This is a genomic window from Vibrio sp. ABH4_348 (assembly GCF_056159765.1).
Genome location: NZ_JBSWVW010000001.1, coordinates 2821106 through 2878776 on the forward strand (window position 1 = coordinate 2821106; position 57671 = coordinate 2878776).

55 protein-coding genes (2 of these 55 running past the window's edge) are annotated in these 57671 nt (G+C 45.9%); 26 read left to right on the forward strand and 29 right to left on the reverse strand.

All coding sequences use genetic code 11. The features are described from left to right. The 8 genes from ACXAFJ_RS12880 to recG form a co-directional block, all read left to right on the forward strand. Nucleotides 1–721: the end of a site-2 protease family protein gene (locus ACXAFJ_RS12880; protein WP_475323861.1), read on the forward strand. It extends 1403 nt beyond the left edge of the window; only the last 721 of its 2124 coding nucleotides appear in the window; the start codon falls outside the window, past its left edge; it ends in the stop codon at nt 719–721. Then, nucleotides 714–1586: an efflux RND transporter periplasmic adaptor subunit gene (locus ACXAFJ_RS12885; RefSeq protein ID WP_475323862.1), complete on the forward strand. Its 873-nt coding sequence runs from the start codon at nt 714–716 to the stop codon at nt 1584–1586. The genes ACXAFJ_RS12880 and ACXAFJ_RS12885 overlap by 8 nt, the downstream gene beginning before the upstream one ends. A gap of 33 nt (nt 1587–1619) precedes the next feature. Next, nucleotides 1620–2981 (forward strand): TolC family protein, encoded by a 1362-nt coding sequence (locus ACXAFJ_RS12890; protein ID WP_475323864.1) that lies wholly within the window; start codon nt 1620–1622, stop codon nt 2979–2981. 142 nt (nt 2982–3123) lie between these two features. Next, the gene (gene gmk, locus ACXAFJ_RS12895; RefSeq protein WP_475323865.1) at nt 3124–3747 is read left to right on the forward strand and encodes a guanylate kinase; all 624 of its coding nucleotides are present in this window, start codon (nt 3124–3126) and stop codon (nt 3745–3747) included. A 78-nt stretch (nt 3748–3825) separates the two neighbouring features. Then, complete coding sequence (gene rpoZ, locus ACXAFJ_RS12900; RefSeq protein WP_475323867.1) at nt 3826–4098, forward strand: DNA-directed RNA polymerase subunit omega; 273 nt, start codon at nt 3826–3828, stop codon at nt 4096–4098. Nucleotides 4099–4133: 35 nt separating this feature from the next. Continuing rightward, nucleotides 4134–6254, forward strand: coding sequence for a bifunctional GTP diphosphokinase/guanosine-3',5'-bis pyrophosphate 3'-pyrophosphohydrolase (gene spoT / locus ACXAFJ_RS12905; protein WP_475323868.1), 2121 nt, complete (start codon nt 4134–4136; stop codon nt 6252–6254). A gap of 52 nt (nt 6255–6306) precedes the next feature. Then, nucleotides 6307–6993, forward strand: a complete 687-nt coding sequence (trmH, locus tag ACXAFJ_RS12910; protein ID WP_475323869.1) for a tRNA (guanosine(18)-2'-O)-methyltransferase TrmH — start codon at nt 6307–6309, stop codon at nt 6991–6993. Nucleotides 6994–7103: 110 nt separating this feature from the next. Further along, complete coding sequence (gene recG, locus ACXAFJ_RS12915; protein WP_475323871.1) at nt 7104–9182, forward strand: ATP-dependent DNA helicase RecG; 2079 nt, start codon at nt 7104–7106, stop codon at nt 9180–9182. A gap of 35 nt (nt 9183–9217) precedes the next feature. Here recG and cysQ read toward each other — a convergent pair whose 3' ends face one another. From cysQ to ACXAFJ_RS12935, 4 genes are all read right to left on the reverse strand, one after another. Continuing rightward, nucleotides 9218–10045: a 3'(2'),5'-bisphosphate nucleotidase CysQ gene (cysQ, locus tag ACXAFJ_RS12920; protein WP_475323872.1), complete on the reverse strand. Its 828-nt coding sequence runs from the start codon at nt 10043–10045 to the stop codon at nt 9218–9220. A 21-nt stretch (nt 10046–10066) separates the two neighbouring features. Next, nucleotides 10067–10615, reverse strand: coding sequence for an ADP compounds hydrolase NudE (nudE, locus tag ACXAFJ_RS12925; protein ID WP_475323873.1), 549 nt, complete (start codon nt 10613–10615; stop codon nt 10067–10069). Nucleotides 10616–11008: 393 nt separating this feature from the next. Continuing rightward, nucleotides 11009–11599 (reverse strand): Fe-S biogenesis protein NfuA, encoded by a 591-nt coding sequence (gene nfuA / locus ACXAFJ_RS12930; protein ID WP_475323875.1) that lies wholly within the window; start codon nt 11597–11599, stop codon nt 11009–11011. 98 nt (nt 11600–11697) lie between these two features. After that, entirely contained in the window at nt 11698–12462 is a 765-nt protein-coding gene (locus tag ACXAFJ_RS12935; RefSeq protein WP_475323876.1) for a ComF family protein, read from the reverse strand. A 65-nt stretch (nt 12463–12527) separates the two neighbouring features. On the opposite strand from ACXAFJ_RS12935, the gene bioH reads away from it, so the two are divergent. Beyond that, complete coding sequence (gene bioH / locus ACXAFJ_RS12940; protein ID WP_475323877.1) at nt 12528–13322, forward strand: pimeloyl-ACP methyl ester esterase BioH; 795 nt, start codon at nt 12528–12530, stop codon at nt 13320–13322. Nucleotides 13323–13570: 248 nt separating this feature from the next. Next, nucleotides 13571–14044, forward strand: a complete 474-nt coding sequence (locus ACXAFJ_RS12945; RefSeq protein ID WP_475323879.1) for an ATP-dependent Lon protease — start codon at nt 13571–13573, stop codon at nt 14042–14044. Between the two features lie 8 nt (nt 14045–14052). Here the strand turns inward: ACXAFJ_RS12945 and ACXAFJ_RS12950 are convergent, their stop codons facing one another. After that, nucleotides 14053–16371: a Tex family protein gene (locus ACXAFJ_RS12950; protein ID WP_475323881.1), complete on the reverse strand. Its 2319-nt coding sequence runs from the start codon at nt 16369–16371 to the stop codon at nt 14053–14055. Between the two features lie 117 nt (nt 16372–16488). Further along, nucleotides 16489–17421 carry a hypothetical protein gene (locus tag ACXAFJ_RS12955; RefSeq protein WP_475323883.1) on the reverse strand — a complete coding sequence of 311 codons (933 nt, stop codon included), beginning with the start codon at nt 17419–17421 and terminating at the stop codon, nt 16489–16491. Nucleotides 17422–17540: 119 nt separating this feature from the next. Here ACXAFJ_RS12955 and ACXAFJ_RS12960 point away from each other — a divergent pair, with 119 nt between their 5' ends. After that, nucleotides 17541–18005: an Lrp/AsnC family transcriptional regulator gene (locus tag ACXAFJ_RS12960; RefSeq protein WP_475323884.1), complete on the forward strand. Its 465-nt coding sequence runs from the start codon at nt 17541–17543 to the stop codon at nt 18003–18005. Between the two features lie 3 nt (nt 18006–18008). Here the strand turns inward: ACXAFJ_RS12960 and greB are convergent, their stop codons facing one another. Continuing rightward, nucleotides 18009–18497, reverse strand: coding sequence for a transcription elongation factor GreB (greB, locus tag ACXAFJ_RS12965; protein WP_475323886.1), 489 nt, complete (start codon nt 18495–18497; stop codon nt 18009–18011). A 554-nt stretch (nt 18498–19051) separates the two neighbouring features. Here greB and ompR point away from each other — a divergent pair. Continuing rightward, entirely contained in the window at nt 19052–19774 is a 723-nt protein-coding gene (ompR, locus tag ACXAFJ_RS12970; protein ID WP_475323888.1) for an osmolarity response regulator transcription factor OmpR, read from the forward strand. An 80-nt stretch (nt 19775–19854) separates the two neighbouring features. Next, a complete protein-coding gene (envZ, locus tag ACXAFJ_RS12975) occupies nt 19855–21165 on the forward strand; it encodes a two-component system sensor histidine kinase EnvZ (RefSeq protein ID WP_475323889.1) in 1311 nt (436 codons plus the stop codon). Between the two features lie 89 nt (nt 21166–21254). Here the strand turns inward: envZ and ACXAFJ_RS12980 are convergent, their stop codons facing one another. The 12 genes from ACXAFJ_RS12980 to gspC all read right to left on the reverse strand — a co-directional run bounded on the left by ACXAFJ_RS12980 (nt 21255) and on the right by gspC (nt 32578). Next, nucleotides 21255–22016 (reverse strand): type II secretion system protein N, encoded by a 762-nt coding sequence (locus ACXAFJ_RS12980; protein ID WP_475323890.1) that lies wholly within the window; start codon nt 22014–22016, stop codon nt 21255–21257. Between the two features lie 4 nt (nt 22017–22020). Beyond that, complete coding sequence (gspM, locus tag ACXAFJ_RS12985) at nt 22021–22515, reverse strand: type II secretion system protein GspM (RefSeq protein WP_475323892.1); 495 nt, start codon at nt 22513–22515, stop codon at nt 22021–22023. Between the two features lies 1 nt (nt 22516). Further along, nucleotides 22517–23737 (reverse strand): type II secretion system protein GspL, encoded by a 1221-nt coding sequence (gene gspL, locus ACXAFJ_RS12990; protein ID WP_475323893.1) that lies wholly within the window; start codon nt 23735–23737, stop codon nt 22517–22519. Then, nucleotides 23703–24770, reverse strand: a complete 1068-nt coding sequence (gene gspK / locus ACXAFJ_RS12995; protein ID WP_475323894.1) for a type II secretion system minor pseudopilin GspK — start codon at nt 24768–24770, stop codon at nt 23703–23705. Before gspK ends, gspL begins: the two co-directional genes overlap by 35 nt. Next, the gene (gene gspJ / locus ACXAFJ_RS13000; RefSeq protein ID WP_475323896.1) at nt 24763–25446 is read right to left on the reverse strand and encodes a type II secretion system minor pseudopilin GspJ; all 684 of its coding nucleotides are present in this window, start codon (nt 25444–25446) and stop codon (nt 24763–24765) included. The genes gspK and gspJ overlap by 8 nt, the downstream gene beginning before the upstream one ends. Beyond that, a complete protein-coding gene (gspI, locus tag ACXAFJ_RS13005; protein WP_475323897.1) occupies nt 25433–25822 on the reverse strand; it encodes a type II secretion system minor pseudopilin GspI in 390 nt (129 codons plus the stop codon). Before gspI ends, gspJ begins: the two co-directional genes overlap by 14 nt. Before the next feature lie 40 nt (nt 25823–25862). After that, entirely contained in the window at nt 25863–26456 is a 594-nt protein-coding gene (locus ACXAFJ_RS13010; protein WP_475323898.1) for a pilus assembly FimT family protein, read from the reverse strand. Next, nucleotides 26456–26899: a type II secretion system major pseudopilin GspG gene (gene gspG / locus ACXAFJ_RS13015; RefSeq protein ID WP_475323900.1), complete on the reverse strand. Its 444-nt coding sequence runs from the start codon at nt 26897–26899 to the stop codon at nt 26456–26458. Before gspG ends, ACXAFJ_RS13010 begins: the two co-directional genes overlap by 1 nt. 28 nt (nt 26900–26927) lie before the next feature. Beyond that, nucleotides 26928–28154, reverse strand: coding sequence for a type II secretion system inner membrane protein GspF (gene gspF, locus ACXAFJ_RS13020; RefSeq protein ID WP_475323901.1), 1227 nt, complete (start codon nt 28152–28154; stop codon nt 26928–26930). Then, on the reverse strand, nt 28154–29629 hold the full coding sequence (gspE, locus tag ACXAFJ_RS13025) for a type II secretion system ATPase GspE (protein ID WP_475323902.1): 1476 nt from the start codon (nt 29627–29629) through the stop codon (nt 28154–28156). Before gspE ends, gspF begins: the two co-directional genes overlap by 1 nt. After that, nucleotides 29626–31602 (reverse strand): type II secretion system secretin GspD, encoded by a 1977-nt coding sequence (gene gspD, locus ACXAFJ_RS13030; protein WP_475324126.1) that lies wholly within the window; start codon nt 31600–31602, stop codon nt 29626–29628. Before gspD ends, gspE begins: the two co-directional genes overlap by 4 nt. Nucleotides 31603–31705: 103 nt before the next feature. Continuing rightward, a complete protein-coding gene (gene gspC / locus ACXAFJ_RS13035) occupies nt 31706–32578 on the reverse strand; it encodes a type II secretion system protein GspC (RefSeq protein WP_475323904.1) in 873 nt (290 codons plus the stop codon). A 269-nt stretch (nt 32579–32847) separates the two neighbouring features. On the opposite strand from gspC, the gene hslR reads away from it, so the two are divergent. From hslR to ACXAFJ_RS13055, 4 genes are all read left to right on the forward strand, one after another. Beyond that, nucleotides 32848–33234: a ribosome-associated heat shock protein Hsp15 gene (hslR, locus tag ACXAFJ_RS13040; RefSeq protein ID WP_475323905.1), complete on the forward strand. Its 387-nt coding sequence runs from the start codon at nt 32848–32850 to the stop codon at nt 33232–33234. A gap of 16 nt (nt 33235–33250) precedes the next feature. Continuing rightward, nucleotides 33251–34126, forward strand: coding sequence for an Hsp33 family molecular chaperone HslO (hslO, locus tag ACXAFJ_RS13045; protein WP_475323906.1), 876 nt, complete (start codon nt 33251–33253; stop codon nt 34124–34126). 336 nt (nt 34127–34462) lie between these two features. Next, nucleotides 34463–36091, forward strand: a complete 1629-nt coding sequence (gene pckA, locus ACXAFJ_RS13050) for a phosphoenolpyruvate carboxykinase (ATP) (RefSeq protein ID WP_475323908.1) — start codon at nt 34463–34465, stop codon at nt 36089–36091. Between the two features lie 104 nt (nt 36092–36195). Next, on the forward strand, nt 36196–38115 hold the full coding sequence (locus tag ACXAFJ_RS13055; protein WP_475323909.1) for an AsmA family protein: 1920 nt from the start codon (nt 36196–36198) through the stop codon (nt 38113–38115). 24 nt (nt 38116–38139) lie between these two features. Here the strand turns inward: ACXAFJ_RS13055 and ACXAFJ_RS13060 are convergent, their stop codons facing one another. From ACXAFJ_RS13060 to ACXAFJ_RS13070, 3 genes are all read right to left on the reverse strand, one after another. Continuing rightward, nucleotides 38140–39063, reverse strand: a complete 924-nt coding sequence (locus tag ACXAFJ_RS13060) for a bifunctional GNAT family N-acetyltransferase/hotdog fold thioesterase (protein WP_475323910.1) — start codon at nt 39061–39063, stop codon at nt 38140–38142. 80 nt (nt 39064–39143) lie between these two features. Next, on the reverse strand, nt 39144–39578 hold the full coding sequence (gene dtd, locus ACXAFJ_RS13065) for a D-aminoacyl-tRNA deacylase (RefSeq protein ID WP_475323912.1): 435 nt from the start codon (nt 39576–39578) through the stop codon (nt 39144–39146). Next, nucleotides 39550–40491: a virulence factor BrkB family protein gene (locus tag ACXAFJ_RS13070; RefSeq protein WP_475323913.1), complete on the reverse strand. Its 942-nt coding sequence runs from the start codon at nt 40489–40491 to the stop codon at nt 39550–39552. The genes dtd and ACXAFJ_RS13070 overlap by 29 nt, the downstream gene beginning before the upstream one ends. A 70-nt stretch (nt 40492–40561) precedes the next feature. Here ACXAFJ_RS13070 and ACXAFJ_RS13075 point away from each other — a divergent pair, with 70 nt between their 5' ends. Then, entirely contained in the window at nt 40562–41230 is a 669-nt protein-coding gene (locus ACXAFJ_RS13075) for a DUF2959 domain-containing protein (RefSeq protein WP_475323914.1), read from the forward strand. Between the two features lie 53 nt (nt 41231–41283). On the opposite strand, the gene ACXAFJ_RS13080 is transcribed toward ACXAFJ_RS13075, so the two are convergent. The 5 genes from ACXAFJ_RS13080 to ACXAFJ_RS13100 all read right to left on the reverse strand — a co-directional run bounded on the left by ACXAFJ_RS13080 (nt 41284) and on the right by ACXAFJ_RS13100 (nt 44819). Then, on the reverse strand, nt 41284–41607 hold the full coding sequence (locus ACXAFJ_RS13080; RefSeq protein ID WP_475323915.1) for a cupin domain-containing protein: 324 nt from the start codon (nt 41605–41607) through the stop codon (nt 41284–41286). Continuing rightward, the gene (locus ACXAFJ_RS13085) at nt 41600–42406 is read right to left on the reverse strand and encodes a methyltransferase domain-containing protein (RefSeq protein ID WP_475323917.1); all 807 of its coding nucleotides are present in this window, start codon (nt 42404–42406) and stop codon (nt 41600–41602) included. The genes ACXAFJ_RS13080 and ACXAFJ_RS13085 overlap by 8 nt, the downstream gene beginning before the upstream one ends. Before the next feature lie 78 nt (nt 42407–42484). Continuing rightward, entirely contained in the window at nt 42485–43129 is a 645-nt protein-coding gene (locus ACXAFJ_RS13090) for an ATP-binding cassette domain-containing protein (RefSeq protein WP_475323918.1), read from the reverse strand. After that, the gene (locus ACXAFJ_RS13095) at nt 43126–43887 is read right to left on the reverse strand and encodes an ABC transporter permease (protein WP_475323920.1); all 762 of its coding nucleotides are present in this window, start codon (nt 43885–43887) and stop codon (nt 43126–43128) included. Before ACXAFJ_RS13095 ends, ACXAFJ_RS13090 begins: the two co-directional genes overlap by 4 nt. Continuing rightward, nucleotides 43884–44819 (reverse strand): ABC transporter substrate-binding protein, encoded by a 936-nt coding sequence (locus ACXAFJ_RS13100; protein ID WP_475323922.1) that lies wholly within the window; start codon nt 44817–44819, stop codon nt 43884–43886. Before ACXAFJ_RS13100 ends, ACXAFJ_RS13095 begins: the two co-directional genes overlap by 4 nt. Nucleotides 44820–44915: 96 nt before the next feature. On the opposite strand from ACXAFJ_RS13100, the gene ACXAFJ_RS13105 reads away from it, so the two are divergent. Further along, nucleotides 44916–45587: a Crp/Fnr family transcriptional regulator gene (locus ACXAFJ_RS13105; RefSeq protein WP_475323923.1), complete on the forward strand. Its 672-nt coding sequence runs from the start codon at nt 44916–44918 to the stop codon at nt 45585–45587. Nucleotides 45588–45641: 54 nt separating this feature from the next. Here the strand turns inward: ACXAFJ_RS13105 and typA are convergent, their stop codons facing one another. Then, a complete protein-coding gene (gene typA, locus ACXAFJ_RS13110) occupies nt 45642–47465 on the reverse strand; it encodes a translational GTPase TypA (protein WP_475323924.1) in 1824 nt (607 codons plus the stop codon). 467 nt (nt 47466–47932) lie between these two features. Here typA and glnA point away from each other — a divergent pair, with 467 nt between their 5' ends. The 7 genes from glnA to ACXAFJ_RS13145 all read left to right on the forward strand — a co-directional run bounded on the left by glnA (nt 47933) and on the right by ACXAFJ_RS13145 (nt 57600). Further along, complete coding sequence (gene glnA / locus ACXAFJ_RS13115; protein ID WP_475323926.1) at nt 47933–49342, forward strand: glutamate--ammonia ligase; 1410 nt, start codon at nt 47933–47935, stop codon at nt 49340–49342. Between the two features lie 132 nt (nt 49343–49474). Continuing rightward, nucleotides 49475–50035, forward strand: coding sequence for a DUF4124 domain-containing protein (locus ACXAFJ_RS13120; protein WP_475323927.1), 561 nt, complete (start codon nt 49475–49477; stop codon nt 50033–50035). A gap of 101 nt (nt 50036–50136) precedes the next feature. Continuing rightward, nucleotides 50137–51201, forward strand: coding sequence for a nitrogen regulation protein NR(II) (glnL, locus tag ACXAFJ_RS13125; RefSeq protein WP_475323928.1), 1065 nt, complete (start codon nt 50137–50139; stop codon nt 51199–51201). 2 nt (nt 51202–51203) lie between these two features. Further along, nucleotides 51204–52610 (forward strand): nitrogen regulation protein NR(I), encoded by a 1407-nt coding sequence (glnG, locus tag ACXAFJ_RS13130; protein WP_475323929.1) that lies wholly within the window; start codon nt 51204–51206, stop codon nt 52608–52610. Between the two features lie 157 nt (nt 52611–52767). Then, nucleotides 52768–55317 carry a phosphodiesterase GepA gene (gene gepA / locus ACXAFJ_RS13135; protein ID WP_475323931.1) on the forward strand — a complete coding sequence of 850 codons (2550 nt, stop codon included), beginning with the start codon at nt 52768–52770 and terminating at the stop codon, nt 55315–55317. Nucleotides 55318–55668: 351 nt separating this feature from the next. Further along, a complete protein-coding gene (add, locus tag ACXAFJ_RS13140; protein ID WP_475323932.1) occupies nt 55669–56670 on the forward strand; it encodes an adenosine deaminase in 1002 nt (333 codons plus the stop codon). Nucleotides 56671–56763: 93 nt separating this feature from the next. Beyond that, nucleotides 56764–57600, forward strand: coding sequence for a substrate-binding periplasmic protein (locus ACXAFJ_RS13145; RefSeq protein WP_475323933.1), 837 nt, complete (start codon nt 56764–56766; stop codon nt 57598–57600). Here ACXAFJ_RS13145 and ACXAFJ_RS13150 read toward each other — a convergent pair. Next, nucleotides 57587–57671, reverse strand: the 3' end of a protein-coding gene (locus tag ACXAFJ_RS13150; RefSeq protein ID WP_475323935.1) for a hypothetical protein. Its footprint extends 431 nt past the window's final position; only the last 85 of its 516 coding nucleotides appear in the window; its start codon lies beyond the right edge, outside the window; it ends in the stop codon at nt 57587–57589. The two genes, ACXAFJ_RS13145 and ACXAFJ_RS13150, sit on opposite strands and share 14 nt — an antisense overlap.

A 57671-nucleotide genomic window follows, 5' to 3' on the forward strand; every position in this document is an offset into this window, starting at 1 on the left:
TGAACAATGGCCCACTGCACCAGCAGAGAATGTCGAATCAGGTCAGCTCATAGTGAGGCTTATTGACCCTCTTATTCAAACTCGACTAGAGGAGAAGCAAGCCTATATTCGGCAGTTAGCGCTCCAAGTTGAAGCTGACAATGTCGACGATAAAGTACGAGCGTCGATTTCTCGAGAAAGATTGCAACAAGCGCAACAAGAAGCACAAGAGATCATAAATCAGATTGCCGATTTAGATCAGGTAGCGCCAGTTGGAGGCAGTTTTGTCCGCTTACCAGGTCAGTTTCCAACAGGAAGCTACGTGCGAAAAGGTGAGTTACTGGGCGAAGTTCAACCCAAGGAGTTCAAGCGTATTAAGGCACTGATTCCTATGGATCGAATCGACCTATTGATTGAACAAGATCGAGGAGTCTTGGTGCGCCCACAACATCATATTTGGCAATCCTATAGTGCAACAATAACTCAAGTCACACCAAACTCGACTCAAACTCTGCCGAGTAAAATATTCTCCACCGACGGCGGAGGACAATTCGCGTTGGTCGACGCGAATGCACTCACTACCAACCAATACTTTTATGTTGCAGAAATTATGCTTGATGAGCCACAACCCATTTTCAGTGGAGAACGTATGCATGTTCGTATTGAACATGACAACAGCTCTGTTTTTGAATTGGCTTGGCGACAAATAAGACAAACCTTATTAAGGAGATTAGATGTTTAAACGTTGGCTTTTATGCGCCTTTCTTCCACTGAATGCCAATGCGTCAAATATCGCTTGCCAAGTTAATGCGAGTGAATGGCTCGAGTTGGCATCACCAGTCTCTGGCGTTGTTGACATTGTTCACGCAAAACGCGGGGAATGGGTCAAGAAAGGTCAACCACTGGTCTCGCTAGAGAGCAGTTTAGAGCGGGCCAACTTGGCATTTGCAACCAGCCGCTATAATAGCGAAGGTCTTATCAACGCTCGTGAAGAGCGAGTGAATTTCGAACTCAGACAAATGGCCCGCAATAAAGAAGTGATGGACAAAAACATCATTTCAGCACAACAAGCCGACGAGATAAAAACGGCATTGGCGGTAGCCGAAATGGAATTACTCGAAGCACAAGAACAGAAAAAAATGTTCAAAGACGAGCTTGCCATTGCTCAAATCAACTTGGACCAAAAAACCATTCGCAGCCCAATTTCAGGCGTAATTGTCGAGAACTTAGTTGGTTTAGGCGAGCAGGTAAGTGACGAACCGATCATCAAAGTGGCGCAACTAAACCCTTTGCATGTAGAGGCCAATTTACCTGCCGAATACTATGGCCAGATTTCGATCGGCTCCCCATTGTCTGTCCAACTGTCAAATTCTAACCAGCATCAGCATCAACTGGATGTCATCTTGGTTGACCCGGTCATTGACCCTAGAAGTCACACCTTTACCGTTCGAATGCGACTCGACAATGCAGAAAAACAAATACCAGCGGGTACCAAGTGTCAATTGACACTGCCAGAGCTAGCAAACATTCAGAATAAAACCACAGCAGGTTCAGATGAACAAAAACTGCTTGATGAATTAAACCAAATAACTTCAGGCGAATATTAGTCAGCCTAAATTCAATTAGGGATGTAGAGAATCATGAACAAGACATCTAAAGTTGCACTTTTTGTTGGAATGGCAATTTCAACAGCAAATGTCAGTGCAAATTCACTAAAAGATGTGTACTACCAAGCAATAGACAACAACCCGAGCTTGTTGATTGCGGACGCAGCGTACAAGGAAGCAAATTCGGCCCATACAAGCGCGATTTTTGGTTTGCTACCTCAAGTCAACTTTACCTATGACTTCGAAGACATTACGCAAGAACTCATTCGAACCGAAAACCCAACCTTCAATACCGGGCGAGGTTCTTTTGACAATGAAATCCGCACGTTTTCAGTGGTTCAGCCGCTGATTGATGGCACTTTATACGCCAATATTGAAAAGGCAAAATACACTCGTAACCAGCTAGCTTCGTCGTACAAACAAGCTGAACATGCTGTAGCATTTCAATCCATTGAAACCTACCTAATGGCATTGGCCAGTTATGATGCCTACCAATTAGCCCAAGCTGAATATGAAGCAATCAACGAGCAGTTCCAACAACTCGATGTTAAGCGCCAAAGTGGCCTGACCGGCACCCAAGAATTCGAAGAAGTAAAAGCAAAACTTCAAGAAATAAAAAACCAAGTGATACAAGCTGCGATAAAGGTCGACTTAGAATTTAATGAACTCGAAGCGTTAACAGGGACAGCTATCGAAACCATTCAACCTATGAGTGGCGATGTTTTGCTAACAAGAATGGAAAGTGAGGACCCCACTTACTGGTTGGAAAAAGCGAGACTACAAAATCCTGAATACATCGCTTTGGAGTACGCCGCAAAAGCAGCAAAAAGTGAACTTTATAAGCAAAACGCTAAGCTATTACCTAATGTGGAGCTGCGAGCAACAAACCAGTATCGTCAAGTTGGTGGTTCACTATTTGGCGGTGCGTCGGAAAGCCGAGAAGAGACCATTGTCGTACGCTTTAATGTTCCTATTTTCAACAGTACGGGTTCTGGTTATCAACACGGAGAGTACTCACAAAAGTGGAACAACATTCGCTTCCAAATTGACGATTTAAATCGTCAATTAAATCAGCAAGTCACTGCTGCGTTGCTACAAATAGACGATAGCATCAGACGCGCACCAAATTTGAAAGCTTTAGTTGAAAGCCGTGAGCGAATCGCAGAGGACAGTAAAAAAATGCTGGAATCCGGACTTATCACCGCTGATGAGCTATTGGATGATGTGAGTCAGGTATATAGCGCCAAAAGAGCATTACTCGCATCTCAATACAACTACCTGTTGAGCGGCGTCCTCTTACATCAATTGAGTGGTGAAATTAACGAGCAGCATATCCTGCAAGTTGATTCGTTATTTGACTCGTCAGCAGTGGCGATATCTCGCCCTAGCTTGTAAAGCTAGTCTCAACTTGAGAACAGAGGCGAAGTTATGCTAATCTTCGCCTCCATTTTTTGGTCGAATTTTCGTCCATCACTCTTGCTATCATTAGTCAAACAAACCGCTTTGGTTTGCTTCAAACTTCTATGGAATTGCAAATATGAGTCAAGGCACTTTATATATCGTTTCCGCACCAAGTGGCGCAGGTAAATCTAGCTTGATCACTGCTCTGTTAGAGACCAACCCGACTTATGCAATGAAGGTGTCGGTTTCTCACACGACTCGTGGAATGCGTCCTGGAGAAGAAGACGGCGTTCACTATCACTTTGTGCAAAAAGAAGTGTTCGAAGACCTAATCGAGAAAGGCGAGTTCCTAGAATACGCAGAAGTATTTGGTAACTACTACGGTACCTCTCGCGTCTGGATTGAAGAGACCCTAAACAAAGGGATTGATGTCTTCCTAGACATTGATTGGCAAGGTGCTCGTCAAATTCGCAAGCAAATGCCACTGGCAAAAAGCATCTTTATTCTACCGCCTTCAAATGGTGAGTTAGAAAGACGTTTAACCGCTCGTGGCCAAGATAGTGAAGCCGTGATTGCTAAGCGTATGGCAGAAGCCAAATCAGAGATTTCCCACTACAGTGAATATGACTACGTCATCGTAAATGATGAATTTGACAATGCACTGTTAGATTTTAAATCAATTATTCGCGCGGAGAGATTGAAGCAAGACAAGCAAGCTGCTAAATATAAAGGTATGCTTGATGCGCTATTGGCTGACTAGTTAAATCTAGCCTCATTCTAGATTTAACTGTACAATTTCCCGTCATTTACCCGTAACACAACTAATTTTGGAGTCCTCATGGCACGCGTAACTGTACAAGACGCTGTTGAGAAAGTCGGCAATCGTTTCGACCTAGTTCTAATCGCGGCACGCCGCGCTCGTCAAATGCAAACTGGCGGCAAAGATTCCCTAGTACCAGAAGAAAACGACAAGCCAACGGTAATCGCCCTTCGTGAAATCGAAGAAGGTTTGATCACCAAAGAAGTGCTAGATGCACGTGAGCGCCAAGAGCAGCAAGAGCAAGAAGCCGCTGAACTTGCCGCTGTGAGCAGTATTGCCCACGGTCGTTAATCTGACATCCACACAATTGTATTTGGGCCTGAAGTTTGTATCTATTTGATAGCCTCAAAGATGTTGCCCAGACATACCTGACAGAGCCTCAGATTGAGGCTCTGCGTGCATCTTATGTCTTGGCAGATAAAGCCCATGAAGGGCAAACTCGCACCAGTGGTGAACCTTACATTATTCACCCTGTCGCGGTCGCAAGGATTCTCGCGGAAATGCATTTGGACTTGGAGACACTCCAAGCTGCCCTTTTGCATGATGTCTTAGAAGACACCGAGGTTGAAAAAGAAGAACTGGAAGCTAAGTTTGGCAGCGCCGTTGCCGAGTTAGTGGATGGGGTTTCTAAACTCGACAAACTGAAATTTCGCGATCGCAAAGAGGCCCAAGCGGAAAACTTCCGCAAAATGGTGCTGGCCATGGTACAGGACATTCGCGTTATCCTGATCAAACTGGCCGACCGCACCCATAACATGCGCACTCTCGGCGTCCTTCGCTCCGATAAGCGCCGCCGTATTGCTCGTGAAACCTTAGAAATTTATGCTCCGCTAGCCCACCGAATTGGTATTCACAATATCAAGGTTGAGCTAGAAGAGTTGGGCTTTGAAGCTCTATACCCCAACCGCTATCGCGTTCTCAAAGAAGTGGTGAAAGCGGCGCGCGGTAACCGTAATGAGATGATCCAGCGCATCCACGATGAAATAGAAGGTCGTATCAAAGATGTAGGTCTCAACGCTCGTGTTGTGGGTCGTGAGAAGAACCTTTACTCCATCTACAACAAGATGAAGACCAAAGAGCAGCGCTTCCACACCATCATGGACATCTATGCCTTCCGAGTGATTGTCGACACCGCAGACACCTGCTATCGCGTACTTGGTCAAGTACACTCGTTGTACAAGCCACGTCCCGGTCGAATGAAGGACTACATTGCGGTTCCCAAAGCCAATGGCTATCAGTCAATCCATACCTCCATGGTTGGCCCTCATGGCGTTCCTGTCGAAGTACAAATCCGAACTGAAGACATGAACCAAATGGCCGACAAAGGGGTTGCCGCGCACTGGTCTTACAAAGAAAAAGGCGATCGCTCTGGTACTACCGCACAAATCAAAGCACAGCGTTGGATGCAGAGCTTGCTTGAGCTGCAGCAAAGCGCGGGGAACTCATTTGAGTTCATTGAAAACGTAAAATCTGATCTGTTTCCAGATGAGATTTACGTCTTCACGCCGAAAGGTCGAATCGTTGAAATGCCAGTTGGCGCCACTGCCGTCGACTTCGCCTACGCAGTTCATACCGATGTCGGCAATACTTGTGTCGGTGCGCGAGTGGATAGGAACCCTTATCCACTCAGTAAGTCACTGAAAAACGGTCAAACGGTTGAAATCATTAGCGCTCCGGGTGCCCGCCCGAATGCAGCTTGGCTTAACTATGTGGTGACATCTCGCGCACGTACTAAGATCCGTCAGGTTCTGAAAACCATGCGTCGTGATGATTCAATTACGTTAGGTCGTCGCCTACTCAACCATGCTTTGGGCGAACTTTCGATTTCAGACATCGAACAAGGCAACTTAGATCACGTGTTAAACGATCTGAAAATGCAGAGTTTGGATGACTTACTTGCTTCCATTGGTTTAGGTGAGCGCATGAGTATCGTGATTGCACGTCGCTTACTTGGTGATGCAGACGAGCTTACCGAAGTAGAAAGTGAAGATGGCAAGCCACGTAAGAAACTGCCAATTCGCGGTGCCGAAGGCATCTTGCTGAACTTTGCTAACTGTTGCCACCCAATCCCAGACGATCACATTATTGCGCATGTCTCACCTGGTCGAGGCTTGGTTATTCACCGTGAAACCTGTGCCAATGTACGCGGCTACCAAAAAGAGCCTGATAAGTACATGGCAGTAGAATGGTCAGACGATTACGAGCAAGAATTCATTAGTGAACTGGCTATCGATTTGCAAAACCGCCAAGGCGTATTAGCTGAGCTGACTAATGTAATTTCACAAACTGGCTCTAACATTCATGGCCTTGCCACTGAAGAAAAAGATGGCCGTTTGTATACCGTCACTGTGCTACTAACCACCAAAGATCGTGTTCACCTTGCGGGCATTATGCGTAAGCTTAAAGCGATGCCACACACACTGCGTGTCCGACGTCGCCGCAGTTAAATCTGTTACCGCCCCAAGCCATACTTGGGGCAATCTCACCTGAAGTACCCCTATGAGTCCAGAACGCTACCAACGCATTTTAGAAGTCCTCAATCAACGTCAACCTGACTTAACCTTGTGTCTAGAAGAAGTGCATAAGCCTAATAATGTCTCGGCGATTATCCGCACCGCAGATGCTGCAGGTTTACACAAGGTACACGCGGTTTGGCCAACTGACTCCATGCGAACCTTGAGTCACACTTCAGCTGGGGCACGTAATTGGGTTGAACTGGAAACACATGACTCTGCTGCTGAAGCCATTCAGGTTCTTAAAGCGGATGGTATGCAGGTCGTGGCAACTAACTTATCAGAACGTGCTGTCGACTTCCGAGAAATCGACTACACCAAACCAACCGCTATCGTACTGGGTAACGAAAAGCACGGCATTTCCAAACAGGCTTTAGAGCTAGCGGATCAAGATATCATCGTGCCTATGGTCGGTATGGTGCAGTCTCTCAATGTTTCCGTAGCCAGTGCCATCATTCTTTATGAAGCACAGCGCCAACGAGAACTAGCTGGAATGTATAATAAGGATACCTGTCCGCTTAAAGAACAAACCGTGCAACGCATTTTGTTTGAACGCGGCCATCCTGTTCTCGCTAAAGTGGCTAAACGCAAAGGACTGGCCTATCCCAAACTCGATGAACAGGGGCAAGTAATTGCGGATCAGGCTTGGTGGCAAGAAATGCAACGCAAGTAACATTCAATCATCTCCGAATCTCGCTAGCCCTGCACCAACCACACTTTAGACTGTACAAATACACAGCTCTTTGATTAACTACCAATAGTAAATCAATAAGAGAACTCGTTATGTCTCAGCTACTTTCTGCCATTCCATTAACAGAACTCACGGGCGTGGGTGCTAAGGTGGCTGAGAAATTGGAAAAAATTGGCTTGAGCAATGTTCAAGACCTGCTTTTCCACCTTCCTCTGCGATATGAAGATCGCACTCGAGTTTACCCAATCATTCAGCTCCATGCTGGCTTATGGGCTTGTGCTTCCGGTCAAGTGAAGAGTGTTGATACCTTGTTTGGCCGTCGTAAGATGCTTGTGGTCAAAATCAGTGACGGTAATGGCACCTTAACTCTGCGCTTTTTCAACTTTACCGCAGCCATGAAGAACAATTTTTCAGAAGGCAGGCAAGTCACCGTCTATGGCGAAGTGAAGCGCGGTCAAATGGGGGTTGAGATGATTCACCCTGAATACAAGTTTACTCGAGACAAGGAAAGCGCCGCGCTTGAGCAGACATTGACTCCCGTTTATCCCACAACTGATGGTCTGCGACAGAACACATTAAGAGGCCTCACTGACCAAGCGCTATCTTTACTCGAACGTTCTGCGGTACAAGAACTAATGCCTGCTGGTATGTACGATCAGCAAATGACATTGGCTGATGCGCTAAAAGTCATACACCGCCCTCAACCAGATATCGATATTCACGCTTTTGACGCAGGAGCTCATCCAGCGCAACGACGACTAATTTTGGAAGAATTACTCGCACAAAACTTATCGATGTTAGCAGTGAGAGAACACGGTCAAAAAGACGATGCCTTTGCAATGCAAAGTGCTGATGAGCTTAGAACTCGTTTTCTCGATGCGTTACCTTTTGAGCCAACGGGTGCTCAAACTAGAGTAGTTAACGATATTGAGCGCGATCTTGGTAAACCGCACCCTATGATGCGTTTGGTGCAGGGTGATGTAGGCTCAGGTAAAACACTTGTAGCGGCACTTGCTGCGCTCAGAGCCATAGAAAATGGCTATCAAGTCGCGTTGATGGCACCAACCGAACTGCTTGCTGAGCAGCACGCGGCCAACTTTCAGTCTTGGTTTGAACCCTTGGCTATCAAAGTCGGATGGCTCGCCGGAAAGCTCAAAGGCAAAGCTCGTCAATCTCAACTTGAAGATATTCAAATGGGATTGGCCAAAATGGTGGTCGGCACTCATGCCTTGTTCCAAGAGCAAGTCAAATTCCAAAATTTGGCTTTGGTGATCATTGATGAGCAGCATCGATTTGGTGTCCACCAGCGTCTCGAACTCCGTGAAAAAGGCAAGCAACAAGGAGTTTACCCGCATCAACTGATTATGACGGCCACGCCTATTCCACGAACATTAGCCATGACGGCTTATGCAGATCTAGAAACATCGGTGATTGATGAACTACCGCCGGGGCGCACTCCGATTCAAACCGTCGCGATACCCGATAACAAACGAAATGACATTGTTGAGCGCATTCGTCACGCCTGTTTAGAAGAGAACAAACAAGCCTATTGGGTGTGTACACTGATTGACGAATCAGAGCTAGTGGAAGCACAAGCTGCCGCCGATACCGCAGAAGAGCTTCAGACTTTACTACCTGAAGTAAAAATTGGCTTAGTACATGGGCGAATGAAACCTGCTGAAAAGCAAGCTGTCATGCAAGCGTTTAAAAACCATGAACTGCATTTGTTGGTCGCGACAACGGTGATCGAAGTGGGTGTCGATGTGCCGAATGCCAGCTTAATGGTGATTGAAAACCCTGAACGCTTGGGACTAGCTCAGTTGCATCAGTTGCGAGGTCGAGTTGGTCGAGGGTCGGTAGCCAGTCATTGTGTGTTGCTCTATCACGCACCGCTGTCTAAAACCGCACAAAAAAGGCTGGGTGTATTAAGACAAAGTAACGATGGCTTTGTCATCGCTCAGCATGATTTAGAGATTCGAGGTCCGGGAGAGTTACTGGGCACTAAGCAAACCGGCCTAGCCGATTTTAAAATTGCTGATCTAGTACGAGATCAACAATTAATTCCAGAAGTTCAACGTATTGCTCGATATATACACGAGCAATACCCTGATAATGCTAAAGCCATCATTGACCGTTGGTTAGGAGAGCGCGATCACTACTCCAATGCCTAAGATCTGATTTAGAGCTTCTTTTAACTGAGTGGCAATTAGCTCTTTTCTTGCAATATGTCGTGCCAAGGCAAGGACTCATCACCCAAGACAATAAAGTTTGGATTCTCGAGTGTCTCGCGTTCATTGTAAGACAAAGGCTCAAGTTGCGTACTCAAAATACGACCACCGGCTTCTTCGACAATACACTGAGTTGCCGCAGTGTCCCATTCACCCGTTGGGCCGATTCGAAGATAACAGTCCACCGCACCTTCTGCTACCAAACAGGCTTTCAACGCTGCCGATCCCAAAGGTACTAAGTCATAATTCCACTCCGCATTCATACGGCGAGTAATACTATTGATGTTCTGACGACGACTGATCGCCATCGCAATTGCGTGCTCGCTTCCCGGGTGTTGGTGACTTTTAATTCGCACACTTTCGCTTAGATCCGGAATTTTCCACGCCCCCTTGCCTTGATAAGCGTAGTAAGTCACGCCAGAAACCGGGCCATATACGACACCCATCACTGGCTTATTATCTTCAATGAGCGCAATGATAGTGGCAAAGTCACCACTGCGAGCAATGAACTCTTGGGTTCCGTCCAACGGGTCCACCAACCAGTAACGCGACCATTGCGCACGCTTTTGCAAACTGATGTCCGCGGCTTCCTCAGATAGTACCGGGATATCGGGCGTCAATTCGGATAGCTGTTCACTAATGAGTTTGTGAGCCGCCAAATCGGCACTGGTGACCGGAGTTTCGTCTTGTTTGGTGTATTCTTCGTAGTCTTTGTTCTCGTATATCTCGAGAATCAATTGTCCTGCCGAGCGCGCTATCTCTATCACTGAGGGAAGCAGTGGCGACAAGTCTTGGTTATTGGGCATCAAAAAATCCTCAGGCGCGTTTTATGCTTGTAATACTCTAAGCGCCAACATGAGTGCAGTTATGCTCCGTGCTTCACTGAAATCCAAATGGGTGAGTAACTCTTCCGCCTGTGCTAGAGGCCATCGCACAACTTCTAGCGGCTCAGGTTCATCACCTTCTAATTGTTCAAAGTATAGATCTTCTGCAATAAACAGAGTCATTTTGCTGGAAAAATAAGAAGGGGCGAGTACCACTTCTTTTAAAGGGGTTAGCTTGCGGCTACCAAAACCCACTTCTTCCTTTAGTTCTCGATCAGCAGCTTGCTCGGCAGATTCTCCCGGATCGATTAATCCTTTGGGAAAACCAAGCTCGTAACGCTCAGTGCCTGCGGCGTATTCTCTTACCAACAATAAGTCACCTTGCTCTGTGACTGGCACCATGAGCACCGCATTTCGCCGGCTTGGTTTCATTCGCTCGTAAGTGCGTTTCTCACCATTGCTGAACGCTAAATCTAACGACTCAATCGTAAACAAACGAGACTGAGCAACCGTCTGTTTTGCAAGAATTTCTGGAAGTTTAGATTTGGCCACGTGCCGACTCCTTAGCTTTCGGGCAGAGGGATACTATATGTAAAAAAGCAGCACATGAAAATGGGCATATACCCAAGTAACCTCAAGATGTGAGTTTCAGCGAGAGTTAACTGGCATTCAGACAAGGCATCGATTTGGAGCTATAGTCATTCTACATTGAGAACTGATAACAACCTGTGAAGGCCAGTTAAACTCGCCCTTGGGAGCTCATATTCTGTCCCATTTCTTCGTCAGAGGACTTGGAAAGGGCTCGCCATTCCACTGCACCCTCTTCCTTGAACTGAAACAGAATATGGAGCTCTGAATCCTACATCTTGAAGTCACTTGGGCATACACCCGACACTAAGCACAAAAAAGGTTGGCATTTGCCAACCTTTAAAAATTATTAACTACTTATTGGTAGTAAGAATGGTCACCTGCTTGGTGCTCTGTTGCATCTTTCACAGCAGTTAACTCACCAGCGAATTGTTGCAGGAGCTCTTTTTCGATGCCCTCTTTCAAGGTGACATCCACCATAGAACAACCGTTACAACCGCCACCAAACGACACCACAGCAACACCATCATCGGTGATCTCAACCAAGTTCAGGTTACCACCGTGACTTGCCAACTGAGGGTTTACTTGAGTTTGAATCGCGTATTCAACACGCTCAATCAATGGTGCATCATCAGACACTTTGCGCATCTTAGCGTTTGGTGCCTTCAAGGTAAGTTGCGAGCCCATTTTGTCAGACACATAGTCAATCTCGGCGTCTTCTAAAAATGGTAGGCTTAACTCATCAACGTAAGCTGAAAAACGACTAAACGACAGCTCAGTATCTGTTCCTTCCACCGCTTCAGGTGGGCAGTAAGACACCCCACATTCAGCGCTTTGTGTACCTGGGTTGACAACAAACACACGAATGTTTGTCCCATCTGGCTGCTGTTCTAGCAACTTAGCGAAGTGTTCTTGCGCGGCTTCTGTAATAACAATTGAATTTGACACGACCTATACCCGAGTGTTCTTGTAGGTTATTTCTACACCATTCTACTCACCTGATTTCTCAGATCTAGCCCTTTTACACCAAAAGATCGCGTTTACTTTTACTCACTCGGCTCTGGCGTTCGGCACGCACATACTATGGCGATTTGCTCAACACCACTTTTTAGTAACATTTTGCACAAAGGTTCAAGTGTCGCACCAGTTGTCACTACATCATCAACAATGATCACCTTGGCGGAAACTGGGGCTGTTGTCAGTGCAAACGCTCGTTTAGTATTGTTAACTCGCTGTTTTTTATTTAAGCCTTGTTGTGCATTGGTCGCTCGGACGCGTTTAAACAAATTGATAGGCGGAGCCAAGTTCATAAATTGACAAAAATACTTGGCCAGCAACTCACTTTGATTAAACCCTCTTAACCACTTTCGTCTCCAGTGAAGCGGTACGTAAGTCACTACCCATTCTTCCCCGGTAAACTGCTCATTACATTGTTCAGCCATCAATTGAGCCAAATCTTTCGCCACCCAAAACTTGCGTTGATGTTTGAGTTTCAGTACCAGATGAGAGATCGGCGGTTGATAGCGCCCAATACAGACTAACTGATGCCAAGAAGGTGGGTGTGAAATACAGTGCCCACATATTTTCGTCACTTCATCGTGTTTGAGTGGCAAACCACATCTCACACATCTGAATTCGTCAATAACGGTCGATATACATGCGTCGCAAAATGGTTGATAACCAGCCTTTTGTGTTGGCAATTGGCAGCTCTGACACAAATTTATTTGCCAAAGTGATGGAACACGAGACTCAGATTTGTCGATTGTGATAGATTTCTCACTAGTTTTAAGACTGCTGAATATTGACTTCATAGCGCTATCTCAACGTGCAAAACTTTCAGTGTGGAGTCAGTTCGATTTACAGAAGGACGAAATTGGTGGCAGAGAGTGTGACTAGTACAGCAAGCTTGCATTGGGATATCCGTGGTCAAGGACCCAACCTAGTGTTAGTACATGGCTGGGGAATGAATGGCGCCATATGGCACAACGTTAGTCAAATTCTCAGTGAGTACTTCACAGTTCATATTGTGGATTTGCCCGGATTTGGACACAGCTATCAATCCCACAGTGAATGTTTGGCCGAAATGTCCGAGCAAGTCCTACGAGAAGCACCTCAACAGGCGATATGGCTTGGTTGGTCGTTAGGCGGCTTGCTCGCTAAATACATCGCTATCAAACACTCAGAGCGAGTATCTGGCCTCATCACAGTCGCCAGCTCCCCCAAGTTCTCTGCTGAAGGCACCTGGCGCGGTATTAAACCGCAAGTGCTCGATCAGTTCACTCAGCAACTGGTTGAAGATTTCAAGCTGACGATTGATCGCTTTATGGCATTGCAAAGCTTAGGCAGCCCGTCGGCGCGGAAAGACGTCAATTACATTAAGAGCGCGGTGTTATCCAGGCCTTATCCCAATCCAGAATCACTGCGTTCTGGTTTAGATATGTTGGCAAATATCGATTTACGTCCGCTATTGGCCGGTATTACTGTACCGACCTTGCGCCTGTATGGCCGATTGGATGGTCTAGTCCCAATCAAAACCGAACAAAACGTTTCCAATATCATGCCCAACAGCCAATCCGTGGTATTTCAAGAATCGTCACACGCGCCGTTTATCACCGAAACCCAAGCTTTCTGTCAGCAAATTATTGATTTTGCTAACTCCACAACTCATTAGACTGCACTGGAAACATTCGCTAATACTTTGACGCTAAATTTTTGACAGCATTGGCCGATAATTAATCAAGCTCGTAAAGTTGTCGGCTGAGATATTGGTCGAGAATAGACAGCCATTAAGACTGGGCCGTTGCTGGAAATAATTGGCTGAGTGATTACCCTTAAGGTAAGTAACCATTTACTTACTGTTGGGCCTTTGCAGGCAAATTACATACTCAGGTATTCAAGATAAATTAGAGGAGGCGCGTTTTGATAGTATCACCGACTAACGTCAGCATTCCTCTTATTGCGCCGTCTGTTAACGTACAAACGGAACAAGCGGCGAAAGAAAACCGAGTCAGACAGCCGGTTGAGCCCACAGTGGCACTAAATCGCACTCATGCTGAGAGGCGCATCAAACAAGATGACAAACGCCGTAAAGATTCCGCGTGGGACCCGGCCGAACACCCAGACTATGAGTCAGAGTCGACTTCAGAAACGCCTGCTACGCTCGTCGAAGAATCGGCTGGCAGCGAACTGCAGCGCTTGTTCAGTTTGCTAGCATTAGAAAGCTACAGCCAATCGCAAGGAAAAGGATATGCGATGCGCTTTCGCTTACCCAAACGTATCATTGATGCAGCGATCACCGAAGGCAAAATGGAGAAACGGCGCACCGTGATTAAATTTCACTATGGGCATGCCGTTTCGCCTAACCCGCCATCTGAGGTGATCGCGGTTCTATAGTTATTTGGCTAGCGTTTGGCTCGCGCAAAGGCGTCTGCCATTGCACCACCTAATCCACCAGCTGACGATTTGTTTCTATCAGAGCGCGAATTTCGGTTATTTTGTGTTCTAGCTGCCGGTTTACCATTTGAGCGCGCATCACCGGGTTCATCGTTTAACCGCATCGATAAACCAATACGTTTACGCGCGACATCGACTTCCATCACCTTTACTTGCACGATATCACCCGCTTTCACCACCTCTCGTGGATCGGCAACAAATTTATTGGTTAGCGCAGAGATATGCACTAAGCCATCTTGATGCACACCAATGTCGACGAAGGCACCAAAGTTTGCCACGTTGGATACCACGCCTTCCAACACCATACCCGGCTCCAGGTCAGCCATAGTATTAACGCCATCGGCAAAGGTCGCGGTTTTAAATTCAGGGCGAGGATCTCGTCCGGGTTTGTCCAGTTCTTTGATGATATCGACAACGGTCGGAACACCAAATACATCATCGACATAATCGCGTGCGGTTAACGTATTCAAGAACGCGCTATCGCCTATCAGTTTTTGCACCGGCTTTTGATGGCTTTCCGCGATGCGCTTTACCACAGGGTAGGCCTCTGGGTGAACCGATGATGCATCCAACGGATTTTTGCCGCCCATAATGCGCAAGAATCCCGCACACTGCTCAAACGCTTTAGGCCCAAGACGAGCAACTTTTTTCAACTCAGCACGAGAAGTGAATCGACCATTCTCATCGCGGTACGCCACAATATTTTCCGCCAAGGTCGTTGATAAGCCAGCCACTCGATTCAGCAATGCCGGTGACGCAGTGTTCACATCTACTCCCACGGCGTTTACACAATCTTCCACTACCGCGTCCAACTTTCTTGCCAGTTGAGTTTGGTTGACGTCGTGCTGATATTGACCCACACCAATCGATTTAGGGTCAATTTTCACTAACTCAGCAAGTGGATCTTGCAGTCGGCGGGCAATAGACACAGCTCCGCGCAGCGAGACATCAAGATTCGGGAATTCTTTTGCTGCCAGTTCCGATGCCGAATACACAGAAGCCCCTGCTTCACTGATCATGATTTTTTGTGTTTTCAGTTGGAAGCGCTTAATCACATCGGCAACTAAAGCATCGGTTTCGCGAGAGGCTGTTCCATTACCAATCGCAATCAAATCAACTTGGTGCTTTTTCACCAATGAGGCAATCACTTGCGACGCTGCTTCGTATTGCTTTTGAGGTGGATGAGGGTAAATGGTGTCAGTTTCGAGCACTTTACCAGTGGCATCCACAACAGCGATTTTTGAACCCGTGCGCAAGCCAGGATCCAAACCAAGCGTTGCCTTTGGACCTGCCGGTGCCGCCATCAACAAGTCTTTTAAATTGGTTGCAAAAACGTCGATCGCTTCTAACTCAGCACGCTCTTTAAGTTGCGCCATCAATTCGGTCTCTAGGTGCATAGATACCTTGATACGCCACGCCCAGCTAATTACCTGTTTGCGCCAGCTATCCGCGGCGGCATCACTCAAATGAATGCCGTAATGCTCTGCGATGATGGTTTCACAGTGACTTTGCTTATTACGCGAGTTCGAATCTTCGGCTTCTGGGTCGGCATCTAACGACAAAGTTAAATGCCCTTCGTTTCTGCCTCGCAGCATCGCCAACGCGCGATGGGAAGGAACGCGGCTTATTGCTTCGCGATGTTCGAAGTAATCTTTAAATTTTTCACCTTTGCTTTCTTCACCCGCCACGACAGTGGAAACGAGTTGCGCGTGTTTGGTCAGATAAGTTCGAACTTTATCTAATAGCGAGGCGTCTTCTGCAATACGCTCCATAATGATGGCGCGCGCACCATCTAGCGCCGCTTTTTGGTCGGCAATGCCCTTATCGGCATCGACAAATTTGTCTGCTTCAAATTCAGGATTGTGTTCTGGCTGCAACCATAATAAGTCAGCTAATGGCTCTAAGCCTGCTTCAATCGCAATTTGGCCTTTAGTTCGGCGCTTGGGCTTATATGGTAAATACAAATCTTCAAGGCGGGTTTTACTATCGGCATTTTGAATCTCAGCTTCTAGTGCATCAGTGAGTTTGCCTTGCTCTCGTATGGATTTGAGAATGGTGGTTTTGCGATCGTCGAGCTCTCGGAGATACAACAAGCGAGTATCTAAGGTACGTAGCTGAGTATCGTCCAATCCTCCGGTCGCCTCTTTACGATAACGGGCAATAAAAGGGACGGTATTTCCATCGTCGATCAGAGACACCGCGGCAGATACTTGTTTTTCAGCAACGTTTAATTCGGCAGCGATTTGGCGAGCGATATTCAGGCTCATAAGTTGGCTCTCATTCTTGTGTTTACCACAGCTAGATAGGGGCTGAGGCCTGTAATTTCTAGCCTCAGATGTGATTAACATGAATAAGAGCCCAAATCTTTAAAAGTTAACTTGATTCTAAGAAATGCTCACAGCTGTCGTTTGACGACGTTTTGCCCATTGGCCCCAGATAATCATCACTATCAGTGAAAAGGCAATTCGCCCCCACAGGATTGGCACAATGCTGGCTCCCATCAACAAGATCAATAACGTGTCTTCTGGTAGACCATGACATAGCCCCAAGAAGTTAACCAACAAAAAGCCTTCTTGCTTACTGATCGCACCACGCTTGTTTTCCTCAATCATCAACCCTGCGCCATAGGTAATACCAAGTAGCATGCCGATAACCGTAATATTGGTACCTGCTGAACTCAGTGCCATTAAGCGCAAGATAGGTGCAAACAATTGATGAATTAGCTTTTCAATGCCTACCGCTCGCAAGACGCGCATCAGCAACATTAATAAACCAATGATGACATAGACAGAAACCAGTAATTTAGCTTGCTCTATCAGCCATCCAGAAAGGCTGGGATCATTGACCACAGGGTTCCAATTTAACTCAATGGTTTGTTGATGAAAGCCTGTCCATTGATAAATTTGATTGAGGATCAGCGCCATCACAATGGCACCGCCTACTCTGACTAAAAGCGTCACTCGCCAAGACACACCCAGAGCCTTGGCGACGGCCCCTTCCATCAACATAGAATGGGCAATCAGGATCATGGTTCCAAGTATCGATACTTGAGCGACGGTATAAGTTTCCGTCGCGGCATAACCAAAGAAAATCACCAATCCCGCATACATGTTGCTGAGCATGGCAACGGCCCAAACAATGGCAAATTCACTGGGTAATCCCATTTGTTCAAAAAGCGGCGCTAATACAAGTGAAAGCCAGTCGGTCGCTCCCACCCAATCTAACACCTCCACCAGCAACAGTGCCGGAACCATTATTTTGAATATAACCAGATACACTCGATTTAATTCGTTGAAAAATTGGCGAATGCCTTGCATTACGTCTTCCTTAACCTAAAAACTGATAGCCATATGCTAACGCCACTCACAATTAATAATTGCAATAAATTTACCAATAAATTACTAATAGTTTCTTTATTAGTTAATGTGGGTTAATTATGTTTCTCGATAGACTAGACAAAGCTATATTGCGAGAGCTGCAACTCGACAGTGAACAAACTAATTTAGCCTTGGCAGATAAAGTTGGCTTATCTGCCCCAGCGTGTTTAAAGCGAGTCAAGCGACTAAAAAGTGAAGGGGTGATCGCCAAACAGGTCGCCCTACTGAATCCTGAGAAATTGGGAAGTCGAGTCCATATGATTGTCGATGTCATGATGGAACGTGATCGGAAAGATTTATCAGATGAGTTTGTACGCCGAGTGCAAAAAACACCCGAAGTGAAAACCTGCTATCGGGTAACAGGTGAAGTCGACTTTATCTTGATAATCGAAGTATCGGACATGTTGGCTTATGAAGATCTCTGTCAAAACCTCTTGTACAACTTCGACAATATGAAAGCCTTTCGCACCCATATTTCAATGCATAGGCCTAAATACGATACGGCTATCGAGCTTAACTTATGATGGCTAATCGGCCATTTGAGTATCGTAGTTGATGGCATTAACAAACCACAGTTTTTCACCTTCAGGCGTTCTCACCGTGACTTCATCGTCAACCGACTTTTTTAGCAGCGCACGAGCCATGGGAGAGTCGATCGAAATATAGTCTTTGACATCACCGTAGATCTCATCTGGACCAACGATACGAAAACGCTTGGTTTCTTGCTGCTCATTTTCTACTTCAACCCAGGCACCAAAAAACACTTGTCCATCTTGCTGTGGCGAATAGTCCACCACTTTAACCTGCTCAAGCCGTTTTCTAAGAAAACGAACCCGGCGATCAATTTCTCTCAAGCGCTTTTTATTGTATTGGTAGTCGGCGTTTTCTGAGCGATCACCTAAGCTCGCAGCCCAAGTCACTTTCTTGGTGACTTCAGGGCGGTCTTCTCGCCACAAGAAGTCCAATTCTTTTTTAAGTCGATTGTAGCCTTCGCGGGTAATTAGATTTGTTTTCATCGTTGAATCAGTTTCTTTCTTATTATCGCCCTATTGTAGTCACCCTAAGAGTAACTAAAAATTGATGTTCGCGCGCACTTTTCAAATTGGTAAACAAACGATCGTAAATTCTGTATTGTTTGCGAACTACAGTCGTACAATTATACCCAAGTGACTTCAAGATGCAGGATTCAGAGCTACATATTCTGGTTCAGCTCGAGGAAGAGAATGCAGAGGAAGGACGAGTCCTTTCCAAGTTCTCTGACGAAGAAATGGGACAGAATATGAGCTCCCAGGGGCGAGTTTAACTGACCTTCACGCTTCGTTATCGATTCTCGATGTAGAATTACTATAGCTTCAAATCGATGCCTAGCCTGAAGGCCAGTTAACTCTCGTTGAAACTCACATCTTGAGGTTACTTGGGTATATGATATAGGAAATACTCGTTAACAATTCTTTGCATGCACAACCAATGAACAGTGTTACATTTTATCCAGTGTTACATTTTTAATTTTGATGCTAGCTCTCGCTTCATTTTGATGCGCTCGATGAATCACATAAGGTAGATTGAATTTATGCAGGATAATCACAAGATTTTGGTAGTCGATGACGATGCCCGCTTGCGTGCTCTACTCGAGCGTTACTTGTCAGAACAAGGATTTCAAGTTCGCAGTGTGGCTAATGGTGAGCAAATGGACCGCTTGCTCAAGAGAGAAAACTTCCACCTGATGGTGCTCGATTTGATGCTTCCAGGAGAAGACGGGCTCTCGATTTGTCGTCGCCTTCGCAACGCAGATAATACGTTACCAATCTTAATGCTTACCGCCAAAGGCGATGAAATTGACCGTATTGTAGGTCTGGAAGTGGGCGCAGATGATTACCTGCCCAAGCCTTTTAATCCGCGTGAACTTCTAGCGCGAATCAAAGCGGTATTGCGTCGTCAAACCATCGAACTGCCCGGCGCACCGAGCTCTGAAGAATCCGTCGTTGAGTTTGGTGAGTTTCGCTTAAATCTTGGTACTCGTGAGATGTACCGCGGCGATGAAGCCATGCCACTGACCTCAGGTGAGTTTGCGGTTCTTAAAGCACTGGTCACCAACGCTCGTGAACCTATGTCGCGCGACAAGCTAATGAACATGGCACGAGGCAGAGAATACTCTGCGATGGAGCGTTCGATTGACGTGCAAATTTCTCGTTTGCGCAGAATGCTGGAGGTTGACCCAAGCAAACCGCGCTACATTCAAACCGTGTGGGGCTTAGGCTACGTATTTGTCCCTGATGGCAAAGCCGTTTCGTAATTGAAAACCCAGCTCCGGCTGGGTTTTTTGGTTATTATCAAAGCACAATCATTCACAGATACGAAAACACGGAGTTTTCGATGCGCTTCCGCAGCTCTCTTACCCAATCCATTTTGATTTTTTTGTTGTTCCTGGTCGCTAGCCAAGTGTATTCACTCTACGCCGTCTTTAATTACGCGTTAATGCCGAGTCTGCAGCAATTCAACAAAATCATCGGCTATGAGATAAACCTTATGCTCAACTACACAGACCAAGAGGAGTCTGAGTTGAACATGGATTTGGTCACACGGCGTCAGGTACTGGAACGCTTAGGCGTAACCATGCATGGCCGCGAGAGCGATATGGCTGAAGAATATTATCGAGCGGTTCGTATTGATCTGATGAGCGAAGAAATGAGCCGCGAGTTGGACACACCTACCGACGTGCGTATCTATCTTGGTAAAGAAAGCTACATCTTGTGGATGAAAATTGATGCTTTGCCCGACTTCTTACTGCGCATCCCGCTGTCAGAGCTACAACAGGAAGATTTTCTGCCTCTATTCCGCAACAGTTTGATTGCGGCCTTACTGGTCGTGGCCAGCGTATGGCTGTTTATCCGCTGGCAAAACCGCCCACTAACTGCGCTAGAGCGCGCGGCCAAAGGCGTTGGTCGAGGCGAGATCCCGCCACCGCTTCCAGAAAAAGGGGCCACCGAGATACGCTCAGTAACACGAGCCTTTAATCAGATGTCAAAGGGGATTCAGGCGCTAGAAGAAGACCGGGCGCTACTGATGGCGGGGATCAGTCACGATTTGCGCACCCCGCTCACTCGTATCAGACTCGCCACAGAGATGATGTCTCCGGAAGATGAGTATCTGGCTGAAGGCATCATCGGCGACACCGAAGAATGCAACGAAATCATTAGCCAGTTTATGGACTATTTGAAACCCGTTAACCAAGACAGCTTCGAGCCAGTCGACATCAACACTATCACAGCCGACATCGCGTTAGCAGAAGCCACCTCGGATGCCCCAATTGAGTCCAAATTGGATCAAGATATTTATCCTGCCTTGGGCAACCCGATTGCCGTTAAACGCGCCGTCACCAACCTAGTCACTAACGCCATTCGCTATGGTCATGGGTGGGTGCAAATTACTAGTGGCACAACCGCAGACAAAAAACTGGTTTGGGTTTGCGTCGAAGATAATGGCCCAGGTATTCCCAAAGACCAACTGGGTAAGCTGTTTGAACCTTTTACTCGCGGTGATACGGCTCGGGGTAGTGAAGGAACGGGATTAGGACTTGCTATTGTGAAGCGAATTGTCAGTCAACATCAGGGTTCAGTGATAGTGAATAACCGCAGTGAAGGCGGACTAAAAATCCAAGTCAGTTTTCCCGCTTTGAAAGCTTGAGCCAACAAAAAAGGAAAGGTGTGATGCCTTTCCTTATTAACTGAACCGTCATCGCTATTTGACACTGCTAATTCGCGCCACCATCACTGCTACATTGGCAAGCGACCGTTAAAGCTAAACTGGTAACGACCATTTTGCGCAGGTGGCAGCCAACGCAGTTGACTGGCCAGTGCATTTGGCATGGCTGGTTTTGGCTCAAACCAAACTTGGGCTTGGTAATCAAAGCTCGAATTGAGCTCAGCATTTAATCCACCCAACACATGTTCACTGTCTTGCCCGCCTTTTGCGTTCACTTGGTTGTTTTGGCATGTCACATCGGTAGTTAACAAACCGAGTTCAAGCGGTGCAATCGGCGTGCTGACTGTATCGGCATTCCAAACGATTTTGGCTTCACCATTCGCACATATGGGCGCTTGGTAAACCCACTCTTCAACCAAAAGCTCAACGTCACCTTGTAGACTTAGCGGAACTGGTGTGGGCGGCAACATCTTGCGAACTTGCTCGACGGGAACCGAGGTAATCATCTGTCGAGCAAATGCCCCTGCAAAGGATAGTCCCAACACGCCTCGTCCTTGAAGTTCCAAGTCACTGTCTTGACCAAAGCGCACGTCAAATGCCAACTCTGCACTCAATAGCGAAGCGGGTTTCCACTGCCAACTAACCTTACCCAGTGACATTCCATTGGCGGCGAAACTCGCCACCTCACCAGACAGTAATCGGCCACTCAGCTCACCCACCACAATGTTATTAGGGATAGGGAATTTGTGGATTAAGTTTGCAGGTGCGTGATAAATAGCGCTGCCAACAAAAACCAACAAGCCTAAAAACGCGACCAGTATTCCTTTTTTCATTCAACTACCTTTTCTCAAACTGCAGGCGTTTAACTTCGATCATGCCGGCGGATTTACCAAGCTGTACATCTAGTACCGGTGCCACCACGCCATGCTGAGCACTCAGATAGTCAATCCAGTCAACAAATTGATTAAATGGCATAGGTCGTAGCCATATCAATACGCGCTCTTGATGCGATTGCACGCGAACCAAATCTGCGTTGAAACGACGCGCCGAAGTCGACACAATTTGATTAAGTGGTAAGGCAGAGCTGTTCGATACTCCAGCACCACCGCGATTACGGGCGATGTCGTCCGCTGTGTCTTGCACCCAAGACAGCAAACGTTTTTCAGCCACCACTCGCTGCTCGGCACGTTGATGCTGCTCAACTAGCGGTTGCCATACACCCCAAAACAATGACGCAACAACAAGCAACAGGGCAGTTACAATCAGCATGGCTCGCTCACGAGGGGAAATACCTTCCCACCAATTCGTGACTAGGTTCAGGTACGCTTTCATATCAATCCTCTACTCGACGCTTTAAGGTCATTGAACCTGTGACCTGTTCGCCACTGCGATTCAGCGCACCGACTTCCACCGTAAAACTCGACGACAAGACATCTTTTGCTTTTTCAAAGCTCTGGAAATCTTGAGAGCGAGCGGCCACAACCAGTTGGTTTTTCTCCGCGTCGTAACTGAATTGCACCACTTTCAATTGAGGGACTTGCTCTGATAACACCGTCAATTTGGTAAGCCAATGCAAAACATGCTCTTCGACTTGTCCACCAGCTACTCGTGCTAATTCTCGTTCCAACTCACGTCTTAAATAACTGGAAGTTGGAATCTTTTCCTTTCCGGTTATTGCTCTAAAGATACGTTCACTTTCATCGCGATATTGTTGGGCTTGCTGCTGTAACTCTTTTGTCTCCAAATAGAGTTGAGAGAATGAAGCCGCAAAAAACAAACTAGCCACTACCAACACTTTGCGCCAAATACGCCAGTGTTTGAGTACCGAGGACTTAGTTTTAAATTCACCGGTCAGTAACGTAAGTTTGCTATTGATTAGCTCGTTGGCCATTAAGGTGAGCGGTAGCTCAGCGGGACGCTCAGTCCATGACCACTCATCTTGATTGATTGACGGTGGTAGTGGTGAGTAGCCATCGAATGCTAACGTGTCATCGCCGTTTCGACACCAATCGCTTTGCATCAAGTTTGGCAATAATAGCGAAGGCACGGCCATGACTGTGTCATTGGCTTTTTTCACTAGCCACAGGCCTGCTAATTCAATCGCAGAAAATCCGCTGCTATTGGTCGGCAGCGCTAATGCATCGGGCAACACCCGCTTTACCTGGCAACCGAGCCCAGCAAGATAATCAAGCAAGGTTTTAAGCCAAATACGATCGACACCTGCCACTTGTGCCTGAGTTTTGTTTCGCGACAACACGGTAAAGTGCAACTCATCCACATCTTGAGCTAGGTCTTCCTCAAGAATAAATGGCAGCATAGTGTCAAATTGGCGCGACGCACCTTCGGGTACCGCAACCTCTCGGCTGATTACATCCGCGCTATTAAGCAAAACATAAGTCTGCCTGCCCGACATATACTCCTGTAGGGTTGACAGCTCATCATGGTGAGCCAGTTCACCACTGGCAATAACGGTCTGTTGAGCCTGATTCCAAACAAGCCATGGCAATGGCGTGTTTTCATTACGGCTCAGACGCAAGATGAGACTTTCGCTCAACAATTCCTCCAAAGCGCCGGCTAATTACCGTCGCATTTTCTCGATCATCACTGTAAAGCAGACTGCGCAACCTAACTCGCGCATCATTTACCGTGACTACAACATCCAATTCAAAGTAACGACTGTCTACCGTCAAATAAGGGGTAAACTGCTTTTTAGCTTCTTCCGTTAAACTAGAAAATTCGGGACCAGCCAGAAAGTCATTAACCGTTAACCAGCCATCGTAGGGCCTTCCTGAAATCAAATTTTTCGCTGCATCGTCCGCTAACTGCTCACCAAACAACGCACTCAATATTATCGCTTGTTCTTCTGATAACGTATTTAGATTGAGTCGCCAATTTTTCGTCGGCAGCGCGCACAATAGATGCTGAGTCTTTTGATAAAATTCGCCCGATACCTGATTTATTGCGCGCCATTCACTCTCATTGGCCAAACCCGAGTTGGACGCCAGATAACTTGGTTGTAACGACTCATACCACGAATCTTCTACTCCAGCGACTTGATCCACGACGGTATTTTCATCCATGTATTCCCAAGCGCTGTGCGCCATGGCCTCAGCTTGATAACTATCAATTCCACTATTGGTGAGGAGACGTTGTAAAGTTGCCAGTAACAAGGGTTCACTTTGAGTCGCTTGAGGCTCTGCCGAGGCCTTGAGCGCATTAAGGTTAAAACAAGCTTGGCGATCTCGAATAAAGCCTTTTAGAGTGCCAAAGTCGAGAGGGAATACCTGCTCTTGCAACGCCCAAGGTTGCGACAAATTCACGGTTTCACTGTCGCGATAGCTTTGCTCAATGGCCAGCTTAGCTAAAGCTTCACCACCCAACGCATACCAATAACCTTGTTGATAATCTCGTTGCTGCTCTGCCCGAATAAACTGGGAAAAAAGCCGCTCCGACATCACCGCAGCCAAACTTATCATCATGGCAAGTAACAATAAAACCACCAGCACAGCGACACCGCTTTGACGTTGCGCCCCTTTGTTTCGGCTATGCCGGGCTTTTTTCAAAACAGTAGACCAACCGTTAGCCATTATTGGTCGCCTCAGTTGCTGACTGATCTTTCCAAAGTTCGCCACCGCCGGTGAGATATACGCGCTCAATCTTTCCGTAGTCTTGCAAAGTCAGAGACACGGTGACAGCTTTAGGTAAACGCAGCGCTTGATTCCACTCTTTTTGCCAACCTTGTCCATCAAAAAAGGTTACCGAAAATGCGTCAACACCAGTAATCAATGTCCTTTGTAACGGTGGTTGACCCACTGTGGTATCAGGATAACGCCACCACAAACGCTCTAGAGATTCTTCACTAATTCGATAACCTACCTTCACAATTTCGCCTCTGGGAAACTGCCCTGCTGGGTTACTCCAACCAGCGCGAGAAAAGAGTAAGCCATGCTGCTCAGAATCAAGTAACTGATCTTGCCATTGAATCAACTGTTCGCTGGGTTCATTACCGTTGTGGCGGAACTGACGTAAAGCGATTTGCCTGAAATCATTATCCATCACCACCAAAAGGCGTTGAATATCTTGCATCCGCTCCGTTCTCAATGCTGACTGCTGGTTACTGAGCTGCACCTGATAGACAACCTGATAAGCCACCATGCTTAGAGAGGCAAAAATCGCCAGTGCAAGTAATACCTCGATTAAGGTAAAGCCACGCACACTTCCCTTTGTTGAAGGTGGTTTATATCTAGGTTTATGGTGAGACATAACTGCGCACCGAAACGATAGAGGGGCCATCTGGTCGTTCTGCCACAACCACATCAAAGGCTTGGAGACGTTTATCAAGGGTTTCAATTGGTGAGATTTTCCAAAACCACTGACGCCCGCCCATTTCAGCTTCCCCTTTTTGTTCTCCTGCCAAGCCACGTAAATGCACTAGGGCCATTTGATTGTCAGCAACCATAGCCGCAAAGGTCTTGGTTTCAATATGAGACAAGGTATTAACGTGTTGAGTCACTGAGCGAAGCACTGCCACAGAAGCCGTAGCGAAGATGGCAAGGGCAACCATCACTTCCAATAAGGTTAATCCGCGCTGCTTTGAGAAACTCTGTTGATGAGGTCGGCGGCAAAAGGCGCGCTTCACGAGTGGCGTGCTTGTAGAGCGCGCGAAACGTCGCAAACCACTAAACACCTTCTTGTTCTCCCGGACGCGTTAGCGTCACTTCGCCATTTTCATGGGTGACCACTCGCCATTCTTGAGTAAGGGCCTCTCCTGATGCCTCTTGGCTAAGTAGGATGGTTGCTGGTGTTAAATCACCACTGGAGGTCACAAATAGCTGCGGTGTCGGCCATTTCTTTTTTTCTTGATCAGCAAACATGTCTTCATCAAACAAACTTGACGGTTCAAACAAGCGATCATCGTCTAGCCAAATATCGTTACCCAAACGAATAGACAGCGTAATGTTGTCTGCTAAGGTCACAGAAGACACCCAGTCCTGAGATTTCAGCGGCTGCCAGCCTTCTTCATTCAGTTGCATTAGGTGGTACTGACGCTTTTTTTCTTCAATCAACAAACCGTATTCTTGACCACTTAACATGGCTTGGTCACTCAGCAACAAGAGGGTTTGTTTGATCTTTTCAGCTTGATCGTTGGGGTTTTGGGTTTGGCCAATAGGTAAGGTTGCGACCACAGAAATGGCAGCGATGGCAATTAACGCCACCACTAACAGAACTTCAATCAGGGTAAACCCTTGTGATCGCAAACCCGAATAACGCATTACTGGAAGTCTTGTAAGTTCCAGTTACCAATATCAGCATTAATACCTTCACCGCCTTCTTGGCCATCAGCACCTAGGCTGAAGATATCAATTTTGCCATGCTCACCTGGAGACATGTATTGGTAGTCATTGCCCCAGGGGTCTTGATAAAGACGCTTCATATAACCGTCTTCTGCGTAATTGCGCGGCTCAGGGTTAGATGGCTTAGTCACGAGCGCTTCGAGCCCCTGATCTGTGGTTGGATACACACTGTTGTCCAACTTGTATCGATCAAGTGCATTTTCCATTGCAACAATATCGGCAACCGCTTTTTTCTGCTCGGCGTCTTCTTTGTTGCCAAGCAAACTTGGCGCAACAAAGCTGGCCAGCAAACCGATGATCACCACAACCACCATGATTTCTAACAGGGTAAAGCCCGACTGACGGCCTTGTTTAAATTGCATGTTTCTCTCCCATTTGGCGCTAATTCACTTAGCCCATCAAATTGTTCATTTCCAAAATTGGCATCAATGTTGCCATGACAATAAATAGCACCATGCCGGCCATTAAAGCGATGAGCAAAGGTGTAAAAATCCCTAGGGCCATGTTGACCATAGATTCAAAGTTTTCGTCTTGATTGTCTGCCGCGCGATTGAGCATACTTTCCAATTCACCACTCTGCTCACCACTGGCAATCATATGCAGCATCATAGGTGGGAAAAGCCGAGTTTCGTGTAACGCTTTGCGTAAACTTGCACCCTCACGCACACTATCTGATGCAGCGGTAACTTGTTGCTTAACAAAGTGGTTACTCATCACATCTACCGCGACTTTCATACCGTCAAGGATCGGAATAGCACTCGACGTACAAATCGACAGCGTTCTAGCAAAACGTGACGTATTCAAACCCTGAGCAACTTTGCCAATCAAAGGCATGTGTATAATGCGGCGATCCCATGCCAAGCGAATACTGGGTTTGCGCAATGCGGCGCGAGATATCCAGATCAGAGCCAATAAGCCTATAAGTACGTGTACACCCCAGTTTTGCACAAAGTCACTCATTGCTAGCAAAATCTGAGTCGATTGCGGCAAAGACTGCTCCATTTGCACAAACTGTCCGACTATTTTCGGCACCACTGTCATCAACAAGAACACCACAATACTGACGGCAAATACCACCAAAACAATAGGGTAAATCAGGGCTTGTTGTAGTTGTGAGCGCATTTTTTGGCGATTTTCAGCATAGTCAGCTAAGCGCGACAATACCGCATCCAAATGACCGGACTTCTCGCCAGCGGCAACCATCGAGCGAAATAGGTCATCAAAAATATGGGGGTAATCCGCTAAGCTATCAGCCAGCGAATAACCTTCGGTCACTTTGGCTCTCACTGCCAACATCATGGTGCGGATACGCGGTTTTTCTGATTGCTCGCTGACGGCTTTTAAACACTCTTCAAGGGGCATACCCGCTTGGACTAGCGTTGACAACTGACGAGTGATCAGCGCAAGCTCGGGAGTACTAATACCACGCTGTAAAAGTGGCTTAGCGGAAGTTTGTTTTGACGAATTATCGGACTTGGTTCGAGCTGCATTAACTTCAACAGGGATCAAACCCTGCTCTTTTAAACGCGAACGAACTTGTCTGGCATTATCGCCTTCGATAACCCCTTTTTTGGTTTTACCCTTCGCATCTAATGCTTTGTACTCAAAAGCCGCCATTAATCTTCTCTAGTCATTCTCAGCACTTCTTCAAGTGTGGTCACGCCTGCTTTCACTTTTTCGAGACCGTCCAAGCGGATGCTTGGAGATTCATCGCGAATCGCTTGTTCAATTTCTTGTTCACCGGCTTCATCGTGAATCATGGATTGCACTTTTTCGTTCACCATAAGCAGCTCATGAATACCGGTTCGACCGCGATAGCCTTTAAAATTACAGGCTTCACAACCGTGGGGTTTGTACAAAGTCAGATCTTGCTTCTTCTTAAGACCAAATAGCTTTTTGGTTTTGTTATCGGCTTCATAAGGCACTTTACAGTCACTGCACAAAGTACGGACTAACCGCTGCGACAACACGCCCAGTAACGATGAAGAAATCAGGAATGGTTCAACACCCATATCGCGCATACGGGTGATAGCACCGACAGCGGTGTTGGTGTGCAAAGTAGACAGCACCAAGTGACCCGTTAATGAAGCCTGTACCGCAATCTGCGCGGTTTCGAGATCGCGGATCTCACCGACCATAACCACATCTGGGTCTTGACGCAAAATCGCTCTCAAGCCGCGAGCAAAGGTCATATCCACTTTGGGGTTAACTTGGGTTTGACCAATGCCATCAATATCAAATTCAATCGGGTCTTCAACCGTTAAAATATTGCGCTCGTTGCTGTTTATTTCCTGCAAACCGGCATACAAGGTCGTGGATTTACCTGAACCGGTTGGTCCGGTAACCAAAATAATGCCGTGAGGCTTTTGAATCAGTGAATTAAACCCTTGGTAGTTGTGGTCAGTCATACCCAGACTGCGCAGCTCCAAACGCGTGGCGTTTTTGTCGAGCAAACGCATTACCACACGCTCGCCATGCGAGGAAGGCATAGTAGAAACACGAACATCCACGGCGCGCCCACCAATCCTCAACGAAATCCGTCCGTCTTGTGGTACGCGTTTTTCAGCAATATCCAGCTTAGCCATGACTTTGACACGAGAAACCAACAGCGGAGACAACTTGCGGCTCGGCGATAACACCTCGCGTAGAACACCGTCGACACGGAAGCGAATCGACAGGATCTTTTCGAAGGTTTCAATATGAATGTCAGACGCGCCTTCTTTTATGGCCTCGCCAAGCATGGCATTGATTAGCTTGATAATTGGCGCATCATCTTCGGCTTCGAGCAAGTCTTCGTCTTGCGGCAACTCTTCTGCCAAAGCAAAAAAGTCATCCTTGTCGGCGCCGAGGTCTTCCATCAGTTGACGCGCTTCTGATGAATCGCGTTGGTAAGCTTCAGTCAGCTTTAAATCAAAATCAGAGTCAGAAAGCGGCTGGAGATCGACTCCTTGTCCTACGACACGCTGCACTTCCAGCATCGCATTCAAGTTTAACGGTTCAACGTAAAACAAGACCGGTGTGCCTTCGTCTTCAAGCACCATCTTGAAACGATTGGCGAAGCTAAATGGCAAGCGACGCAAAGGCTTCATCATTGGCTCAGTCCCAATTGGTCAATGAATGCTTGAATTTCAGGCGCATGTTGAATGTCCTGTCCGTACTCTGGCAATACCGGAATATTGCCATCGTCCAACAGTTTTAGCCCTTGGTCTGCTTTATAAAGCTGCTCTGCGCGAATGAAGTTGTACTTGCGTTGAGTAATGCCATCGGCCGTCACGCCATCGCGAATAATGGTCGGTTTGATAAAGACCATTAGGTTCTTTTTCTCAACTTGCGTGTTGGTTGATTTAAACAAGTGTCCTAACACTGGAATATCACCCAGAACAGGCACTTTGGATTCGCTCTCTAACGCGCGCTCATCGATTAAGCCGCCGAGCACTATCATTTGGCCGTCATTTACCATGACGGATGTGTTGAGCTGACGTTTGGCAAAACGAACATCCACCGCGCCATTCGCACCGAGTACGTTTGACACCTCTTGTTCAATTTTCAGTTGAACCGAGTCGCCTTCGTTAATTTGAGGTACAACTTTGAGTTTGATACCCACTTCTTTGCGCTCTACCGTTTGAAATGGATTGTCATTGTTAGAACCGGCAGCAGATCCCGTGATTACTGGAACTTCTTCACCAACTACAAATGAGGCTTCACCATTATCCATTACGGTAATACTTGGTGATGACAAAATGTTCGAGTTGGAGTCAGTTGATACTGCACTGATTAAAGACGTCCAGTCACCCATCACAATACCCAAGGCGGCACCATTTACGCCAGAGAGCGCTGACGCCAAAGTGCTTAAATCACCTTTTTGAGTCGTAGTTTCGTTACGCAAAAAATTATTATTCGAATCGTATACCGCTTTTGTCTCAGTAGTATCTTTAGCTTGTTCTAAGCCCACCATTACTTGGCCTAAAGGTGCGCCGGCATTGCCGTACTGGATCACCGCACCTGACTCTAATGAGCCCCATTGAACACCTAGGTTTATACCGTCACCCTCGGCCATTTCAACAATCAGCGCTTCAATTAACACTTGCGCACGTCGGATATCCAGTTGAGCCACCACGTCTTGCAGTGCATTCATGATGTCTGTTGGTGCCGAAATTACCAAAGCATTGGTGTCTGGGTGCGCTGCAATGGTCACAGTTTCAGAGCTAACGGTCGCTTGATTTGGAGCATTGGTTGCTTGTTCAGCCTTTAAGTTATCCGACACGCCTTTTAATACGTCGACAATATCTTCCGCTTTGGCGTATTTCAGGTAGATAACTCGATTGTTACCTTTGCTTGCCATTTCGATATCAAGCTGCTTAATCAGTCGTTTCAGACGATCTCGCACCTGAGGGTCACCAGAGATAAGAATCGAGTTAGTGCGCTCATCCGCTACTAACTTGGGCTGTAGGAAAGCAGGTGTATTTTGTGCTTCTTGCGTTTTGCTTAGCGCTTCGACAATACGTACCATCTCAGCGGCAGACGCATTATCTAGCGCCACGACTTCGATTTCTTTGTCACCCGCTTGGTCTACGCGCTTGATGATATCGGCCAAACGGTTAACCACTGCTGCGTTACCGGTAATCAAAATGATATTGGCTGGGTCATAATGAACCACGTTACCAGCACCAGCATTGTCAATCAGCTGTCTAAGCAAAGGTGATAGCTCGCGTACCGAAACATTTTTTACCGTCACAACTCGCGTTACAACATTGTCACCCAACGTGCTTTCATCACCCACAACAGGAATAGCACTGGTTTTAGCATCTTTGGCTTGCACAACTTTGATGACATTGTTGTCCATTTCGACCACAGCGTACCCGTACACTTCCAGTACGTTTAAGAAAAAGCTGTAGTACTGATCTTCGGTCAACATATCAAAGCTGCGCACGTCGATAGTGCCGCGTACAGAAGGGTCGACGATAACGGTCTTTTCTAGGTTACGGCCGACGGTAGTAATAAACTCTTTGATGTCCGTGCCTTTAAAGCTAGCACTGTATTGGTTAGCCAAAGCTTGGGGAGCCATTGTGCCAAACGCTAGACAACCTGCTAGCAGCCACGGACTTGTTGAGAGCAATCGGTTCACACGCTTCTCCTAAAACCCGAGCGAAGGCGCCTCGGGAGTGTAATTAGAACTGAATATAAATATCGTAAGGCTGACCATCTCTATCAACGGTCAGGTTCAGCTCACTCATATTCGATAAACTATTAAAAACTTCGGTCATGGTTTGTGGATTGGTCAAATCATAACCGTTAATGTGGGTCGCAACATCGCCAGCTATGATACCTGCACTTTCAAACAAGACAGGGTTGGCACCTGGAGTGAGTCGATAGCCTCGGATTTTTCCATCGCCCATGACCTGCGACATCCTCACATACTGGAAAACGGATTGTGGATTCTGTGCAATCGCATTACGAATCTGGTCGAGCTCTGACGTGGAACTGGTTGGCTGGCTTGCGTTCGTTCTGCGAGATGCGGTACTTGGTGTAGAGTAGTCTTGACCAAATAGCATGAGTGTTTCATCTCGACCTGAGTTTTTGATAATAACTCGATCATCCATTACTCTCGCTAAAATAGCCGATGTTCCTTGAATGGTTTCTCCAACGCCATAAGTCCCTTGACTACCACCGTTCGCAATGATCGCCAGACTCTTCTCTGATATAGAGCTCACTACAACACCAACAAGGGTGGCGTTAATTTTGCTGACTGGGGCTTCTGTTGGAGTCTGCTCTACTTCAACTGGCTTATTCTTAAATTCACCAAACAAATGACTCGCTTTTAGCGCTTGAGTATTAATGGACGTGCTAACTTGACTCGATTGGCTTTGTGGAGGGGTCCATTTCACAACAGAGGTGGTCGTATTTGAAAGGCCAGCGATGCGCCAGATTTCCTGACCAGATATCCAAAAAAGAGTCATCAACAACAGAAAAAAAACGAGGTAACTCGCCGTTTTTTCATATTTTGTCAGGGTAACTAATTGTAACTTTAAGCCATTCATCATTTATTCTTTATCAAAAGGCACATCGCACTGATTAAATTATTAATTTTGCTGTTCAATTTGAAAGATGCCTATCGTACTCGTTTAGCTTTCCTAGTACAAAATAACTATCATGTTCCTAAATACACATCCTCAATTAATCCTGAATATGCGTAGTTTTCGAGCTAGATCTTGAAAAACCATCCTTGTATCACCATTGTTAGACAGCCAAAGTGGTACGAATATCAATTCTTGCCTAGTTCGAACATAAAGCTAATAAGGTAAAAGCGCAAATGGCAGCAGACACAACAGCCGTTCGTTTAGATAAATGGTTATGGGCCGCAAGGTTTTACAAAACTCGCTCTATTGCTAGAAATATGATCGACGGCGGTAAAGTTCACTACAACGAGCAACGCACAAAACCCAGCAAAATAGTCGAACTAGGCGCTATCATTACGTTAAGGCAGGGGCACGAAGAAAAAACGGTCGTGATTGAACAAATTTCAGATCAACGTAAAGGAGCACCTGTGGCTCAAACGCTTTACCGAGAGACTGAAGACAGCATCGCCAAACGCGAAAAGAATGCGTTGCAGCGCAAACTACATGCTCACAATCCAAGTCCAGAACGTCGCCCTGACAAAAAACAACGTCGCGATATTATCAAATTTAAACATCAATAGCTGGAGCTAACTGACGATGTCACACAATGTCCTAAACCGCTACCTATTTGAAGATCTCTCTGTGCGTGGCGAGTTGGTGCAGCTCGACGAGACGTACCAAAAAATTATAGCGAGTAAAGATTACCCTGCTCCACTACAAACCCTATTAGGCGAGTTGTTGGTCGCAACATCTTTGTTAACCGCAACGATCAAATTTGAAGGGTCCATTACAGTTCAACTGCAAGGTGACGGCCCAGTCTCACTGGCTGTGATTAATGGCAGTCATGACCAAAAAGTGCGTGGCGTCGCTCGATGGGAAGGCGACATTGCCGACAACGCGTCGTTGCATGAAATGATGGGTAAAGGCCATCTGGTTATTACTATCGAGCCAAAACATGCCGAGCGTTACCAAGGAATCGTCGGTCTAGATGGCGATAACCTTGCTGAAATTCTTGAAAACTATTTTGCGAACTCAGAACAATTGAAAACTAGACTGTGGCTACGAGTTGGTGAATATGCGGGTGCACCAAAAGCGGCAGGCATGTTAATTCAAGTGGTACCTGACGGCACTGGTTCAGAACAAGATTTTGAGCATTTAGAGAAATTGACTGAAACGGTCAAAGATGACGAGTTATTTTCGTTACCGGCAGAGGATGTACTTTACCGCCTATACAACCAGGATAAAGTTCGACTTTTTGAGCCAAATTCCGTTGTTTTTCACTGCGGATGCTCAAGAGAGCGCAGTGGCGCAGCCATAGTCACCGTAGATCGCACTGAAATAGAAGACATTCTTAGCACGGAAGGAAGCATTGCATTGCACTGCGACTACTGTGGAACAAGTTATACATTTGATAGTAAAGATGTTGAAAATTTGTTCAATCAAACCTCTAATTTGCAAAGAAAATTACATTAATTTGTAGCACGCAATAAGCTACAAATTAGCCACTTTTCAGCCAGCTTTTGCTGGCTTTTTTTTGCCTAAAAAGCACGTTAAGCCCCCGTTATAACTGGTTTTTCTAACCACTTATTTTTTTAAAAATATTAATTATTTAGCTCTAGCGCAAACCTTTGCGCACACGTTAAGATGGTGCTACCAATTTGTGAGGGTTTACATAAAGCCACAATAAAATAGTGGATAAATTTTGAGCTATATCCCTGTTTTATCCCAAACCCGTTGCTACATTGGATAATAGATAAAAATTAATAAATTATTACAAAATCCCTACAAATATTCCGATAAGGAGCACCTATGACCGTTATGGAACATAAAAAGGCTGCAACACTTGATCTCAGCGCGCATGGTCTTCATGACGTGAAAGAAATTGTACGTAATCCCAGTTACGAACAGTTGTTTGAGGAAGAGACTCGCGCAGATCTCCAAGGTTACGAAAGAGGCGTGGTAACTGAGCTAGGCTCAGTTGCGGTGGATACAGGTATATTTACCGGGCGCTCTCCCAAAGATAAATATATCGTTAAAGACCAAACCACACAGGATAATATGTGGTGGACATCTGACGCAGTTAAAAATGACAACAAACCCATTGATGTTGCCGTTTGGAACGATCTGAAATCGCTTGTTACTGAGCAATTGTCAGGTAAGCGTCTATTTGTCATTGACGGTTATTGTGGTGCTAACCCCGATACTCGCTTGAATATTAGGGTGATTACTGAAGTGGCTTGGCAAGCACACTTCGTAAAAAACATGTTCATTCGCCCAAGTGATGAAGAGCTAAAAACCTTCGAGCCAGATTTTGTCGTTATGAATGGTGCGAAATGCACCAACCAAAAGTGGGAAGAGCATGGTCTGAACTCTGAAAACTTTACCGTGTTCAACCTAACCGAGCGCATGCAGCTGATCGGTGGAACTTGGTACGGCGGCGAAATGAAGAAAGGTATGTTCGCGATGATGAACTACTTTTTACCTCTGCAAGACATCGCTTCAATGCATTGCTCTGCCAATATGGGTACCGATGGTGATGTGGCAATTTTCTTTGGTCTATCAGGTACGGGTAAAACAACTCTGTCGACTGACCCACATCGTGCCTTGATCGGTGACGATGAACATGGATGGGATGATGAAGGTATCTTTAACTATGAAGGTGGTTGTTACGCCAAAACCATCAAGTTATCTAAAGAAGCGGAACCGGATATCTATAATGCTATCCGCCGTGACGCGCTGTTAGAAAATGTCACGGTTCGCAAAGATGGTTCGATCGACTTCGACGATGGGTCAAAAACAGAAAACACCCGTGTGTCTTACCCACTGTATCACATCGATAATATCGTGAAGCCAGTATCCAAAGGTGGCCACGCCAATAAGGTAATTTTCTTGTCTGCAGACGCATTTGGCGTACTGCCTCCAGTGTCTAAATTGACTCCGGAACAAACCAAATACCACTTCCTGTCTGGCTTTACCGCCAAACTGGCGGGTACAGAGCGAGGTATTACCGAGCCTACGCCAACCTTCTCAGCGTGTTTTGGCGCCGCGTTCCTAACGCTACATCCAACAAAATACGCAGAAGTGTTAGTAAAACGTATGGAAGCAGCTGGCGCTGAGGCTTACTTGGTGAACACAGGGTGGAACGGCTCTGGTAAACGCATCTCTATTCAAGATACGCGAGCCATCATCGACTCTATCTTGGATGGCTCGATTGAGAAAGCGGAATGCAAAAACATTCCAATTTTCAACTTGAGCGTACCGACCTCGCTTCCAGGTGTGAATGATGAAATTCTCGATCCTCGTGACACTTACGTCGATCCTCTACAATGGGAAAGCAAGGCACAAGATCTGGCGTCTCGTTTCATCAATAACTTCGAGAAATACACGGATAATGCCGAAGGACAATCACTCATCGCCGCTGGTCCACAGCTAGATTAAGTGATATCAGCTGACAAAATCTGATCTAAGCCCCTTGAAAAAGGGGCTTTTCTTTTGGGTTAATGTAATATCAAAACCAATATCAAAGAGTTGTGTGAATCAGAATGAAAGCGTTTAAGTATTTGGTCAGTGTTTTGCTCATTGCTCTTCTTGTCACACTAGTCGCTGTCGCTGCTTTAGTTCATAGCTCATACGCCACCCCAGCTTTTAATCGTTATTTGGCCCCAATTTGGGGTATTCAAGTTGAGCAATTTAGTTATCAATACCCAAGTAAAATCAAACTCTCTGGTCTAACGACAATACAAAACGACCAAACTGCCGCGGTTGATTCAATTTCCCTATGGATAGCGCCAAGCTCTTTTCTAACCGGCTCAATTGCCTTTGATAGTATTTTGATCGATGGAGTAAACTGGAAAGACGACTTAAGTTCGTTCACTTCATCTCTGTCACATCGGTCTATCACTCGCCAATTTGCCATCCATAACCTGGATATTTCTCTACCTAATACAGTTGCAAGAGGTGTGTCTTTACAGGTATTCGACCCTAAGTGGCAAGAAGCCTCGCAACTGATCCCGTTTGGCAAATTACAGTTCAAAGCCGAGCAGCTTTATCACAATGGGCAAGCCTTTGATAACGTGTTGATCGATGCCAATTTCCAAAAAGAAAACAGCACAGTGAGTGGTTTTTCATTTAAATGGAACGGCAGTGATATCTCAGGGCAAGCAGAGCAATACCCGCAAGGTTGGTCGCTCATCAATGTCACGTTAAATCAGTTTGTTTGGCCAGAGAACTCAACGACTAACACCTTCAGCCAATATCTACACACCTTGCCCTTCGACATCTATCATATTAATAGTTTGGATATTTTGTCCGGCGACCTTCATTGGGCAGACTGGCACTTGGAAAACTTAGATTTATCGTTAGAAAACTGGTTTGTCGGAAAGCATTTTGACCAGCAAGTCAACGCTTACCTGTCTATGCGTGCCGATACCGTATCAAAAAACGCGCTTTTGTTTGCCAATATGCGTAATAAACTTCGATTTGAGTCAGACGCGCTAATCGTGGAAGAGTTCGACACAGACTTTAACCAAGGTCGAATTTTATTTTCTGCCGAGTTTGGTCAACATCACTGGCACTTTGACCAGTTAGTGGCTTCCGATATCAAGCTGATCGATGACACCAAAGCCCAGCTGCTCCAACTCACCGAAAATATAGATACTCAAATACTACAACGCATCACAATCGATCAACTCGACCTTGAACGAACTCAGATTATTCAGTCGATCGAACCACCTTACTGGCAGTTGTCAGGCCTGAATGCAGATGGGAACAACCTTCACCTATCACGATTCAATCAACACGCGGCTGCACATTGGGTGTTGTGGGACGGTCAACTAGAAGTCACGGCTAACAGTGCCAGCTTTGAACGGTTCATTGCCAATCAAGCAGTGCTAGTGACGTCTGCAAAAAGCGGCAATTGGAATATTGATCGCTTTTTAGCACCTTTGGAACAAGGGTATCTCGACATTACTGCCAATGTACAACACCAAGTCCCTAGTGCGCCTTGGCAGCTTTCTGCCCACGGTGATGGGATACCATTGAGCCCATTGCGAGCCTGGTTGCCGTCAGGATTTGATTTGCAAGGTGTCACCGAAATGCAGCTGGAACTAACCGGTTTATCGGGTGATCAGAATATGTTGGCGTATTCATTGTCAGGACAGGCTGAACTTGCCATCCGCGATGGCGAGATCCTATTTGACGCTATTCCCGAAACCCCTGAATCTTTCCAAAGTAAGGTCAACCTACCTCAGATAACACTGCAAGCAGAACGAGGAAATATTAAACTCAGCCCCGCGTTTCCAACTAACGCGAGCGAGTCGATTACCAATCGCTTCGATCTCGTTCAATGGTTAGTTAACAAAAAAGACGTGCAGCTAGAGTACCGCAATCAAGCCGATTGCGGCGTAATGACCTTAGACCTTTTGTCTCGGGATGTGGAAGTTGCCGAGGCCTGTGTGCAATAACCAAAACAGCCCGGCATTTGATAGTTAGTTGTTTTGTTCCAACACCGATTGGTAATCTGGAAGAAGCATGTAAGTGCCCACAAACTCGACAGCTTCTTTACTGCCACTGTGAATAATTACGTTAACGACTACTCTAGCCTTTCTTCCTGAGGCTAACCGATCTAAATCGCCACTGATCCCATCTAATGATGTCGTTGCGACAGGGCTTTGCTCAACAGGATGTCGGTAGCGAATTTGGCTGTCTGCAAGCACGATATCAGCGGTTAAACCACGCTCTTTGAGTAGAAGCCACGTCATCCCCCAGCCTGTTAGCGTCGCTAGGGTAAACGCCGAGCCGGCAAACATCGTATTATGTGGATTCAAATTTGGATTGAGCTGCGCTGAACACTCAAACTGGTAACCCGTGTATTGGTTAATCTTGATACCCATCTTGTCGCTGATCGGGATTTGGTTGTCCCAACGCTCTTGCAAGTCGGTACACCACTCAGGCTTGCGTAACACATTGGCCATTGGATCCAATGTCTTTACCATTTGTTGGTGACGAACAGGGCCTCGCTCATCATTGAGCTCACCACGACGCTCGAAGCCATTGTTCTCATAGAAGGCAATCGCATCTTCACGTGCATTACATACCAAGCGCTTAACGCCCTCTTGGCGAGCAAGCGATTCCAATGCCACCAGCACCAGAGAACCAAGACCTTTGCTACGGCGATTCGATTTCACCGCCATGTACCGTATTTGACCATCGTGATCAGGTGTGACGTAAAGTCGGCCGATCGCCATTGGTCGACCGCGGCTGTCAACAATCATGCGGTGTAAACTCAATGGGTCGTATTCGTCTCGCTCAGAACCTATCGGCATACGCCATGGCTCGCGAAGCATCTGCCAACGAAAGTGATAATATTTGTTTAATTGGTTTTCTGTTTTTGGCGTGATTAGCTTAAACATTCACTGTTCCTGTTGTCCGCGATCTCTTCCATAAGATCGAGATAAATCTATCTGGATTAACCTGTGTAACAATCACACACTTAGACTTGTAACCAGAAGGTCACTGGGCCGTCATTGACTAGTGAAACCTTCATATCGGCCGCGAATCGACCTTTTTGGGTCGGCAGTACCGCTTTACATTGCTCGGCAAAATAGTCATATAACCGCTCTGCCTCCTCAGGGTGAGCGCCACGAGAAAAGCCCGGACGTGTCCCTTTCTTAGTATCAGCAGGCAGCGTAAACTGCGAAACTACCAGCACTTCGCCATCGATTTGCTTCACGTTAAGGTTCATCTTACCGGCGTCGTCTTCAAACACTCGATAAGTGGTGACCCGCTCGACGAGTCGCTTAGCTTTCGCTTCATCGTCGTCTTTTTCGACGCCAAGTAATACCAATAGGCCTTGTTTGATGTCACTGATGGTCTCACCATCTACCGTGACGGAAGCTTCACTTACTCTCTGAATCAGTGCGATCACTGAGTATTCCTTGCTCGTTACTTTGCCATTCTACCGCGGAGTGTAACATGTCCGGCTGCGCTTCCCACAATTCCACTTCGCCCAACGCTGCGGTCACCTCAGCACCAATCAGTACAATCAACCACGACAAATACACCCAAACAAACAGTATTGGCACGGCGGCTAACGCGCCATAAATCAATTGATAAGAGGGGAACTGAGTGATGTAAAAGGCAAACCCCTTTTTACTCGCTTCAAACAGCAAAGCCGCGACAATGGCACCTATTGCGGCGTGTTTCACTGATACCTTAGTGTTAGGGACCAAAACATAAAGTCCAACAAAGGCAAAAAAGGACAGCCAGAACGGTAACCAACGAAGAAATAGGGTGTACACACTAGAAAGCGCTTCATTGTCCAATATTGCAAGTGACGTAATGTAAGAACTGACCGCCAAACTTGCACCAACCAAGATAGGTCCAAGGGTTAGAATCATCCAATACATGGAGAATGAAAACACTTTACGGCGCTTGGTTTTCACTCGCCAAATATAATTCAAGTTACGATCGATATTTGAAATGAGCATAAGCGCCGCAACGAACAGAAATGCGCCGCCTAAGGCCGTCATTTTTCCGGTATTAGCGACAAACTCACTGAGTGCTTGCTGCACGGCATCACCAGCAGCAGGAACAAAATTGGTGATAACAAAATCTTGTATCACATCGCCGGTGTTAGAAAACACGGAAAAAGAGGACAACACTGACAACAATACCGTCATCATAGGAACCAATGACAGCAGCGTGATGTACGCCAAGTAACCCGCGTTAACGCCCACTCTGTCTTGGCCCATGCGAGCCAATAAAAACCGTAAAAATGCTTTGATAACTGACACCTTAGGTAGCAGTTGCTGCTTGTATCCTGCCGGAAACTGGTTCATCCTTAACCTCTTTTTGGTCTCTCACTCAGGTCTTCTGACCTTTTGAAACGATTTTTGGAGAAGTTTGAGTATGCCAACATATTGTAATTTCAGAGCCTTCAAACTGCGTCACTGTATTCTGGTGCTTTTTGCTGCTTTTACCTTAGCCGGATGTCAATCTGCTTACTACACCGCAATGGAAAAAGTGGGAGTTCACAAAAGAGACATAGTGGTAGACCGAGTTGAAGACGCCAAAAGTGCTCAACAAAATGCTCAGCAAGAATTTGCTTCTGCTTTAGAGGCTTTCACAGAACTGACTCAGTTTCAAGGCGGTGAACTTGAAGCCATGTACAAAAAAATTAATGGCCATTATGAAGATAGCGCGAGCGCGGTCAAGCAAGTGCGAAGCCGTATTGAATCGATTGAAGATGTCTCTATAGCGTTATTTGAAGAATGGCAAACCGAACTAGATTTATATTCTAATGTAAAACTGCGCAACGAAAGTGAACGACAGCTAAACGCTACTCGTCGCTCATACGACTCTATGCTTTCAGCTATGAATCGAGCTGAACAAAAAATGACACCTGTCTTGAATACCCTTCGCGACCATACGCTTTATCTCAAGCACAATCTGAATGCCCGTGCCATTGGCGCACTTCAAACCGAGTTTGGCTCGTTAGAAAATGAAATTCAAAGAGCAATTTCAGATATGAACGCTGCGATTGCTGAGTCTGATAAGTTCTTATCGACTCTTAAATAAAAATAGGGGGCTTGTGGCCCCCTTACCTTTCCAAGAAAAGCGAAACAAAGCACCTAAGCCTTACCCCGCAATAGATGTAGAATAAATTTCAAGTCCGTTTTTGCTTCCACACTATGCGGTAAATCTGGGTCCATGTATAACCAACTACCCGGTTTCAGCATGGATCGAGTGCCATTTAAGTCAAACTCCGCTTCCCCATCTACAACGTAAACAACCGCAGGTACTCGCGCGGTGTGTTCAGACATGATTTCACCCTGTGCGAATCCAAATGCCACAGTTCGTAAGCTTTTGTTTTGGAAAAGTGTATGGCTTACGATTCCTTTAGATGGAATGTCAATTTCACAGTCGAGATTCTCAATGAATTTATGCTCAAACATTGCCTACCTCTGGCTTTTCCGCAATAAGAACCACCGCTCCTAGTTGCTTTTTGTATTTTTGAAATACTTCGCGCATCCCGAGAACTCTAGAACGCTCTTCGGGAAATCTCATTAAATTAAAGACAAATTTGATCGTTCTAAATACCCCCTCATCTTGGAGTACTCGTTTGGGCGACAGCAGCCCCATAGGAAACTGATGAGTTCGGTGGACGATAAAGCCAACTTCTTCCAACAATGCTTGCCACTCACCAATGGTATCTGGTCTAGCAGACACTTTTATCGCTTGAGCCAACGCATGCTGAATATTGTGTTTTTCATCTTCTGAGGTCTCATTGTTAACTAAACAAAGTTCGTGAATGGCGTATCTACCGCCACTTTCCAACACTCGAAATGCTTCTTCTACAATCCGTTTTCTTTTGGCTTTACTTTGCATAGTGAGCATGGCTTCACAATACAAAACACTTGCTGAGCCTGATTCCAATCCAGTTTCTTCCGCATCGCCTTGTAAACACTGGCTGTGAGTAGTGGAGAAATTTGGATCCTTGATAACCTTTTTAACTTCAAGCGCAGCATCGGGATTTTGTTCAATAGCGCGATATGTTTTGGGATTCTGGCTTAAGCACATTTTTGAGGTTATCCCCAAACCCGGAGCAAGCTCTACAACCTTATCTGACGATGTAATTTTTGTACCAGACAACATGGTTTTGGTAGCTGCAATACCACCCGGACGCAGCACTTTTTTACCTAGTTTCGCCAACACCCAATGGCCCGGCTGAGTCATAACAGAAGCTTGGTTCATTATGAGATTACTCCAATAAAGAAAATCAAAAGAAAATACGAGGCTAAGCTGGTCAGTACAATCCAGCGAAACAATGGGCTAATTCCAAACATTCTCTCCTCCTAGACTCTCACTAATACCGGTATTTAAGGACTCGGGCTGTTCCTTGTGAATCGACATATACTTGATATCAGCACACAAACTGCGCAGTTCATCTTCACTGTGACTGACGTAAAGAACGGCAATTTTTCTGGATTCAGTTAACGCCGACACCAAATCTGTTAATTGTTTTTTACGCTGCTGGTCTAAAGCACTAAAGGGCTCATCCAATAACAGTAAATCAGGGTCAATCAGCAATGCCCGTACTAAAGAAACGCGCTGCGCCATACCGCCTGAGAGTTCATGTGGGTAACACGAACCAACATCATTAAGTCCGACCTGATGTAACAACGCCTGAATTGACGAAATGTCCTGATTCACTAATGACAGGTTCTGTATGACGGTTAGCCAAGGGAGCAAACGTGCGTCTTGAAACATCATGCCAATTCGTTTGGCGTTAACACACACTTCACCGGAGCTAGGAACCACAAGATCTGCAATGGTCTTTAGAACCGTAGATTTACCCACACCACTGGGGCCCATGAGTCCTAATTTTTCTCCTTGGTCGAGATTTAAACTGAAATTCGTCAGTACGCGCTTTCCGTCAAACTGGACGCAAACTTCTTTCATAGATACTAAATTCACTTCAGCCACCTCGTCGCCCAGCTTTGCATTGGGTAAACAACCAACAATTCAAGAAGAGCGACTAAGATCAGACACAGGCTCACCCAAGCGTACAGTTGCTGACTGTCAAAATTGGCACTGGCATTCGCCAATTGATACCCGACACCTTCATTAGTCCCCATCACTTCTGCTAGCACAACAATTCGAACCCCGTGAGAGCATACTTGTGTAATTGCCGTTAATAATGGTGCTGCGATTGCTGGAAGATAAATAGCTCTTAGCCTTTTAATCAGCCCAAAGTTATAAACCGATGCAAGTTCGTGCCATTTGGGGTCAATGCTATCCATGCCATTAACCGTGTTGAGATAAACAATGGGGGTCAAGAGCACAACCGTAATGGAAACCACCATTGCACTTCCCATGCCCAACCACAACATGACTAACAACACGATAACGACCGGAGGGATACTCATTAATGCCCAGCGCCACGGAGCCAAAAAGAATTTAAGTTTGGGTAACAAGCCAGCCATGATCCCCAAACTGACTCCAACAATGCTTCCAAGAGCCAAACCAGCAGACATACGACCTAAGGTCATAAACAAACTTTGCCAAAAGTCAGGCTGAATAATGAGAGTTAGCAAAGACTGAAAAGCCAACAAGGGGCTTGTCATAACCAGTGAGCTCATCCACAAAGCTGCCAGCCACCACAAACTGATAAATGCTCCTAACCCCAAAGCCTTAAATAGCCAGCCATCTATTGGCTTGACCTGAGTGCTCACAAGTAAAACTCAGCCGAAGGCATTTTTCCGCCTACTTTTTTAGCATCACTCGACATCAGGAGTTGATAAAAGGCTTCCAGAGCAGGCTTAACGTCGCTGACTGGCTTTGGCGATAGCTCTGAGTGCTTAATTGCACTTTTGATGACAGGAACGGGTAGTGGAACATGGCGACTCACCAATTCAGCACACTCTGCCACATTTGCCTTACACCAATCTGCACTTTGCTTGTAAGCATCTGCCAATAACTTTCGTTGTTGCTCTGTTTCTAAGGTGATACTTGCCAAACCAGCTTGAGGTAATTGCGGCATATCAGGGAAGGTTTCACCCCACACTTGGCTAAGTTCCATATTTCGATACAAAGGTCGATCTGAATTCTTAGACTTAGCGACCACTGCTGATGCTGCTGGCTCAATCATCACCCCAATGTTAACTTGGCCTGATAGCAGACGTTGTCCAGCCTCAAGTACACCTTGCGTGTGTTCCAAAGTGACAGTTGCTGGTGTTTGCTGAGCCTGATTAATGGTGTTGAATACGATGGCCGGCATATCATTTCTAAACGGCACAACTACAGACTGTTTATCCAATTGATTCCAATCATTCAGTTCTGGCTTGTCGCTCATAAGCCAAAGAATGCTCCAAATGGAAACATTGAGAAGACGGACATTTTGTCCTTTGTTGTAAAACGTCGCGGCAACATTTGAAGGCATCGCTGAAGCCACAACGTCTTTATTTACCACCATTGTTCGCAATTGATCTGGGTTCCTCCAAAGCTGAAACTCAAGGTCAATACCGTGTTCTTTTAGGCTCTGTTGTTCTGCGATCACAATTAGAGGATAACTGACGACCGCCGCTGGACCAGCGACATTCCATTTTTCCGCATTTACTGAAAAAGAAAGACAAAGAACAAATAAGCTGGTAAAAATCCTAATCATGACAATTTTCTCAAATGATATTAATTATCATTAATATTAAGATGGTTTGCCTAAAACCCTTCTTGATTATTATCAAGCCAAACAAATAGGTTCCGAATGGCTTCATTTTTAGAATTGCTTTCTCCCGAACTCAAGTCCCAGCTAATCAAGCGAAGTCAGAAGCGGAGCTTGACTGCAAATCAAATGCTGTTTCAACGAGGGGACCAAGCAAGCCATATGTATCTGGTGGAAAAGGGAAGGATTTTATTATTTAGAAACACGTCAGATGGCGAAGAAAAAGTATTCAAAGAGTTTATGGCAAATGATGTGATTGCGGAGACCGCAATGTTTATGTCGCCAAGTTGCTACCCTATGAATGCTCGAGCTATCTCTGCAAGTACGGTCATTGCATTTTCAAATGAAGATATTCACGAGCTTGTCGCAGAATATCCAGAACTAGCACTTCGCACTCTTGCCAACATGAGCAATCGTATTCACGAATTAATGGATAGAGTTGATACCTTGACGCAGGTAAATGCGGGGGAAAGACTTGTGATGCGGCTAGCAGAGTGGCATCGCCATCAAAAGAACCCAGATAGTTATGTTTCTGTTCCTATTTCAAAAAAAGTGATGGCAACCCAACTTGGCATAAAACCAGAAACGCTTTCCCGCTTACTCACAAAAATGAAGCAATCCAATCTTATCGTCGAAAAGGGCGTGCACTGGTATATCACAGATAAAAAAGCCTTATGTGATTCCGTTGGCTTACTTGAAGACATTTTCAATTAGTACAAAAAAAGCGAGCTAAATAGCTCGCTTTTTCATTGAGATTCTAATCCAAGATTAGCTGCGAGACGCGCGCTTACGGTCACTCTCAGTTAAGAACTTCTTACGAATACGAATACTCTCAGGTGTTACTTCCACCAGCTCATCATCATCGATGAACTCAAGTGCCTGCTCAAGAGTCATCAAGATTGGCGGCGTTAGGACCTGAGCATCATCAGTACCAGATGCACGAACGTTAGTTAGCTGCTTACCTTTAAGCGGGTTAACTGTTAGGTCGTTGTCACGGCTATGGATACCGATAACCATGCCTTCGTAAACTTCAACACCGTGACCGATAAACATACGGCCGCGATCTTGTAGGTTAAACAAAGCATTGGTTAGTGCTTTACCCGCACCATTTGAAATCAATACGCCGTTGATACGCTGACCGATTTCACCACCTTTGTGTGGACCGTAGTGGTCGTAAGTATGGTAAAGCAAGCCAGAACCAGAAGTCAGAGTCATAAACTCAGTCTGGAAGCCGATCAGACCACGAGAAGGCATCACAAAGTCCATACGAACGCGACCTTTACCATCAGGTGCCATATCGGTTAGCTCACCTTTACGCAGACCGATGTTTTCCATGATGCCGCCTTGGTGCTCTTCCAAAACATCAATAGTCACGGTTTCAAACGGTTCCATTAGCTGACCATCAACTTCTTTGATGATTACTTCTGGACGAGATACCGCAAGCTCAAAGCCCTCGCGACGCATATTTTCAATAAGAATAGATAGATGTAGCTCACCACGACCAGAAACGCGGAACTTATCAGGATCGTCAGTTTGCTCGACACGCAATGCTACGTTGTGAACCAGTTCTTTTTCTAGGCGGTCAAGAATGTTACGTGAAGTGACGTACTTACCTTCTTTACCTGCGAATGGCGACGTATTCACTTGGAACGTCATCGTTACTGTTGGCTCGTCAACAGACAACGCCGGTAGCGCTTCTACTTCACCCTGAGCACAAATTGTGTCAGAAATTTTTAGCTCACCAAGACCAGTAATAGCAATAATGTCACCGGCAGTGGCTTGGTCTACATCGTGACGCTCAAGACCTAAGTAACCTAATACTGTACCAACTTTACCATTGCGGGTTTTGCCATCTGCGCCAACAACTGTTACTTGCTGATTAGGTTTAACGGTTCCGCGAGTCACACGACCCACACCAATTACCCCTACGTAAGAATTGTAATCAAGCTGAGAGATTTGCATTTGCAACGCACCCTCAAGGTCAACTTCAGGTGCTGCTACTTCATCAACGATAGCTTGGAACAATGGTTCCATGTCTGCACCAGTTTCGCCTTCTTCAAGCGTTGCCCAACCATTTAGTGCTGATGCGTAAACCACTTTAAAATCTAGCTGCTCATCAGTCGCACCTAAGTTATCGAACAAGTCGAATACTTGATCCATAACCCAATCAGGGCGTGCACCTGGACGGTCAATTTTATTAATCACGACAATTGGCTTTAGACCGTGAGCAAACGCTTTTTGTGTTACGAAGCGAGTTTGCGGCATAGGACCATCGACAGCGTCAACGATGAGTAGTACACAGTCAACCATAGACATGATGCGTTCAACTTCACCACCAAAATCGGCGTGTCCCGGAGTATCAACGATGTTGATGCGGTAGTCATTCCAGTTAATAGCGGTATTTTTAGCAAGAATGGTAATACCGCGTTCTTTTTCGATATCGTTCGAGTCCATGACTCGCTCTTCTGCTTCACCGCGAGACTCCAAAGTCCCTGATTGCTGTAGCAATTTATCAACTAGTGTAGTTTTGCCGTGGTCAACGTGGGCGATGATGGCAATATTTCTTAATTTATCTATCTGTGGCGTAGACATGGGTCGATTCACTCGGTAAGGAAAGCCGTGTCTCTCAGACCCGCCTTTCTAGATTCAAAACGGCGAATAATTTACCAGATTCTGCAAAAAAACCCAGAAAATTGTGATCTAAATCGATTTAACCTTACTTTATAAGAGGTTTCTATCTTTTTGAGATAGGGGGATCGAACATTTGAAGACAAATTCTGAGGAAAAGAAAAACTGGGTCTATACTTGCAACCAAGCTAATTATGCGCCACAAATTAAGTTTGCACCAAAAGTGTGCAACAAGGGATCTTGGTGGTGCAATCGAATATCGAAAAACCAAACGAAAACACATAAACAACTGATATTTAATGTTTATTTTTTCTGGCATGGTTATCGCTTATAGCTATACCAGCACAGATTAACGCGATTGAAATTTGATTAATCTATGCTGAGAACTCAATCTCGCATCATCGTATTAATAACACTGGAGGTTATCCAAGATGTCAGTAGAAAATGTTTTATCTCTGATCCAAGAAAACGAAGTGAAGTTCGTTGATCTGCGTTTTACCGATACAAAAGGTAAGGAGCAGCACATCTCAATCCCTGCTCACCAAATCGACGCTGACTTCTTCGAAGAAGGTAAGATGTTCGACGGTTCTTCAGTTGCTGGTTGGAAAGGCATCAACGAATCTGACATGGTTATGATGCCAGACGCTGCATCAGCGGTACTAGACCCATTCACGGAAGAAGCAACACTAAACCTACGTTGTGACATTCTTGAGCCTGCTACTATGCAAGGCTACGACCGCGACCCTCGCTCTATCGCTAAGCGCGCAGAAGACTTCATGCGTTCAACAGGTGTTGCAGACACAGTTCTTGTTGGTCCAGAGCCAGAGTTCTTCCTATTTGACGATGTTAAGTTCGCGACTGATATGTCTGGTTCTTTCTTCAAGATTGACGACGTAGAAGCAGCTTGGAACACAGGTTCAGACTACGAAGAAGGCAACAAAGGTCACCGTCCTGGCGTCAAAGGTGGTTACTTCCCAGTCGCTCCAGTTGACTCTTCACAAGACATCCGTTCAGCTATGTGTCTAATCCTTGAAGAAATGGGCCAAGTGGTTGAAGCACACCACCACGAGGTTGCTACTGCTGGTCAGAACGAAATCGCGACTCGCTTTAACACGTTGACAGCTAAAGCCGATGAAATCCAAGTTTACAAGTACGTCGTTCACAACGTTGCACACGCATTTGGTAAGACTGCGACCTTTATGCCTAAGCCATTGGTTGGTGATAACGGTTCTGGTATGCACGTTCACCAATCTCTAGCGAAAGACGGCGTTAACCTGTTCGCGGGTGACAAGTACGGCGGTCTGTCTGAAATGGCGCTTTACTACATTGGCGGTATCATCAAACACGCTCGCGCTATCAACGCATTCGCTAACGCTTCAACTAACTCGTACAAGCGTCTAGTTCCTGGCTTCGAAGCACCTGTTATGTTGGCTTACTCTGCGCGTAACCGTTCGGCTTCTATCCGTATCCCAGTGGTACCAAGCCCTAAAGCACGTCGTATCGAAGTTCGCTTCGGTGATCCATCTGCAAACCCATACCTATGCTTCGCTTCAATGCTAATGGCTGGTCTTGACGGAATTAAGAACAAGATCCACCCTGGCGATGCAATGGACAAGGATCTATACGACCTACCTGCTGAAGAAGCAGCAGAAATCCCAACAGTGGCATACTCACTAAAAGATGCACTAGAAAGCCTAGATGCAGATCGTGAGTTCCTAACTGCTGGCGGCGTATTCTCTGATGACTTCATCGATTCGTACATCGCGCTTAAGTCACAAGATGTAGAGCAAGTAAACATGACAACTCACCCACTTGAGTTTGAATTGTACTACTCTGTATAATTTGTCGACAGTTTAGGCTGTTACACAAATATTAGGCTCACCTCGCAGGTGGGCCTTTTTCGTTTTGGTAACACTAACCAGTTGAGTAGACTAGGACTTTAATCCTATCCAAACTGAATTCGAGATGTTGCTATGAACAAAATTGGTATTGCACTAAGGCTGGTACTGCTCTGCTTTGCTCAGTTCTCATTGGCCCAAACAACGGTTTACACTTGGGTAGATGAAAATGGTGTTCTCCACTTCAGTGACTCTCCAGTCAATAATAAAGCAGATCGTTTAGAGCTACCTGATCACAGTCAACCTGCACCTGCTCCACAATTTCAATCTTCGAATCCGGTGGATAAGCCCGTAGCTAAAAAACCAAAACCTGCACCCAAGAAACAGGTAAAAGAGAAACCACTAGCAAAGCTCGCCATTGAATTTAATTCACCAACACACGATCAAACCATTCGCAACAACCAAGGTAACTTTACCGTTTCTGCCAAGTTAAACCGAGAGCTGGCCATCGATGAGCAATTGCAGTTATTGTTAGACGGAAACAAACATGGTGCACCCACGACCTTTACCGAATGGGCATTGAAAAATGTCTATCGTGGTAGTCATGTTTTGCAAATACAAGCACTTAAAGACGGCAAGGTAATTGCATCGTCTAAGTTAATAACGGTGCACCTGCACAGACAGTCGATCAAATAGCGGTTTCACACTGGTTTTTCTGTTTTTTTCGCCATAGGTACGCCATACTAACTTATTGATGCACCAAAATAGTGCATCTGTTTTAGCGTAATGGTGATGTGGTGCAAATACTCGGTGAGACTCTCCTAAACAACTTAGTGACTGCGGTTTTAATGCTGGATGAGTCTTTAGTCGTTCGTCATGCTAACCCCGCTGCAGAACAGCTATTTTCTCAAAGTCTGAATCGAATACGCGACCGCTCGATATCTGACCTGATTCAGCACGCATCACTCGACCTCGCTATACTCTCCCACCCTCTGCAAAGTGGCCAATCCGTTACCGACAGCGACGTCACTTTTGTGATTGAAGGTAAGCCTGTGATGCTTGAGGTGACTGTCAGTCCGGTGATGTGGAATCAATCACTTCATCTTCTGATTGAAATGCGCACCATAGGTCAGCAAAAGCGTCTTACTCAAGAACTCAACCAACACGCTCAACAACAAGCTGCCAAGTTGTTAGTAAGAGGTTTGGCGCACGAGATAAAAAACCCATTGGGTGGCTTACGAGGAGCCGCTCAATTGCTACAACGTATGCTTCCGGATCCGAGTTTAACCGAATACACCACCATCATTATCGAACAAGCAGATCGACTTAGAAGCTTAGTAGATCGACTGCTGGGGCCGCAGAGGCCAGGTAAAAAACAAGTCGAGAATGTTCATTTGGTGTTAGAAAAAGTCCGTCAACTAGTCGAGCTGGAGAGTCACGAAAGCCTCGTCATTGAACGCGACTACGATCCTAGCCTGCCACCCTTTTTAATGGACACCGAACAAATTGAGCAAGCATTACTCAATATTGTCAGTAACGCGGCGCAGATTTTAAAGCCACAACAACACGGTCAAATCACTATTCGCACCAGGACAGTGCATCAAGCAAACATCCACGGTCAGCGGTGTAAATTAGCGGCCAGGATAGAAGTGATTGATAACGGCCCAGGTATCCCTGACGCCCTGCAAGACACCTTGTTTTACCCCATGGTCAGCGGGCGTGATGGTGGTACGGGACTCGGACTCTCTATTGCGCAAAACATGATAGACCAACATCAGGGCAAAATAGATGTGGAAAGTTGGCCAGGTAGAACCACTTTCTCCATCTATTTACCGATTCAACATGCCAGTAAAGGAGCTTAATGATGAGTAAAGGCTACGTCTGGATTGTCGACGACGACAGCTCCATCAGATGGGTATTAGAAAAAACCCTCTCGGCTGCCAAAATTCGTTGCGAAACCTTTGCAGACGCTGAAAGTGTCTTGCTTGCGTTGGAACGTGAAAGCCCAGATGTTCTAATATCGGATATCAAAATGCCCGGTATTGATGGTATTGAGCTCCTCTCACAGATTCATCAACAATCTCCTGAACTGCCAGTAATCATCATGACAGCGCATTCCGACCTTGATGCCGCGGTCAATGCCTATCAGCAGGGCGCCTTTGAATATCTGTCCAAACCGTTTGATATTGATGAGACACTGACTTTAGTTGAGCGAGCACTAGAGCATACCCAAGAGCAAAAAAAATCGTCTTCTGCCGAGTCCAGTGATCCGCAAGTGACCACTGAAATTATTGGTGAAGCGCCCGCGATGCAAGAAGTGTTTCGCGCCATAGGTCGATTGTCACGTTCATCTATATCAGTATTAATTAATGGAGAGTCGGGAACTGGTAAAGAGTTGGTAGCACACGCACTGCATAAGCACAGCCCGAGAGCCAAAAAGCCATTTATTGCCTTAAACATGGCGGCCATTCCCAAAGACTTAATTGAGTCGGAACTATTTGGCCATGAGAAAGGGGCATTTACTGGTGCCAACAGCGTCAGACAAGGACGTTTTGAACAAGCGAACGGGGGAACACTTTTTTTGGATGAAATTGGCGACATGCCACTAGACATCCAAACCCGATTGCTACGAGTGCTCGCCGATGGACAGTTCTACCGCGTCGGTGGACACAGTCCTGTCAGCGTCGACGTCCGTATTGTTGCGGCCACCCATCAAAATTTAGAAAAATTGGTTCATAACGGTGATTTTCGGGAAGACTTATTCCACCGACTCAATGTTATTCGTATCCATATTCCGGCGCTCAGAGAGCGTAAACAAGACATTGAGAAACTCTGCACGCACTTTTTACAACGCGCAGCCACTGAGCTTGCCGTGGATGTAAAGACTTTGCATCGCAACACGGTAGAAAAACTAGTCGAGCTTGAGTGGCCTGGTAATGTGCGTCAATTAGAAAATACTTGTCGCTGGTTGACCGTAATGGCGAGCAGCAGTGAGGTGCTACCGAGTGACTTACCACCTGAACTCATGGATGAATCCATCGCTCGCCCTAACAGTTTAGATGGCAACGATTGGCAAACTTCACTCTCGAATTGGGCGAAGAACGCGTTAAAAAATGGCGACAGCGAGCTCTTGAATCACGCTCAGCCCGAGTTTGAACGAATTCTGCTTGAGGTAGCGCTTGAGCACACTCGTGGACACAAACAAGATGCAGCAAAACTGCTTGGCTGGGGACGCAATACGCTGACTCGTAAGCTCAAAGAGTTGTATTAGAGCAACTATACCCAAGTGACCTCAAATCAACCTTCTGATATTGCTCGCAATAACGTGTGTACTTACAAAAGGTAAAATTCGCACGAAATCGTAATTTGTACTTATACTCTAATGTACTAATTATGTTTTTGTTATTTGCGAAGGTTGCCTTTTTTCTATGTCAACGCAGACACAATTTACACTGAGAACCGCCGTTATCCTTCCATTCGTCGTGATTTTTTTGTTCACTATTGGTGTTATCGTTGCGGTTCAAAAACGTTACTACGAAGTCATGGTTCAGGACATCAGTAGTAAACAACTCTCTTCCCTATCTGAAAATGTGCAATTGGAACTGCATGAGTTTTTGCACCAGCCTTTCAAAGCAAACCAACTTCTTAGCGAATCCATCGGCTACAACCAGCTTTACTCAGAAGGCAACCTCAAACAAGTCGAGAAATTTATATATCAAAGCTTTGATAATGTTCTGACTTCAATTCCGCAGATCGACGTGGTCAGTTTTGGCGGCGAAGGAGCGGACTATGTCGGATTTCGCAAAGAGGACGATGACTCCTTTACCTTAATGCTTCAAGACGACGAGACAGAGCGAACCTTAGTGATTTATCAAGGTGACAGCCGCGCCTCTGACCCTCGTTCCGTGTTTGAAAACTATGACCCCAGAGTGAGACCTTGGTATGCACCAGTCGCTGAAGACCGACGTCCTCAGTGGTCATCTATCTACACCAATGCAGATGAGCGTCAGGAAATTACCCTATCGGCGCAAACCGCAACCTTTGCTGGCAAAGAGTTTGTCGGTGTCGTGGTCACGGATATAAAAATCGATACGTTTAACGCCTTCCTTCGCAATAAACAACAAGACACGCAAGCGACTCTATATGTTTTTGATAAAGACAACCGCCTAGTAGCACACTCCAGCGGCGGTTCTGTAGTGTCATGGGGTACTGATTTCACACCCAAAGGGGACCGACTGTTAACTCACGAAAGTGCGAGCCCCATCGTTACATCGAGCAGTCAATACATTGAGCAACAGCAAGTCGACATAAGTAGCACCCAACGTTTTGTCACTCATATCGAAGAAGAACGTTACTTCCACAGTGTGACACCATTTATCGATGAATACGGACTAGAGTGGTACATCGGTGTTTCAATGTCTGAATCAGCTTTACTTGGTGAATTGCCACAACGGCAGCTAAATAGCTGGCTGTACGGCTTGATGTGTGGCTTCTTAGGTATCATTCTAGGACTCGTGGCATTTAACCGAATAACCAACCCGATTACCTCTACCGCTAATGCAGCCAAACATCTGGCAAAAGGGGATTGGGATGGTCAGTTGCCTAAACCCGGACACATCTACGAGACCTCAATGTTGGTCGACGCGTTCAATGAGATGGCCAATAACTTGAAAACGTCATTCAAGGCGCTCAGATCGCAATTGCTTTATGATTCATTGACCAAGCTCTACAGCCGCGAAGGCTTTATCGATACTTGCGACAATCTGAATAAACTCGATGGATGTCTCATGCTGGTTGGCATCAATCAGTTCAGGGATATCAATGACAGTCTGGGTCATTACAAAGGCGATCAACTGCTTATCGTGATTTCAGAACGAATCAAAGCGCTATTCGACCCCTCATGCTTTATTGGTCGTATTGGCGGTGATGAGTTTGCCATTTACATTCCCGAAAAAATGGACCAGCAACAAGCATCTCTGATGTCGAATCGATTACTTCAAACCTTTGCCTCTCCATTTAAAATGGATAAAGAAAGCGTCGTCATCAATATTTCAATTGGTGTGGTAAATCGCGATGAATCCACCAACATGACCTTATGGTTGCGAAATGGCAGTATTGCGCTGAGTAACGCCAAGAGAGAGTTATCTCGCGTCAGCTATTACAAACCTGAAATGGCCGATGTCTCGCGCAAACGAACCTTGATGCAAGCCAAGATTAAAGATGCACTGGAAAACGATGAGTTTGTCCCTTACTACCAACCGATTGTTGAACTCAAAACAGGTAAGGTCGTAGGTGCAGAAGCGCTTGCTCGCTGGTTCTCTCCCAAGGCGGGATTGATATCACCCCTAGACTTTATTCCCGTCGCAGAAGAGAGTGGTCTCATTGGGGCAATAGGTGAACAAATTCTCACGCAAGCTTGTGAAGATACCATGCAAGGTATTAAGGACAACAAGTGGGGCGAAGACTTCCATCTACACGTTAATTTGTCGGTAAACCAGTTGTCGCATCCGGATTTTATTAAGATCTTACGCGATTCATTAATGGTCACGGGGTTGAACCCTGACAACTTAACCTTGGAAATTACCGAGTCTCGAATTGTAGATAACGATCCTGTCATCATAAAAAATATGCAGGCAATACGAGATCTAGGTGTGCATATCGCCATTGATGATTTTGGTACGGGTTACAGTTCATTGGCGTATCTGCATAAACTTCCATTTAATTGCCTCAAGATTGACCGAACCTTTGTTAACAAGTTGGAAGAGGGTGATGTAGAAAGTTCTGTCGTGGCAGCCATCATCAATATGACAAAAAGTATGAAGGTTGAATTGGTCGCAGAGGGCATTGAAACTGAAGCGCAAGCAACGCTGCTAAATCAACTTAACTGTCCGTACGGACAGGGCTTTTTGTACAGTCGTCCGGTGCCATTTGATGAATGGCCAACAGATTTGGTTAACATTAAACCTAAGTCATCGTAAGCAAACGTTTACCTAATTTTCGGTAGCTGACAGCTCAAAATTTGACTCATATACTTAGGGCGTGTTGACCTTTTGCGGTTAAATTTTGTTCGAGATAAAAGCGTTTTGATCGCGGCGAGAGGTTTGAAGCCTAGCATTCTATGCAAAACACCTCTCAACAAAGAGTAAAACGCTTTTATCCGAACCCTACGGGCAGCGTTTGTGGCTCCTTTCTACGGCGTTATCGGCTTATTGAGTAGAATAACTACACATCAAAGCCTCTGCCTTGTACAAAGAAACCACAAACTGCTGCAAAAATCAGCTCAAAAGGTCAACACGCCCTAGACTAAGCCACCTAACTCGGTTGTTAAAATGATATCAAAAGACCTTCCATTAACGGACCTACACCGCCACCTAGATGGCAATATTCGTGCTAAAACCATCCTAGAGCTAGGACAAAAGTACGCTGTTGATTTACCAGGGAATGACCTTGAATCGCTGATCCCACATGTTCAAATTGTCGAATCTGAACCTTCATTGGTTGCGTTTCTCTCCAAGTTGGATTGGGGAGTCACCGTGCTCGGTGATTTGGATGCTTGTCGTCGCGTTGCGTATGAAAACGTAGAAGACGCACTTAAAGCGCAAATTGACTACGCTGAACTTAGATTCTCTCCATACTACATGGCAATGAAACACAATTTGCCTGTGCAGGGTGTTGTAGAAGCCGTCATTGATGGCGTTCGTACAGGTGAGCGAGACTTCGGCATTAAAGCCAACTTAATTGGCATTATGAGCCGCACCTTTGGTCCTGAGGCCTGCCAACAAGAGTTAGACGGGTTACTCGCTTGTCAAAGCGAATTGGTAGCCATCGACTTAGCAGGTGATGAACTTGGTCAACCTGGCTCTCAGTTTGTGAAGCACTTTGAGCAAGTTAAAAAGGCCAACCTAAATGTAACCGTTCACGCAGGTGAAGCAGCTGGCTCAGAGAGTATGTGGCAAGCGATACAAGAACTTGGTGCGACTCGTATTGGACATGGCGTTAAAGCTATTCAAGACCCTAAGCTAATGGACTATCTCGCTAAGCATAAGATAGGTATCGAGTCGTGTCTGACTTCTAACCTGCAAACCAGTACCGTTTCGTCATTGGCAGAACACCCACTCAAAGCCTTCCTAGAACATGGTGTCTTGGCCTGTTTAAACACTGATGATCCTGCGGTAGAGGGTATCGAATTACCCTATGAGTACGAAGTTGCGGCTCTAGAAGCCGGATTGTCTCAAGATCAGATTCGCCAGGCTCAAATCAACGGACTTGAGCTAGCTTATTTATCCGATAGCGATAAAAAAGCGCTAAAAGATAAAGTGTCATCCCGCTAATAAAGACTCATCATCAACGCCCTGTATTTCGCAGGGCGTTTTATTATCCAGCATATAAACTTAGTGTACGGTCTTCTTTGCTTTGGCGTTGCTATGCACTTGCTACGAACTGTCGCTCTTTTACTCACCTTTTCGATAACGACCTTCAATCTAGATGCGTGTGAATTAAAAATGGGCTTTAGAACCAATGAGCGCTTACCGTTAATTAATAAGGCGCCAGACAATTCTGGACTTTACCTAGACCTATACCAAACTGCGGCAGAAAACATTGGCTGTGACCTTAAAATTATTCGAGAGCCGAAGAAGCGATTGCTGCGCATGTTGGAAATTGGAGAGATCGATTTTTATCCTGGTTTTACTTTTAACGAAGAGCGTGCTCGTTACGCTTACTACATTGAAAATGGATTGCCCGGAGGGGAAATTGGGATATCGCGTTTGGATCTACCTGACGTTACTGATATCCAACAGCTCAGCGGTCTAGTACTAATCCAATCGATGGGAGCGCCTAACTTTACTGAGGGTGTTCCCGACATCACGTACCAAACCTTACCCGAACTCTATGTGCCAGATGCCATTGGAGCCATAGTTAAAAAGCGGGCAGACTTCTACATCTACCCCAGGGGTACGCTGCTCTATTACATAAAACAAAATCATAGTGTAGAGATTAAAGTCCACGAGTTTTGTTGTGGTGGTTACAAACCCATTTACTTGGCATTTTCTCGAAACTCTCCTCATTACCAATCACGTAACAATCCAGATTTCGAAAAAGGTGAAGAGCTTAGCCCTCAAAACGATAGAGACAAATTGGTTAAAGACTCTATACCTGAAAAATTGAGAGCGGAGCTACAGCGTATGAGAGCAACGGGGATTACCGATACCTTTTATCAACACTATTATCGCAGCAAACCTGACTCAGTTAATCAGGAATAGCGGAGCCCAAGCTTGAACAGTCAGCGATAAACTGTGCTTTAGGATGGCGTTCTAACAGTGACTCTACTTCA

Excerpts from the sequence above, each read along its gene's own strand:
- gspF (WP_475323901.1), bottom strand. The coding sequence starts at position 28,154 with ATGGCGGCTTTTGAGTACAAAGCATTAGATGCGAAGGGTAAAACCAAA.
- recG (WP_475323871.1), top strand. The coding sequence starts at position 7,104 with ATGTCTCAGCTACTTTCTGCCATTCCATTAACAGAACTCACGGGCGTG.
- hslR (WP_475323905.1), top strand. The coding sequence starts at position 32,848 with ATGGCAGCAGACACAACAGCCGTTCGTTTAGATAAATGGTTATGGGCC.
- gspK (WP_475323894.1), bottom strand. The coding sequence starts at position 24,770 with ATGGCTAACGGTTGGTCTACTGTTTTGAAAAAAGCCCGGCATAGCCGA.
- ACXAFJ_RS13070 (WP_475323913.1), bottom strand. The coding sequence starts at position 40,491 with ATGAACCAGTTTCCGGCAGGATACAAGCAGCAACTGCTACCTAAGGTG.
- ACXAFJ_RS13120 (WP_475323927.1), top strand. The coding sequence starts at position 49,475 with ATGAACAAAATTGGTATTGCACTAAGGCTGGTACTGCTCTGCTTTGCT.
- ACXAFJ_RS12885 (WP_475323862.1), top strand. The coding sequence starts at position 714 with ATGTTTAAACGTTGGCTTTTATGCGCCTTTCTTCCACTGAATGCCAAT.
- greB (WP_475323886.1), bottom strand. The coding sequence starts at position 18,497 with ATGAAAACAAATCTAATTACCCGCGAAGGCTACAATCGACTTAAAAAA.
- ACXAFJ_RS13055 (WP_475323909.1), top strand. The coding sequence starts at position 36,196 with ATGAAAGCGTTTAAGTATTTGGTCAGTGTTTTGCTCATTGCTCTTCTT.
- ACXAFJ_RS13100 (WP_475323922.1), bottom strand. The coding sequence starts at position 44,819 with ATGATTAGGATTTTTACCAGCTTATTTGTTCTTTGTCTTTCTTTTTCA.
- ACXAFJ_RS12935 (WP_475323876.1), bottom strand. The coding sequence starts at position 12,462 with ATGAAGTCAATATTCAGCAGTCTTAAAACTAGTGAGAAATCTATCACA.
- add (WP_475323932.1), top strand. The coding sequence starts at position 55,669 with ATGATATCAAAAGACCTTCCATTAACGGACCTACACCGCCACCTAGAT.
- hslO (WP_475323906.1), top strand. The coding sequence starts at position 33,251 with ATGTCACACAATGTCCTAAACCGCTACCTATTTGAAGATCTCTCTGTG.
- gspG (WP_475323900.1), bottom strand. The coding sequence starts at position 26,899 with ATGCAATTTAAACAAGGCCGTCAGTCGGGCTTTACCCTGTTAGAAATC.
- typA (WP_475323924.1), bottom strand. The coding sequence starts at position 47,465 with ATGTCTACGCCACAGATAGATAAATTAAGAAATATTGCCATCATCGCC.
- ACXAFJ_RS12950 (WP_475323881.1), bottom strand. The coding sequence starts at position 16,371 with ATGAGCCTGAATATCGCTCGCCAAATCGCTGCCGAATTAAACGTTGCT.
- ACXAFJ_RS13080 (WP_475323915.1), bottom strand. The coding sequence starts at position 41,607 with ATGTTTGAGCATAAATTCATTGAGAATCTCGACTGTGAAATTGACATT.
- gspJ (WP_475323896.1), bottom strand. The coding sequence starts at position 25,446 with ATGTCTCACCATAAACCTAGATATAAACCACCTTCAACAAAGGGAAGT.
- ACXAFJ_RS13105 (WP_475323923.1), top strand. The coding sequence starts at position 44,916 with ATGGCTTCATTTTTAGAATTGCTTTCTCCCGAACTCAAGTCCCAGCTA.
- rpoZ (WP_475323867.1), top strand. The coding sequence starts at position 3,826 with ATGGCACGCGTAACTGTACAAGACGCTGTTGAGAAAGTCGGCAATCGT.
- trmH (WP_475323869.1), top strand. The coding sequence starts at position 6,307 with ATGAGTCCAGAACGCTACCAACGCATTTTAGAAGTCCTCAATCAACGT.
- ACXAFJ_RS13075 (WP_475323914.1), top strand. The coding sequence starts at position 40,562 with ATGCCAACATATTGTAATTTCAGAGCCTTCAAACTGCGTCACTGTATT.
- cysQ (WP_475323872.1), bottom strand. The coding sequence starts at position 10,045 with ATGCCCAATAACCAAGACTTGTCGCCACTGCTTCCCTCAGTGATAGAG.
- glnG (WP_475323929.1), top strand. The coding sequence starts at position 51,204 with ATGAGTAAAGGCTACGTCTGGATTGTCGACGACGACAGCTCCATCAGA.
- ACXAFJ_RS12955 (WP_475323883.1), bottom strand. The coding sequence starts at position 17,421 with ATGCAAGGCATTCGCCAATTTTTCAACGAATTAAATCGAGTGTATCTG.
- glnA (WP_475323926.1), top strand. The coding sequence starts at position 47,933 with ATGTCAGTAGAAAATGTTTTATCTCTGATCCAAGAAAACGAAGTGAAG.
- ompR (WP_475323888.1), top strand. The coding sequence starts at position 19,052 with ATGCAGGATAATCACAAGATTTTGGTAGTCGATGACGATGCCCGCTTG.
- ACXAFJ_RS13145 (WP_475323933.1), top strand. The coding sequence starts at position 56,764 with ATGCACTTGCTACGAACTGTCGCTCTTTTACTCACCTTTTCGATAACG.
- gepA (WP_475323931.1), top strand. The coding sequence starts at position 52,768 with ATGTCAACGCAGACACAATTTACACTGAGAACCGCCGTTATCCTTCCA.
- ACXAFJ_RS12980 (WP_475323890.1), bottom strand. The coding sequence starts at position 22,016 with ATGAAAAAAGGAATACTGGTCGCGTTTTTAGGCTTGTTGGTTTTTGTT.
- ACXAFJ_RS12960 (WP_475323884.1), top strand. The coding sequence starts at position 17,541 with ATGTTTCTCGATAGACTAGACAAAGCTATATTGCGAGAGCTGCAACTC.
- gspC (WP_475323904.1), bottom strand. The coding sequence starts at position 32,578 with ATGATGAATGGCTTAAAGTTACAATTAGTTACCCTGACAAAATATGAA.
- gspE (WP_475323902.1), bottom strand. The coding sequence starts at position 29,629 with ATGATGAAGCCTTTGCGTCGCTTGCCATTTAGCTTCGCCAATCGTTTC.
- gmk (WP_475323865.1), top strand. The coding sequence starts at position 3,124 with ATGAGTCAAGGCACTTTATATATCGTTTCCGCACCAAGTGGCGCAGGT.
- ACXAFJ_RS13085 (WP_475323917.1), bottom strand. The coding sequence starts at position 42,406 with ATGAACCAAGCTTCTGTTATGACTCAGCCGGGCCATTGGGTGTTGGCG.
- pckA (WP_475323908.1), top strand. The coding sequence starts at position 34,463 with ATGACCGTTATGGAACATAAAAAGGCTGCAACACTTGATCTCAGCGCG.
- envZ (WP_475323889.1), top strand. The coding sequence starts at position 19,855 with ATGCGCTTCCGCAGCTCTCTTACCCAATCCATTTTGATTTTTTTGTTG.
- gspM (WP_475323892.1), bottom strand. The coding sequence starts at position 22,515 with ATGAAAGCGTACCTGAACCTAGTCACGAATTGGTGGGAAGGTATTTCC.
- ACXAFJ_RS12890 (WP_475323864.1), top strand. The coding sequence starts at position 1,620 with ATGAACAAGACATCTAAAGTTGCACTTTTTGTTGGAATGGCAATTTCA.
- gspD (WP_475324126.1), bottom strand. The coding sequence starts at position 31,602 with ATGGCTCCCCAAGCTTTGGCTAACCAATACAGTGCTAGCTTTAAAGGC.
- ACXAFJ_RS13010 (WP_475323898.1), bottom strand. The coding sequence starts at position 26,456 with ATGCGTTATTCGGGTTTGCGATCACAAGGGTTTACCCTGATTGAAGTT.
- ACXAFJ_RS13060 (WP_475323910.1), bottom strand. The coding sequence starts at position 39,063 with ATGTTTAAGCTAATCACGCCAAAAACAGAAAACCAATTAAACAAATAT.